The sequence below is a fragment of the Pseudomonas sp. LH1G9 genome, from assembly GCF_002949975.1.
Classification (GTDB): Bacteria; Pseudomonadota; Gammaproteobacteria; order Pseudomonadales; family Pseudomonadaceae; genus Aquipseudomonas; species Aquipseudomonas veronii.
Genome location: NZ_CP026880.1, coordinates 1,020,209 through 1,077,758, shown reverse-complemented (window position 1 = coordinate 1,077,758; position 57,550 = coordinate 1,020,209). Strand labels below are relative to the sequence as shown.

Annotated in this window: 48 protein-coding genes and 1 pseudogene (2 of these 49 cut by a window edge); 29 read left to right on the top strand and 20 right to left on the bottom strand. The window is 63.4% G+C overall.

What is annotated here, in order from left to right; all coding sequences use genetic code 11:
- From C5F70_RS05130 to pedF, 10 genes are all read right to left on the bottom strand, one after another.
- Positions 1-760 carry the 5' portion of a DASS family sodium-coupled anion symporter gene (locus C5F70_RS05130; RefSeq protein ID WP_017847473.1) on the bottom strand. 719 nt of this gene lie to the left of the window's left edge, so the window shows 760 of its 1,479 coding nt (coding positions 1-760); the start codon lies at positions 758-760; its stop codon lies off the left edge, out of view.
- 80 nt (positions 761-840) lie between these two features.
- A complete protein-coding gene (locus C5F70_RS05125; protein WP_017847474.1) occupies positions 841-2,211 on the bottom strand; it encodes a hybrid sensor histidine kinase/response regulator in 1,371 nt (456 codons plus the stop codon).
- Entirely contained in the window at positions 2,195-3,358 is a 1,164-nt protein-coding gene (ercA, locus tag C5F70_RS05120) for an alcohol dehydrogenase-like regulatory protein ErcA (RefSeq protein ID WP_017847475.1), read from the bottom strand. Before ercA ends, C5F70_RS05125 begins: the two co-directional genes overlap by 17 nt.
- 127 nt (positions 3,359-3,485) lie before the next feature.
- Positions 3,486-3,557 (bottom strand): pyrroloquinoline quinone precursor peptide PqqA, encoded by a 72-nt coding sequence (gene pqqA, locus C5F70_RS05115; protein WP_010209364.1) that lies wholly within the window; start codon positions 3,555-3,557, stop codon positions 3,486-3,488.
- A 1,410-nt stretch (positions 3,558-4,967) separates the two neighbouring features.
- A complete protein-coding gene (locus C5F70_RS05105; protein WP_017847476.1) occupies positions 4,968-6,488 on the bottom strand; it encodes an aldehyde dehydrogenase family protein in 1,521 nt (506 codons plus the stop codon).
- Positions 6,489-6,609: 121 nt separating this feature from the next.
- Positions 6,610-8,385, bottom strand: a complete 1,776-nt coding sequence (locus C5F70_RS05100; protein ID WP_017847477.1) for a PQQ-dependent methanol/ethanol family dehydrogenase — start codon at positions 8,383-8,385, stop codon at positions 6,610-6,612.
- 135 nt (positions 8,386-8,520) lie between these two features.
- Entirely contained in the window at positions 8,521-9,453 is a 933-nt protein-coding gene (locus C5F70_RS05095; RefSeq protein ID WP_104902832.1) for a quinoprotein relay system zinc metallohydrolase 1, read from the bottom strand.
- Between the two features lie 16 nt (positions 9,454-9,469).
- Complete coding sequence (locus tag C5F70_RS05090) at positions 9,470-10,231, bottom strand: quinoprotein dehydrogenase-associated SoxYZ-like carrier (RefSeq protein ID WP_104902831.1); 762 nt, start codon at positions 10,229-10,231, stop codon at positions 9,470-9,472.
- Positions 10,232-10,240: 9 nt separating this feature from the next.
- A complete protein-coding gene (locus tag C5F70_RS05085; RefSeq protein WP_046382816.1) occupies positions 10,241-11,116 on the bottom strand; it encodes an ABC transporter substrate-binding protein in 876 nt (291 codons plus the stop codon).
- Between the two features lie 3 nt (positions 11,117-11,119).
- On the bottom strand, positions 11,120-11,581 hold the full coding sequence (pedF, locus tag C5F70_RS05080; RefSeq protein ID WP_017847481.1) for a cytochrome c-550 PedF: 462 nt from the start codon (positions 11,579-11,581) through the stop codon (positions 11,120-11,122).
- A gap of 255 nt (positions 11,582-11,836) precedes the next feature.
- Here pedF and exaA point away from each other — a divergent pair, with 255 nt between their 5' ends.
- Positions 11,837-13,744, top strand: coding sequence for a quinoprotein ethanol dehydrogenase (gene exaA / locus C5F70_RS05075; RefSeq protein ID WP_079444253.1), 1,908 nt, complete (start codon positions 11,837-11,839; stop codon positions 13,742-13,744).
- A gap of 79 nt (positions 13,745-13,823) precedes the next feature.
- The gene (locus tag C5F70_RS05070; protein ID WP_017847483.1) at positions 13,824-14,471 is read left to right on the top strand and encodes a pentapeptide repeat-containing protein; all 648 of its coding nucleotides are present in this window, start codon (positions 13,824-13,826) and stop codon (positions 14,469-14,471) included.
- Positions 14,472-14,621: 150 nt separating this feature from the next.
- Here the strand turns inward: C5F70_RS05070 and C5F70_RS05060 are convergent, their stop codons facing one another.
- Positions 14,622-15,248: a response regulator transcription factor gene (locus tag C5F70_RS05060; protein WP_017847484.1), complete on the bottom strand. Its 627-nt coding sequence runs from the start codon at positions 15,246-15,248 to the stop codon at positions 14,622-14,624.
- Positions 15,245-16,507, bottom strand: coding sequence for a histidine kinase (locus tag C5F70_RS05055; RefSeq protein ID WP_104902829.1), 1,263 nt, complete (start codon positions 16,505-16,507; stop codon positions 15,245-15,247). The genes C5F70_RS05060 and C5F70_RS05055 overlap by 4 nt, the downstream gene beginning before the upstream one ends.
- Positions 16,508-16,786: 279 nt before the next feature.
- Here C5F70_RS05055 and C5F70_RS05050 point away from each other — a divergent pair, with 279 nt between their 5' ends.
- The 6 genes from C5F70_RS05050 (at position 16,787) to C5F70_RS05025 (ending at position 21,828) form a co-directional block, all read left to right on the top strand.
- Positions 16,787-17,971: an ABC transporter substrate-binding protein gene (locus C5F70_RS05050; protein WP_102618998.1), complete on the top strand. Its 1,185-nt coding sequence runs from the start codon at positions 16,787-16,789 to the stop codon at positions 17,969-17,971.
- 34 nt (positions 17,972-18,005) lie between these two features.
- Positions 18,006-18,965 (top strand): YVTN family beta-propeller repeat protein, encoded by a 960-nt coding sequence (locus C5F70_RS05045; RefSeq protein ID WP_046487263.1) that lies wholly within the window; start codon positions 18,006-18,008, stop codon positions 18,963-18,965.
- Positions 18,962-19,702 (top strand): ABC transporter ATP-binding protein, encoded by a 741-nt coding sequence (locus C5F70_RS05040; protein ID WP_046487266.1) that lies wholly within the window; start codon positions 18,962-18,964, stop codon positions 19,700-19,702. Before C5F70_RS05045 ends, C5F70_RS05040 begins: the two co-directional genes overlap by 4 nt.
- Entirely contained in the window at positions 19,699-20,490 is a 792-nt protein-coding gene (locus C5F70_RS05035) for an ABC transporter permease (RefSeq protein WP_017847490.1), read from the top strand. Before C5F70_RS05040 ends, C5F70_RS05035 begins: the two co-directional genes overlap by 4 nt.
- A 108-nt stretch (positions 20,491-20,598) precedes the next feature.
- The gene (locus C5F70_RS05030; RefSeq protein WP_017847491.1) at positions 20,599-21,138 is read left to right on the top strand and encodes a PQQ-dependent catabolism-associated CXXCW motif protein; all 540 of its coding nucleotides are present in this window, start codon (positions 20,599-20,601) and stop codon (positions 21,136-21,138) included.
- 24 nt (positions 21,139-21,162) lie between these two features.
- On the top strand, positions 21,163-21,828 hold the full coding sequence (locus C5F70_RS05025) for a response regulator transcription factor (protein WP_017847492.1): 666 nt from the start codon (positions 21,163-21,165) through the stop codon (positions 21,826-21,828).
- A gap of 231 nt (positions 21,829-22,059) precedes the next feature.
- Here the strand turns inward: C5F70_RS05025 and C5F70_RS05020 are convergent, their stop codons facing one another.
- The 3 genes from C5F70_RS05020 to C5F70_RS05010 form a co-directional block, all read right to left on the bottom strand.
- A complete protein-coding gene (locus tag C5F70_RS05020; protein WP_079444258.1) occupies positions 22,060-24,024 on the bottom strand; it encodes a PAS domain-containing hybrid sensor histidine kinase/response regulator in 1,965 nt (654 codons plus the stop codon).
- Positions 23,954-25,111, bottom strand: coding sequence for a nitric oxide-sensing protein NosP (nosP, locus tag C5F70_RS05015; protein ID WP_102618595.1), 1,158 nt, complete (start codon positions 25,109-25,111; stop codon positions 23,954-23,956). Before nosP ends, C5F70_RS05020 begins: the two co-directional genes overlap by 71 nt.
- Before the next feature lie 248 nt (positions 25,112-25,359).
- Positions 25,360-26,535 (bottom strand): porin, encoded by a 1,176-nt coding sequence (locus C5F70_RS05010; protein ID WP_017847495.1) that lies wholly within the window; start codon positions 26,533-26,535, stop codon positions 25,360-25,362.
- A 319-nt stretch (positions 26,536-26,854) separates the two neighbouring features.
- Here C5F70_RS05010 and C5F70_RS05005 point away from each other — a divergent pair, with 319 nt between their 5' ends.
- The gene (locus C5F70_RS05005) at positions 26,855-27,718 is read left to right on the top strand and encodes an MBL fold metallo-hydrolase (RefSeq protein ID WP_046382806.1); all 864 of its coding nucleotides are present in this window, start codon (positions 26,855-26,857) and stop codon (positions 27,716-27,718) included.
- A 31-nt stretch (positions 27,719-27,749) separates the two neighbouring features.
- Here C5F70_RS05005 and C5F70_RS05000 read toward each other — a convergent pair whose 3' ends face one another.
- Entirely contained in the window at positions 27,750-29,369 is a 1,620-nt protein-coding gene (locus tag C5F70_RS05000; RefSeq protein WP_371920061.1) for a methyl-accepting chemotaxis protein, read from the bottom strand.
- 426 nt (positions 29,370-29,795) lie between these two features.
- Positions 29,796-30,278, bottom strand: coding sequence for an Lrp/AsnC family transcriptional regulator (locus C5F70_RS04995; RefSeq protein WP_017847498.1), 483 nt, complete (start codon positions 30,276-30,278; stop codon positions 29,796-29,798).
- 195 nt (positions 30,279-30,473) lie between these two features.
- On the opposite strand from C5F70_RS04995, the gene C5F70_RS04990 reads away from it, so the two are divergent.
- The 5 genes from C5F70_RS04990 (at position 30,474) to C5F70_RS04970 (ending at position 36,647) form a co-directional block, all read left to right on the top strand.
- Entirely contained in the window at positions 30,474-31,709 is a 1,236-nt protein-coding gene (locus C5F70_RS04990) for a 3-methyl-2-oxobutanoate dehydrogenase (2-methylpropanoyl-transferring) subunit alpha (RefSeq protein WP_057005599.1), read from the top strand.
- Between the two features lies 1 nt (position 31,710).
- A complete protein-coding gene (locus C5F70_RS04985; RefSeq protein ID WP_017847500.1) occupies positions 31,711-32,769 on the top strand; it encodes an alpha-ketoacid dehydrogenase subunit beta in 1,059 nt (352 codons plus the stop codon).
- Positions 32,770-34,038: a dihydrolipoamide acetyltransferase family protein gene (locus tag C5F70_RS04980; protein ID WP_104902827.1), complete on the top strand. Its 1,269-nt coding sequence runs from the start codon at positions 32,770-32,772 to the stop codon at positions 34,036-34,038. It begins immediately after the preceding gene.
- Between the two features lie 4 nt (positions 34,039-34,042).
- Positions 34,043-35,422 carry a dihydrolipoyl dehydrogenase gene (gene lpdA / locus C5F70_RS04975; RefSeq protein WP_104902826.1) on the top strand — a complete coding sequence of 460 codons (1,380 nt, stop codon included), beginning with the start codon at positions 34,043-34,045 and terminating at the stop codon, positions 35,420-35,422.
- Between the two features lie 205 nt (positions 35,423-35,627).
- Entirely contained in the window at positions 35,628-36,647 is a 1,020-nt protein-coding gene (locus C5F70_RS04970; RefSeq protein ID WP_104902825.1) for a branched-chain amino acid aminotransferase, read from the top strand.
- Between the two features lie 128 nt (positions 36,648-36,775).
- On the opposite strand, the gene C5F70_RS04965 is transcribed toward C5F70_RS04970, so the two are convergent.
- Complete coding sequence (locus C5F70_RS04965) at positions 36,776-37,669, bottom strand: GNAT family acetyltransferase (protein WP_017847504.1); 894 nt, start codon at positions 37,667-37,669, stop codon at positions 36,776-36,778.
- 290 nt (positions 37,670-37,959) lie between these two features.
- Here C5F70_RS04965 and C5F70_RS04960 point away from each other — a divergent pair.
- From C5F70_RS04960 to C5F70_RS04950, 3 genes and pseudogenes are all read left to right on the top strand, one after another.
- A pseudogene (locus C5F70_RS04960) lies at positions 37,960-38,421 on the top strand (ABC transporter permease subunit); the annotation flags it as partial.
- A 3-nt stretch (positions 38,422-38,424) separates the two neighbouring features.
- Positions 38,425-39,264, top strand: a complete 840-nt coding sequence (locus tag C5F70_RS04955) for an ABC transporter ATP-binding protein (protein ID WP_218276640.1) — start codon at positions 38,425-38,427, stop codon at positions 39,262-39,264.
- 5 nt (positions 39,265-39,269) lie between these two features.
- Positions 39,270-39,632 (top strand): Lrp/AsnC ligand binding domain-containing protein, encoded by a 363-nt coding sequence (locus tag C5F70_RS04950; RefSeq protein WP_104902824.1) that lies wholly within the window; start codon positions 39,270-39,272, stop codon positions 39,630-39,632.
- Between the two features lie 1,128 nt (positions 39,633-40,760).
- On the opposite strand, the gene C5F70_RS04945 is transcribed toward C5F70_RS04950, so the two are convergent.
- Entirely contained in the window at positions 40,761-42,098 is a 1,338-nt protein-coding gene (locus C5F70_RS04945; protein ID WP_046382797.1) for a lysine N(6)-hydroxylase/L-ornithine N(5)-oxygenase family protein, read from the bottom strand.
- 119 nt (positions 42,099-42,217) lie between these two features.
- Entirely contained in the window at positions 42,218-42,700 is a 483-nt protein-coding gene (locus C5F70_RS04940) for a sigma-70 family RNA polymerase sigma factor (protein ID WP_017847509.1), read from the bottom strand.
- Positions 42,701-42,954: 254 nt separating this feature from the next.
- On the opposite strand from C5F70_RS04940, the gene C5F70_RS04935 reads away from it, so the two are divergent.
- The 12 genes from C5F70_RS04935 to C5F70_RS04880 form a co-directional block, all read left to right on the top strand.
- Complete coding sequence (locus C5F70_RS04935; RefSeq protein WP_104902823.1) at positions 42,955-44,130, top strand: efflux RND transporter periplasmic adaptor subunit; 1,176 nt, start codon at positions 42,955-42,957, stop codon at positions 44,128-44,130.
- On the top strand, positions 44,127-46,097 hold the full coding sequence (locus C5F70_RS04930) for a MacB family efflux pump subunit (RefSeq protein ID WP_104902822.1): 1,971 nt from the start codon (positions 44,127-44,129) through the stop codon (positions 46,095-46,097). Before C5F70_RS04935 ends, C5F70_RS04930 begins: the two co-directional genes overlap by 4 nt.
- Entirely contained in the window at positions 46,090-47,505 is a 1,416-nt protein-coding gene (locus tag C5F70_RS04925) for an efflux transporter outer membrane subunit (protein WP_104902821.1), read from the top strand. The genes C5F70_RS04930 and C5F70_RS04925 overlap by 8 nt, the downstream gene beginning before the upstream one ends.
- Before the next feature lie 136 nt (positions 47,506-47,641).
- Complete coding sequence (locus C5F70_RS04920; protein WP_017847513.1) at positions 47,642-49,261, top strand: alpha/beta fold hydrolase; 1,620 nt, start codon at positions 47,642-47,644, stop codon at positions 49,259-49,261.
- 107 nt (positions 49,262-49,368) lie between these two features.
- Positions 49,369-50,136 carry a FadR/GntR family transcriptional regulator gene (locus tag C5F70_RS04915; protein ID WP_046382795.1) on the top strand — a complete coding sequence of 256 codons (768 nt, stop codon included), beginning with the start codon at positions 49,369-49,371 and terminating at the stop codon, positions 50,134-50,136.
- A 240-nt stretch (positions 50,137-50,376) separates the two neighbouring features.
- The gene (locus tag C5F70_RS04910) at positions 50,377-51,579 is read left to right on the top strand and encodes an ABC transporter substrate-binding protein (protein WP_046382794.1); all 1,203 of its coding nucleotides are present in this window, start codon (positions 50,377-50,379) and stop codon (positions 51,577-51,579) included.
- A 58-nt stretch (positions 51,580-51,637) separates the two neighbouring features.
- Positions 51,638-52,498, top strand: coding sequence for a branched-chain amino acid ABC transporter permease (locus C5F70_RS04905; RefSeq protein WP_046382793.1), 861 nt, complete (start codon positions 51,638-51,640; stop codon positions 52,496-52,498).
- Between the two features lies 1 nt (position 52,499).
- On the top strand, positions 52,500-53,510 hold the full coding sequence (locus C5F70_RS04900) for a branched-chain amino acid ABC transporter permease (protein WP_017847517.1): 1,011 nt from the start codon (positions 52,500-52,502) through the stop codon (positions 53,508-53,510).
- Positions 53,507-54,256 (top strand): ABC transporter ATP-binding protein, encoded by a 750-nt coding sequence (locus C5F70_RS04895; RefSeq protein ID WP_017847518.1) that lies wholly within the window; start codon positions 53,507-53,509, stop codon positions 54,254-54,256. Before C5F70_RS04900 ends, C5F70_RS04895 begins: the two co-directional genes overlap by 4 nt.
- Complete coding sequence (locus tag C5F70_RS04890; protein WP_017847519.1) at positions 54,256-54,951, top strand: ABC transporter ATP-binding protein; 696 nt, start codon at positions 54,256-54,258, stop codon at positions 54,949-54,951. Before C5F70_RS04895 ends, C5F70_RS04890 begins: the two co-directional genes overlap by 1 nt.
- Before the next feature lie 13 nt (positions 54,952-54,964).
- Positions 54,965-56,233 (top strand): Zn-dependent hydrolase, encoded by a 1,269-nt coding sequence (locus C5F70_RS04885; RefSeq protein WP_104902820.1) that lies wholly within the window; start codon positions 54,965-54,967, stop codon positions 56,231-56,233.
- Positions 56,230-57,550: the 5' portion of an amidase gene (locus C5F70_RS04880; protein ID WP_104902819.1), read on the top strand. The gene runs 86 nt beyond the window's last position; only the first 1,321 of its 1,407 coding nucleotides appear in the window; the start codon lies at positions 56,230-56,232; the stop codon falls past the right edge of the window. Before C5F70_RS04885 ends, C5F70_RS04880 begins: the two co-directional genes overlap by 4 nt.

Below are 57,550 nucleotides of genomic sequence, written 5' to 3'. Positions count from 1 at the left end.
TCACCAGGAACAGCAACACCGCCGACATGATCAGCGCCCATGGCGCGCCGGCAATCAGCCAGTCGATCCACGACACGCGCTGGCCGAGCATCTTGTCCATGAACCCAACGGTCAGCAGGTTCTGCGCGGCGGCGGTCTGGATGCCGACGTTCCAGATGCTGGTGCCCTGGGCCACCACGATCATCAGGCCGGCGGCGATGTTGGAGCGTTTATCGACGCCAAACGCCGCCACCACGCCCATCATGATCGGCACCACACAGGCACTGCGCGCGGTGGCGCTGGGTACGACGAGGCTCAGGAGGATAGTCACCGCGATCGCCCCCAGCAGAATGCCGCGGGTGCTGGTGCCGACCCGGGTCAGCGTGACCAGGGCAATGCGCCGGTCCAGGCCGGTGTGGGTCATGGCGGCGGCGATGAACAACGCCCCCGCCACCAGCGCCAGCGCCGGGTTGGAGAAGCCGGTCAGCGCCATGCCGATGGCCGGGCTGGAGCCGATCAGGTGCGCGGGGTCTTGCAGCGACGGCGCGGTGCCGAGCAAGAACGCCATGAGCGAGGTGATCATGATCGCGCTGGCCTCATAGGACACCGCCTCGCTGATCCACACCACCACCGCAAACGCGAGGATCGCCAGCATGCGATGCCCGGCCACCGGCAAATCCGCGGGCAGCGGTAACAGCAGCACCCCGACCATCACCAGTACAGCGACGACCAGGCCCAAGGGCAACTTGAATGATGCAGCGGTTGTTGCGGGGGCGCTCATGGGGGAATCTCCGTCGGCGTCAAATCAGGCTGGGAGCATGGCGCAAAATGCCGCACGCGGTGTTGACAGGTATCAAACCTCTAGGCCAATAACTGACTCAACACCGCCCGCAACTTCCCGGGCTTGACCGGTTTGTTCAACAACGGTGCGTCCAGCCGCCGCAGGATGCGCCGGCACTGGTCGGTGCGGTCGGCGCTGATGATCACGGCGGGAATCGTCTGGGCAAAATGCTCGCGCAGGTACTTGACCACCTCACAGCCCACCACGCCGTGGTCCAGGTGATAGTCCGCCAGGATCAGTTCCGGCGCCCTGCCCTGCAACGCCAGCAACGCGCCGGCCTGGTCGGTGGCCGTGACCACCTCGCAGCCCCACTGCCCGAGCAGCGCGCTCATGCTTTCGAGGATGCTGACTTCGTTGTCCAGCACCAGCAAACGCCGCCCCGGCAGCGGGTTGCCGGTGGTCGGTTGCGTGGGCAGTTGGCTGATGGCCAACGGCATTTCTTCGCTGATCGGCACTTCGAGGCTGAACATCGACCCGCGTCCCGGCCACGAGCGCACCGCCACCGGGTAACCGAGGATCTCAGCGATCCGCTCGACAATCGCCAGCCCCAGGCCCACGCCCTTGCGGTCCGAGGCGCGGCCGACGTCCAGTTGGTTGAATTCGAGGAAGATCGCGTCGAGCCGGTCGGCCGGGATGCCGCGTCCGGTGTCCCACACTTCCAGGCGCAGGTGATCGCCGCGACGACGGGCGCCGAGCAGGATGCAGCCGTCGTCGGTGTAGCGGCAGGCGTTGCTGAGGAAATTACGCAAAATCCGCGTCACCAGGCGCAGGTCGGTCCGGATCGCGTAATGGCCGGTGTGCGCGCGCAGATTCAGTCCGGCGGCCAGGGCGACGGACTGGAATTCGGAGACCAGCGGCGCAAACAGCTCGTCCAGGCGATACAGCGCCACGTCCGGCTTGACCGCTGCCTGGTCGAGCCGCGAGATATCGAGCAAGTCGGTGAGCAAATCCTCGGCACCTTCCAGGGCCTGGTGCGTGCGCTCCACCAGCACCTGCTCGACGCTCGGCAACGACCGTTCGCGCAGGGTGGCGATCAACAGCCGTGCGGCGTTGAGCGGCTGCAACAGGTCATGGCTGGCGGCGGCGAGGTACTTGTCCTTGCTGCGGTTGGCGGCCTCGGCGGCGTCGCGGGCGTCGCGCAGTTCCTGTTCGACCTGTTCGCGCTGGGCGACCTGCTGTTGCAGGTTGCGGTTGGCTTCGAGCAGTTCATCGGTGCGCGCCGCCACCCGCTGCTCCAGTTCGTCGTTGAGGCGGATGTAGCGGTTGCGCTCGGCCTCCAGCTCATCGAGGCGGGCCGTGAGTTCCGGGTAGTGGCTCTTGCGCGCCGACTGGTCGCCCAACCCCAGCAGCCCGGCCAGGGCGCGCTGCTGGTCGTCAGAGAGCTTCGCCATAGACGACCTCGACGTCACGCTGGCTCGATTCGCGGGGGTTGGTGAGGATGCACGGATCGTGCATGGCGTGCTGGGACAGGAACGGAATGTCCGCCACCCGCACGCCGTGCAGGCCGAGGGTTTCGTGGAAGCCGATGGCACGCTTCAGCGCGATCAGATGCTCGACCAGCCGCCCGCGGATCTGCGGATGAGTCAGGCCGCGGCAGTCGATGCCGAACGTCTCGGCAATCACCTTGAAGCGCTCCGGCGCCGAGTTGTAGTTGAACGCCACCACATGCTCCACCAGCACCGCGTTGCACAGGCCGTGAGGCAGGTCGAGGAAGCCGCCGAGGCTGTGGGACATGGCATGCACCGCGCCGAGGATCGCATTGGAGAACGCCAGCCCCGCCTGCATGCTGCCGAGCATGATCTTCTCGCGCAGGGCGATGTCCGCCGGGTTGGCGATCATCTGCACCAGGTTGCCGTTGATCAGGCGCATGGCTTCCAGCGCGTGGGGGTCGGTCAGCGGGCCGTGGCCGGTGGAGACGAACGCCTCGATCGCATGCACCAGCGCATCGATGCCGGTGCAGGCGGACAGGAACGGGTCCATGCTCGCGGTGGTTTCCGGGTCGATCAGCGACACGTCCGGCACCACCGCCTTGCTGACGATGGAGAACTTCATGCGCTCCTGCTGGTTGGAAATGATCACGAACTGCGAGACATCCGCCGAAGTGCCGGCGGTGGTGGGGATCAGGATCAGCGGGGGGCTGGGCACGCGAATGGTGTCCACGCCTTCGAATTCGAGGATGTTGCGCCCATGGGCGACCACGATGCCGATGGCCTTGCCGCAGTCCATCGGGCTGCCGCCGCCGATGGCCACGATCACGTCGCAATGGTTGTCGCGGTACACCTCGGCACCGAGCATGACTTCTTCGACGCGGGGGTTGGGCGAGACGCCGCTGTACAGGCAGTAATCGATGCCGATGGCCTGCAGGCTGGCTTCCACGTCGGCGACCCAGCCGGCGGCGATCACACCGGGGTCGCTGACCACCAGCACTTTGCGCGCACCGAAGGTCTTGGCGTAATTACCGACGTTGTGCCGGCAGCCGGCACCAAAGATGATTTCAGGCGAAACGAACTTACGCAGAAGGCTGAGATTTGGGCTCATTGGAAAGCCTGTTTTTATTATTTTTGAGAGATGCGCTCCACACTAACCCATCCGCGCGCGAATGCAATCAGACCAAAGAGTCATTCCCCAAACGACCCCGGCCAGCGCGAGGCTGGCCGGGGGTGAATCAGCGGCTGGCGAAGTACATGGTCACTTCAAAGCCGATACGCAGGTCGGTAAACGCGGGTTTAGTCCACATGGGGCGATCCTCTTGTTGTGCCGGAAGATTCCGGTAATGGCATTAATGCATGGGGGGATGGGGGTGCGAATGCTACTTTCGAACGAGCCTGAAGCATGCCTTGGTAGCAGATGTACACCGATCAAAAATGTGGGAGGGGGATTGCCCCCTCCCACAGTTGGTTGCATTTCAAGTCGGGGTTAGAAGAAGCCCAGGGGGTTAGTCTGCAGGTAGTGATCCAACAGGCAAAGCCCGCTTACTGTGCCGGAACGGGTGTACGCCGATCAAAATGTGGGAGGGGGCTTGCCCCCGATGGCGGCTTGTCAGCCAAGACATGCATGACTGACCCACCGCTATCGGGGGCAAGCCCCCTCCCACATTGGGTTGTATTTCAAGTCGGGGTTAGAAGAAGCCCAGGGGGTTGGTCTGCAGGTAGTGGTCCAACAGGCAAAGCCCTCTTGTTGTGCCGGAACGGGTGTACGCCGATCAAAATGTGGGAGGGGGCTTGCCCCCGATGGCAGTGTGTCAGCCAATACATACCTGACTGAGCCATCGCTATCGGGGGCAAGCCCCCTCCCACAGTTGGTTGCATTTCAAGTCGGGGTTAGAAGAGGCCCAGGGGGTTGGTCTGCGGGTAGTGATCCAACAGGCAAAGCCCTCTTGCTGTGCCGGAACGGGTGTACGCCGATCAAAATCTGGGAGGGGGCTTGCCCCCTCCCACAGTTGGTTGCATGTCAAGTCGGGGTTAGAAGAGGCCCAGGGGGTTGGTCTGCAGGTAGTGATCCAACAGGCAAAGCCCTCTTGCTGTGCCGGAACGGGTGTACGCCGATCAAAATGTGGGAGGGGGCTTGCCCCCTCCCACAGTTGGTTGCATGTCAAGTCGGGGTTAGAAGAGGCCCAGGGGCTTGGTCTGCAGGTAGTGATCCAACAGGCAAAGCCCTCTTGCTGTGCCGGAACGGGTGTACGCCGATCAAAATGTGGGAGGGGGCTTGCCCCCGATGGCAGTGTGTCAGCCAATACATACCTGACTGAGCCATCGCTATCGGGGGCAAGCCCCCTCCCACATTGGGTTGTATTTCAAATCGGGGTTAGAAGAAGCCCAGGGGGTTGGTCTGTGGGTAGTGATCCAACAGGCAAAGCCCTCTTGCTGTGCCGGAACGGGTGTACGCCGATCAAAATGTGGGAGGGGGCTTGCCCCCTCCCACATTGGGTTGTATTTCAAGTCGGGGTTAGAAGAGGCCCAGGGGGTTGGTCTGCGGGTAGTGATCCAACAGGCAAAGCCCTCTTGTTGTGCCGGAACGGGTGTACGCCGATCAAAATGTGGGAGGGGGCTTGCCCCCGATGGCAGTGTGTCAGCCAATACATACCTGACTGAGCCACCGCTATCGGGGGCAAGCCCCCTCCCACATTGGGTTGCATTTCAAGTCGGGGTTAGAAGAAGCCCAGTGGGTTGATGTCGTAGCTCACCAGCAGGTTCTTGGTCTGCTGGTAGTGATCCAACATCATCTTGTGGTTCTCACGCCCCACGCCGGACTTTTTGTAGCCGCCAAACGCAGCGTGCGCCGGGTACAGGTGGTAGCAGTTGGTCCACACGCGGCCGGCCTTGATCGCCCGGCCCATGCGGTAGGCGCGGTTGATGTCGCGGGTCCACAGGCCGGCACCCAGGCCGAACTCGCTGTCGTTGGCAATGGCCAGGGCTTCGGCTTCGTCCTTGAACGTGGTAATACCCACCACCGGGCCGAAGATTTCTTCCTGGAACACGCGCATTTTGTTATGGCCCTTGAGCAGGGTCGGCTGGATGTAGTAACCGCTGGACAGGTCACCCTCCAAACGCTCGGCCGCGCCGCCGGTGAGCAGTTCGGCGCCCTCTTCCTGGGCGATTTTGAGGTAGGACAGGATCTTGTCGTATTGCTGCTCGGACGCCTGGGCGCCGACCATGGTTTCGGTGTCCAGCGGGTTGCCGCGCTTGATCTTGACGATCTTTTTCATCACCACTTTCATGAAGTCGTCGTAAATCGACTCCTGCACCAGCGCCCGCGACGGGCAGGTACACACTTCGCCCTGGTTGAAGAACGCCAGCACCAGGCCTTCGGCGGCCTTTTCGATGAACTGCGGCTCCGCGTTCATGATGTCTTCGAAGAAGATGTTCGGCGACTTGCCGCCCAGCTCCACGGTCGACGGAATGATGTTCTCGGCCGCGCAATGCATGATGTGCGCGCCGATTGGGGTAGAGCCGGTAAAGGCGATCTTGGCGATGCGCTTGCTGGTGGCCAGCGCTTCGCCGGCTTCACGGCCAAAGCCCTGGACGATGTTCAGCACGCCCGCGGGCAGCAGGTCGTTGATCAGTTCGGCAAACACCATGATCGACAGCGGCGTCTGCTCGGCCGGCTTGAGCACGATGCAGTTGCCGGCGGCCAGGGCCGGGGCGAGTTTCCAGGCGGCCATCAGCAGTGGGAAGTTCCACGGAATGATCTGCCCGACCACACCCAGCGGCTCGTGGAAGTGGTAGGCGGCGGTGTGTTCGTTGATCTCGGCGGCGCCGCCTTCCTGGGCGCGGATGCAGCCGGCGAAGTAACGGAAGTGGTCGGCGGCCAGCGGCACGTCGGCGTTGAGGGTTTCACGCACGGCTTTGCCGTTGTCCCAGCTTTCGGTGACGGCCAGCACTTCGAGGTTCTGTTCGATGCGGTCGGCGATTTTCAGCAGCACCAGGGCGCGATCCTGGGCCGAGGTCTTGCCCCAGGCGTCGGCGGCGGCGTGGGCCGCATCGAGGGCCTTGTCGATGTCGGCGGCGTTGGAGCGCGGGAATTCGGCGATCACTTCACCGGTCACCGGCGAGGTGTTGGTGAAGTATTCACCGCTGATCGGCGCAACGAATTCGCCGCCGATGAAGTTGCCGTAGCGTGACTTGAAGCTGACGATGGCGCCAGGGGTGCCAGGTTGTGCGTAGATCATGTTAAAGCCTCTGTCTGGGTCCGGGCCTGTCGGTCAACAGGCGATGACCCGATAGTAAAGAGCCCCCGCTGCCGGGCGAATGCGCCGTTGGCAGGAGGGCTCTTGTCATTTGGTCGTAGATTCAGTGTTTGGCGACCAGTTCTTTAGGCAATTTGAAGGTCCAGAGCATGCCGCCCTGGTTGAAGTCCTTGATGCGTTTGGCCACTTCACCGCCCCACAACGGCACCGCGCCGCCCCAGCCGGAGAGCACCGAGACGTACTGTTCGCCGTCCATTTCCCAGGTCACAGGCGAGCCGAGCACGCCGGAGCCGGTCTGGAATTCCCAGACTTTCTCGCCGGTCTTGGCGTTGAACGCCTGCAGGAAGCCTTCCGGCGTACCGGTGAACACCAGGTTGCCCTTGGTGGTCAGGACCCCGCCCCACAGCGGCGCGAAGTTCTTGTGGCGCCAGACTTCCTTGCCGGTTTTCGGGTCGATGGCGCGCAGCACGCCGATGTAGTCTTCGTTCAGCGGCTTGATGGTGAAGCCCGCACCGAGGAACGCCGCACCTTTTTTGTAGGTGATGCCTTCGTTCCACATGTCCATGCCCCATTCGTTGGACGGCACGTAGAACAACCCGGTATCGCGGTTATAGGCCATCGGCATCCAGTTCTTCGCGCCGAGGAACGCCGGGGCGACGAACACCGAAGTGCCCTTGGCTTCGTTGCCTGGCGCGCCGGGGCGGCTGGCTTCGTTGTAGATCGGCCGACCGTCTTTATCCAGGCCGGTGGCCCAGGTGATCTTGTCGACGAACGGGAAGCCGCGGATGAACTTGCCGTTGGTGCGGTCGAGCACGTAGAAGAAACCGTTACGGTCGGCGGTGGCCGCCGCTTTGATCTCTTTGCCGCCTTCGGTGTAGTTGAAAGAGACCAGCTCGTTCACGCCGTCGTAGTCCCAGCCGTCATGGGGCGTGGTCTGGAAGTGCCACTTGATGGTGCCGTCATCCGGGTTCAGCGCCAGGCGCGAGGACGAGTAGAGGTTGTCGCCAGGGCGCAGGTGCGAGTTCCACGGCGCCGGGTTGCCGGTGCCGAACAGCAGCAAGTTGGTTTCCGGGTCGTAGTAGCCGCCCAGCCACGGTGCCGCGCCGCCGGTTTTCCACAAGTCGCCAGGCCAGGTCTTGCCCGCCTCGCCGCCGGAAATGCCGTTTTCCACGGCCTTGCCGTCCTTGTAGACGTAGCCCATGTGACCTTCGACAGTCGGACGGGTCCACAGCAGGTCACCGTTTTTCGGGTCGTAGGCTTCGATCTTGCCCACCACGCCGAATTCGCCGCCGGCCACGCCGGTAATCAGCTTGCCGTTGATCACCAGGGGCGCGGCGCTGATCGAGTAGCCTTCCTTGTGGTCGGCGACTTTCTTGCTCCACACCACTTTGCCGGTGTCTTTGTTCAGGGCCACCAGCTTGGCATCGAGGGTGCCGAAGAACACCAGGTCGCCGTACAGCGCCACGCCGCGGTTGATCACGTCACAGCACGGGCGGATGTCATCGGGCAGACGCGCATCGTACTGCCAGAGCTTCTTGCCGGTGCGTGCATCCACCGCGAACACCCGCGAGTAGGACCCGGTGAGGTACATCACCCCGTCCTTGATCATCGGCTGTGCCTGCTGGCCGCGCTGTTTCTCGCCGCCAAAGGAGAACGCCCAGACCGGGCGCAGGTCCTTGACGTTGTCCACATTCAGGGTATCGAGCGGGCTATAGCGCTGGCCTTGGACGCCCAGACCGTTGGTGACGATCTGCCCGGGGTTTTTCGGGTCCTGGAGAATCTCCTGATCGGTCACGGCCGCCATGGCCTGGCCGGATAACAGAATGGCACCGAGCAACACACTCAAGGCGAAGGGTTGGCGGCGTGCGGGTTGGGTCATGACGGCTACCTCTGCGGTTTTTTGTTATACCCGGGAAATTTTCCCGGTCTGGTACAGATTCTTGGGCGCAGGGGCGGTTGTCACAATTGACCGCAGTATCGAGATTGCTAGTTCCTTAGTAGCGGGTCCGGTCCGTCAGCGCGCCGAATCCACGCGCTGCATCTGCTCGCGCTCGTAACGCGGGTACAGGTGGCTGACGCTACGGATCAGTTCATAGCGGCTCAGGTTGATCGCGGCGAAGCGCTCGGGGATGGGGCTGCGGATCATCTCGGCCATGTCGCTGCCGTGGGCGGCACCGTCGCGCAGCAGTTGGTCGAGCCAGGTCAGGTAGTCGCGCATCTGCGCGAACGGCTGTGCATCGTTGGCCACCGGGCCGTGGCCGGGCACGACCAGGGTCCAGGGCAAGGCCTGTAGGGTGTCGATGTCCGCCAGCCACGCCGCCAGCCCGGGGCTGTTGGGGGTGGTGAGGGCGCGTTGGTAGAACACCAGGTCGCCGGCAAACAGCACGCCGGTAGTCTGGTCGAGGATGGCCAGGTCGGCGTCGGTGTGGCCGGTCAGCGCGAGCAGGCGCAGGTCGTGGCGGCCAAAGCTGAGCACACCGGGTTCGAGCACTTGCGTGGGCAATTGCACTTCGGTACCGCGCATCCAGTCGCCGACCATGCGGTAGAGGTTCTCCGCCATGCCGTCGCCCTGCTCATGCAGCAGGCGCGTGGTGCCGGCCAGGGCGCCGATGGGCACGTCCTTGAAGGCCTGGTTGCCCAGCGCATGGTCGGGGTGGTGGTGGGTCAGCAGCACCTGGATCACCGGTTTGTCGGTGACGCTGGCGATCGCCCGGCGCAGGGCTTCGCCGTAGCGCCGCGACGGCCCGGTGTCGATCACCACCACGCCGGCCTCGGTGACGATGAACGCGGTATTGACGATATTGCCGCCGTTGTCCTTGGCGAAATTGTCGGTGCTGCCTTCCAGCAGCCAGGTGTCGTCGGCGATCAGTCGTGGCTTGAGGGTGTAGTCGAGGTCGGCCACGGCGGGCAGGCTCAAGCTCAGGCACAACAATAGAATCCAGCGCATGCCGCGCTCCTTCTGGTCAGGGAATGGCTGCGTCGAATTCATTGCCGCTGTTGTCGCGCAGCACCAGGCGCGTCGGCCCGGGTGCGTCGATGTCAAAGGCCAGGTTGGGGTTTTCGCTGACCGCCGGGAACAGCACCAACTCGGCCAGCACCTGGCCGTCCTGGCCACGCAGTTGCGCGTGGTTGAGATAGAACTCGGGGATGCCGCTGACCATGCCGTTATCCATCGGGTGCGCCACCTGTATGCGCACCCGGCTGAATTCGCCGCGTGGGTAACGTCCGCCGAGGACTTCGCCGATATGCTCTTCCCAACCCGGCTGGGTGCGGACCACGCTGGGCGCGGTGCAACCGCCGCCGGCCGCGTCGATCAGGGTCGAGCCGACGTGCCACAGCCCGTCATCGGTGAGCACCGCCGCACGCAGGGGCGTGGCCTGTTCGATGCGGATACGGATCGACAGCCAGGGCAGCACCCCGGCCTTGGGCTGAAAATCGACAATCCTGGGCAACGGGTTGAGTTCGGCCCAGGCGAGGATCTTTACCACGTGCCCCTTGAACGCCCGCGCGTCGATTTCCAGGGGCACCTGGCGCGCATCTTCGGCGAACGGCGGCGCCAGCAGCTTGACCCGCTCATCGAACACGAACGGCGCATCGGCCAGCAACTGCTTGTGGTAGAACGCCCACATCACCGACGGCACCGGGTCCGCGCCCGGTTCGATCGCCGCGGCGTGGGCCGCCAACGGTAACCAGCAGGCCAACATGCAGTTCAGTCGCCAGTTCATCGCCTGCTCCTATTGGTACATTTCGGGCACTTCGTACTGCAGGCCGTAATGGCTGTAGATGGTTTGCAGCGAACCGTCGCGGATCAGGCCTTCCAGCGCCTCTTCCACCGCATAGGCCAACTGGCGATTGCTTTCGTGTACCGCCATGCCGATCTCCCAGCGCTGCCGGCCCATGCTCGGGTAAGCGTTTTGCGCCAGGGCCAGTTGCGGATCGCGTGCTTGATGCACCTGCCAGTCGATCTCGCCGCGCATCGCCATCACCGCGTCGACTTCACCGGCCTTCATCGCCGCGAACGCCTGGGGTACACCGGGGTAGTGATGGGTCTGGCGGGCGAGCATGCCGTTGAACACCGAGGTCAGGTAGAACGACGGCACGCTGTCGACTTCGACACCGATCGGGTGCTCCTCGAACACCGCCACGCTGGCGACCTTGTCCAGGCGGCGGCGGTCGTAGGCCACCTGCCATTGTTCGTTCTGGTACGGCCCGAACATCACCACATGGCCGTTTTCCAGTTCGCCCTGATCGTTACGCCTTTGCGCGTAGTCGTGGTCGTAGGGTGCGCGCATCATCAGGTCGGCCAGTTGCTGGTTATGCAACTGGCTGCCGCGCCAGATGTAGTCGCGCAGGTCGTCGTCGAGTTTTTCCCCGGCCGGCGCCCAGATCAATTTGAGCTGCACCCCCAGCGCCTTGGCCAGGGCCTCGGCCAGCTCCACGTCGACCCCGCGCGGGGTGGCACCGTCTTCGAAACTGTAGGGGGCAAAGTCCTTGTACACCGCCACTTTCAACTCACCGGCGGCGATCATCTGGTCATAGCTGCGCACCTGCGCCTGTGCCGTCTGGCAACACAGCAGGGCCAGGCCGAGCACATAAGCGAACAGGCGCATGGCTTACTCCTCGACGTGAACGCTGTCCAGGTAGGTGCGTACCGCCCACAAGGCTTCCTGGCTCAGGTAATCGGCCATTTTCGGCATATATACCCGGCCGTCGCGCACCGCGCCGTGACGCACGCGCTGCACAAACCACTCATCACCGGCCTCGCCCACATCCAGCATGCGCAAGTCGGGGGCGATGCCGCCGGACTTGGCTTCCAGGCCGTGGCAGGCGGCGCAGTTCTGATTGTAGGCGGACGAACCGATCTCCAGGGCTCGGTCGTGTTCAGGCGACGTGCGGTAAGGGTTCACTGCCGCCCAGCCGTCCTCGTCGACCGGCACGCCGGCGTCCTTGATCGAGGTCAGGCCCTTGGTTTCCACTGCTTGCGGGACCACGTTGCCGTGGGCCCAGGCCGAGCCTGCACCGATCACACCGGCCAACAGCCCGGCGACGAGCAAGGCATTGCGTTTTGTTGTCATTATTTTTGCCCTCAGGATTGCACGCAAAACCTCATTGCAGAGGTTATGGCAACCATCTTAGAAACCCTGGGGCATAGGCCGTATGCTGCTTTGGTGGCCGGCTTGTCCTCCCTTGGTAGTAGGGCTTGTGGGGCACGCCTAAAACAGCGGCGCCTCGGGAAGTCTTCCCGGCAACAGCGGGACTTTTTCCGTATCCGCGCAGCGCCCTGGCGCTCCACCCTGTGCAGGCCAAAACCTCCACTGGGAACTGCAACCATGATAATAAGATCGCTACCCGCCCGTTCGCCGCTGAGCCTTGCCGTGCAGGCTTTCCTGCTGGTCGGCAGCCTGTCCTTGAGTGCGGCCAGCTTCGCCGCCGCCGACCCTGCCGCGCCGTCCACCGCAAAGGCGACGCGCAACGTCACCTGGGAAGACATCGCCAACGACCACCTGAGCACCAAGGACGTGCTGCAATACGGCATGGGCACCAACGCCCAGCGCTGGAGCCCGCTGGCCCAGGTCAACGACAAGAACGTGTTCAAGCTCACCCCGGCCTGGTCGTACTCGTTCGGCGATGAGAAGCAGCGCGGCCAGGAATCCCAGGCCATCGTCAGCGACGGCGTGGTCTACGTCACCGGCTCCTACTCCCGCGTGTTCGCCCTCGACGCGAAAACCGGCAAACGCTTGTGGACCTACAACCACCGCCTGCCCGAAAACATCCGCCCGTGCTGTGACGTGGTCAACCGCGGCGCGGCGATCTTCGGCGACAAGATCTACTTCGGCACCCTCGACGCGCGCCTGATCGCCCTCGACAAGAACACCGGCAAAGTGGTGTGGAACAAGAAGTTCGGCGACCACGCCGCCGGTTACACCATGACCGGCGCCCCGGTGCTGATCAAAGACAAGGTCAGCGGCAAGGTGCTGCTGATCCATGGCAGCTCCGGCGATGAGTTCGGCGTGGTCGGCCAGCTGTATGCGCGCGACCCGGACACCGGCGAAGAAGTGTGGATGCGCCCGTTCGTCGAAGGCCACATGGGCCGCCTGAACGGCAAGGACAGCACCCCGACCGGCGACGTCAAAGCGCCGTCGTGGCCGGATGACCCGACCACCGAAACCGGCAAGGTCGAGGCCTGGAGCCACGGCGGCGGCGCACCTTGGCAGAGCGCGAGTTTCGATGCCGAGACCAACACAATCATCGTCGGCGCCGGCAACCCCGGCCCGTGGAACACCTGGGCGCGCACGTCCAAGGACGGCAACCCGCACGACTTCGACAGCCTCTACACCTCGGGCCAGGTCGGTGTCGACCCGAGCACCGGCGAAGTGAAATGGTTCTACCAGCACACCCCTAACGATGCCTGGGACTTCTCCGGCAACAACGAACTGGTGCTGTTCGACTACAAGGACAAGGATGGCAAAGTGGTCAAGGCCACCGGTCACGCCGACCGCAACGGGTTCTTCTACGTGGTCGACCGCAACAACGGCAAGCTGCAGAACGCCTTCCCGTTCGTCGACAACATCACCTGGGCCAGCCATATCGACCTGAAGACCGGTCGTCCGGTGGAAAACCCGGGCCAGCGTCCGGCCAAACCGCTGCCCGGTGAAACCAAGGGCAAGCCGGTGGAAGTCTCGCCACCGTTCCTCGGCGGCAAGAACTGGAACCCCATGGCCTACAGCCAGGACACCGGCCTGTTCTACATCCCGGGCAACCAATGGAAAGAGGAATACTGGACCGAAGAGGTCAACTACAAGAAGGGCTCGGCGTACCTGGGCATGGGTTTCCGCATCAAGCGCATGTATGACGACCACGTCGGCACCCTGCGGGCGATGAACCCGACCACCGGCAAGGTGGTGTGGGAGCACAAGGAAGCCCTGCCACTGTGGGCCGGCGTACTGGCGACCAAGGGCAACCTGGTGTTCACCGGCACCGGCGACGGTTTCTTCAAGGCCTTCGACGCGAAAACCGGCAAGGAGCTGTGGAAGTTCCAGACCGGCAGCGGCATCGTCTCACCGCCGATCACCTGGGAACAGGATGGCGAGCAGTACATCGGCGTCACCGTCGGCTATGGCGGCGCGGTGCCGTTGTGGGGCGGCGACATGGCCGAGCTGACCAAGCCGGTGGCACAGGGTGGGTCGTTCTGGGTGTTCAAGATCCCGAGCTGGGATAACAAGACCGCCCAAAAATAACCCGTCCCCAGCCCCGTCGTAGCAGCTGGCTGCTCGACAGCTGCTACGTCACGGGGTTGCTTCGTCTGGAGGTTCCAAGATGAACTATCTGCCCTTGTTACTCCTGCTCGCCCTGCCCCTGGCCCACGCCGACGACGGCGACGACACCCCGCTGGTCATCAACGGCTGCACCCTCGCCGAACACAGCCAATGCCCCGGCGCCAACCTCAGGGGCGCCAACCTGAGCAACCAGGACCTCAGCAAAATGAACCTGGCCGGCGCCGACCTGCGCGATGCGGACTTGCGCCACGCCAACCTCGACCTGGCCAACCTGGAAAAAGCCCAGTTGCAGGGCGCCAACCTGACCCGCGCCAGCCTGCAACAAAGCAACCTGCGCCTGGCCGATTTCACCGGCGCCACGCTGATGGCGATCCAGGGTTGGGGCCTGTTCGCCCAGGGTGCGCAGTTTGAAAACGCCAACCTGAGCGCGGCCTACCTGCAATTCGCGCGGCTGTCCGGGGCAAAAATGCGCAAGGCCAACCTGCGCGCCGCCGACCTGGAAATGACCTGGTTGAGCAAGGCCGACCTGCGAGGGGCGGATCTGAGCGATGCGAATCTGCAAGAGGCCAAGTTCGGTGAGAGCAACCTGGAAAGCGCGATCCTCACGGGCGCGCGGCAGCATTATGCGAATTTCCAGGATGCGAACATGGAAGGCTGCAAGGACTGCCCCACCACCTGGAATCGTTAGCACACCGCCATTTGAATGTAGGAGCGAGCTTGCTCGCGAAAAACCGGAGACCGCTGCGGGGGGTCTGGTTTTTCGCGTTATCGTTGACGGTTTTCGCGAGCAAGCTCGCTCCTACAGTGGTAACAGTGGTGACAGTGGTACATGGGGGGATCAGCCCGCTACGCGTACCACGCCGAGGTCGATTCCCAGGTGGACCAGTTCGGCATGGGAACTGACCTGCAATTTGCTCTTGAGCAGGGTCAGGTGGTTGGACACGGTCTTGCTGCTGATATTCAACTGGTCGGCAATCACTCGGGTCGGCGTGCCTCTGGCCAGCATCAGGAAAATCTCCAGCTCACGCGGGGTCATGCCTTGCAAGCGTTGGTCGCTTGGCGTGTAGGCCAGTTGGGTGGCGAGGGACTGTTCGATATAGGCGTGGCCGTCGAGGACGCGCCGCACCGCTTCGATCAGCACCTCGGGCGCCGAGCTTTTGGTCAGGTAGCCCGAGGCGCCGGCTTCCAGGGCCTGGCGCACCAGCGGCAGTTCGTCGTGCATGCTGAAGAACAGCACGCGCAGTTGCGGCAGGCGCTGGCGCAGGCGGCGCGTGGTTTCCAGGCCGCTGATGCCGGGCAGGCCGAAGTCCATGATCACCAAATGCGGCAGTGCTTCCTGGACCCGGCTCAAGGCCTCTTCGCCGCTGGCCGCTTCGCGCACTTCGATGGCCGGCAACAATGCGCGCAACAGGCTGGCATAGCCCTGGCGCACCACCGCATGGTCGTCCACCAACAGAATATTCATGAGGCCTCCAATGGCATGTTCAACGCCAGCGCCCAACCGACGCCGGGGTGGCTGAGGATTGTCAGTTCGCCGCCCAGGCAGCGCGCGCGTTCGTACATCGAATACAGGCCGACGCCGGGACGCTGCGGCGTTTGCGCGCCGCAACCGTTATCGCGCACCCACAGGCGCAGGCGCGAACCGTGACGATGCAGGCGCACGCGCACCTGGCTGGCATCGGCATGCCGCACGATATTGGTCAGGGCTTCCTGCAGCAGGCGATAGAGGTGCGTCTTGCTTGCCCCGGACAACGCCGGCAGGTCCGCGCTGACCCGCAGCCGGCAATCGATGCCATGGCTGGCCTGCCACTGCGTCACCAGCATCGCGAACGCCTCGGCCAGCGGCAGGTGCTGCAGGGCCACCGGGTACAGGTCGTGGACCAGTGCGCGAAAGCCTTGCTGCAAGTGATCGCAGTGATCCTCCAGCTGCGCCACCGTGCGCGCGAGCAATTGCGGTTGGTCGGTGACCAGACGCAACAGGCAGGCCTGGGCGCGAATACCGGCCAGGTATTGGCCGAGGTCATCATGCAGGGTCTGGGCCAGGTGGTTGCGCTCCTGCTCCTGCACCGCCATCAGGGTTTGGGTCAGTTGGGTGTTGTCGGTGTGCGCCTGCTCCAGGGCGTCGGTCATGCGGTTGAAATGCAGCGCCAGTTGCCGCGCTTCCGGCGAACCGGCGCTGCGCAGGCGCACATTGAGCTGGCCGGCGCACACCTGTTGCAAGGCGCGCAGCAGTTCGTCGAGTACGCCCATGCCACGACGCACCGCCCAGCGGATGGTCAGCAGGCTCAGGGCCAGGGCCAGGGCGCACAGGCTCAACAGTTGTTGCAGGGAGTCCCAGACTTCATCGATCTCATCCCGCGGGTCGACGGCGATGGACACGCGGCGGCCGTCCGGCAGGTCCAGCGCCTGGGCACTGCGCCGCGCCTCGGCAAACAGCAGGCGCCCGAGCCAGGCGTCCAGGCCGGACGGCAGCGGCGCCGGCAAGGTCTCGTCGGGGGCCAGCCAATGCACGCGCACATGGCGCAGGCTGGCGGTGAGATGCGGTTGCAGGCTGGCCGGGTCGCGCTCGGCGGTTGCGCTGAGGTAATGCACCACCGCTTCGGCCGATTGCAGCTCACGCTCCACATCCGTCAGGGCCTGATGCAGCAACAGCGCGGTGCAGGCGCAGGTGACCAAGGCGAAGAAACCGCACACCCACAGGTTGATGCGCCACAGTGCCGACATACCTAGTGCGCCACGCTGACGGGCACGCTCAGCGCCGGGCGTGGTGCGTGCAGCTTGTCGACGCCGATCAGGCTCACGATCAGCAGGAACGGCAAAAGCAGCGCCTTGAGGATTTGCATGATCGTTCATCTCCCGGATGGACACGGTGGGGGTAACCCATGCTAAGACCGCGCCACCTGCGCGGGGCTACTACCTTGGTACTGGCTCAGCGGTACTTTCTGCATATTTGCAGCAGACATAAGGCTTCCTATGCTGACGCTACCTGACATGGAGTGCCTTATGCGCCAGCTCGCCCCCTACGCCGTGCTCTACCTGCTGGCGATTGCCTGCGCCGCCGGGGTGGCCACTGCCAGCCAGGCCGCCGAGGCGCCGTTGGCGGTGCAGATCGGCTACCTGGGCTATCGGCCCGACCCTGGGCCGCTGCTGTCGAACGTGATCCCCGAGCCCACCGACGCCGGGCAACGCGGTGCGGAACTGGCGATCATCGACAGCAACAGCACCGGCGCCTTTCTCAACCAACGCTACAGCCTGACCAGTGCCACGCTGGACAGCCCCGACGCCCTGCTCGCCGCCGCCCAGGCCCAGCACGATCAGGGCCTGCGCCTGTTCGTGGTCAACGCCCCCGCCGCCAGCCTGCGCCAGCTCAGCGCGGCCCTGCCCGACAGCCTGCTGTTCAACGCCGGCAGCCCCGATGACAGCCTGCGCAGCACCGACTGCCTGGGCAACGTGCTGCACACGCTGCCCAGCCGCGCCATGCTCGCCGATGCCCTGGCGCAATTTCTGGTGGTGCGCAAATGGCAGAAGGCGCTGCTGATCGTCGGCCCCACCGAGGATGACCAGGCCTACGCCGCCGCCCTGCGCCGCGCCGCCAAGCGCTTCGGCGTGCATCTGGTGGCGGAGAAAGCCTGGCGCTTCGATAACGACCAACGCCGCAGCGCCCAGGCAGACATGCCGCTGTTCACCCAGACCGCCGAATACGACGTGGTGCTGGTGGCGGACGAGCGCGGCGACTTCGGCGAGTACGTGCCCTACCAGACCTGGTACCCGCGCCCCGTCGCCGGCACCCAGGGCCTGACGCCCACCGGCTGGCACAAGACCGTCGAGACCTACGGCGCCGCGCAACTGCAAAAACGCTTCGAAGCCCTGGCCGGGCGCTGGATGAACGACCGCGACTTCGCCGCCTGGATGGCTGTGCGCAGCGTTGCCAGTGCGGTGAACAAGCTGCGCCAGGTCGACCCCATGACCATCCGCCAACTGGAGATCAGCGAGCAACTGCCGCTGGACGGCTTCAAGGGCCGCAAGCTCAGCTATCGCGCGTGGAACGGCCAACTGCGCCAACCGATTCCGATCGTGCAGCCCCGCGCCCTGGTCAGCACCTCGCCCCAGGACGGTTTCCTGCATCCTTTCAACGAAATGGACAGCCTGGGCTACGACAAACCCGAGGTGACCTGCCGCTTCCCTTGATCGCTCCCCTACTCACAATAATAAGGAATCCGCCATGCGCCGCACCCTGCTCTCATGCGCCCTGCTGCTTGCCGCCGGGCACGCCGTGGCCAGCACCGCCTGGGTCTCCAACGAGAAAGACAACACCCTCAGCCTGATCGACATGCAGACCCTGCAAGTCACCGACACGCTCAAGGTCGGCCAGCGCCCGCGGGGCCTGCTGCTGTCCCATGACAAAAAGCTGCTGTACATCTGCGCCAGCGACTCGGACCGCGTGCAGGTGATGGACGTGGCCACGCGCAAGATCATCAAGGAACTGCCCTCCGGCAAAGACCCCGAGCAGTTCGCCCTGCACCCCAATGACCGCTGGCTGTATGTGTCCAACGAAGACGATGCACTGGTCACCGTGATCGACACCGAGACCTCCAAGGTGCTCGGCCAGATCAACGTCGGCGTAGAGCCCGAAGGCATGGCCGTGAGCCCGGACGGCAAGTGGGCGGTGAACACCAGCGAAACCACGAACATGCTGCACTGGATCGACACCAGCACCCAGACCCTGGTCGACAGCACCCTGGTGGACCAGCGCCCGCGCTTCGTCGAGTTCAACCACGATGGCTCGCAGTTGTGGGCCTCGGCGGAGATCGGCGGCACCGTGACCATCCTCGATGTGGCCAGCCGCGCGGTCCTCAAAACCCTGACGTTCAAGATCAAGGGCGTCCACCCGGACAAAGTGCAACCGGTGGGGATCAAGCTCAGTTCCGACGGCAAGTACGCCTTTGTCGCCCTGGGCCCGGCCAACCATGTGGCGGTGATCGACGCCAAGACCTTCGAGATCCTCGACTACCTGCTGGTGGGCCGCCGCGTGTGGCAGATGGCATTTACCCCGGACGAAAAACAGTTGCTGGCCACCAATGGCGTCAGCGGCGATGTGTCGGTGATCGATGTGGACAGCCTCAAGGTGCTCAAGTCAGTGAAGGTCGGGCGTTATCCGTGGGGCGTGGTGGTCACGCCATGAACGCCCTGGAGGTGCGCGACCTGAGCTTCGCCTATGGCGCGCGCCAGGCCTTGCACGAGGTGAGCTTCAGCCTGGCACCGGGGCGATTCGCCGCGTTGCTGGGGCCCAACGGCGCCGGCAAGTCGACCTTGATCGCCCTGCTCACGCGCTTGTACGACCTGCAAAGCGGCGACATCCGCGTCGGCGGCCACTCCCTGCGCGATGCACCGCGCGCAGCCCTCACGCAACTGGGGGTGGTGTTCCAGCAAAGCACCCTGGACCTGGACTTGAGCGTCGAACAGAACCTGCGTTATCACGCCGCGCTGCACGGTTTGTCGCGGCGCCAGACCGACGTGCGCGTCGCAACCGAGCTGGCGCGCCAGGCCCTCACCGAGCGGCGCCGCGAAAAAGTCCGCGAGCTCAACGGCGGGCACCGGCGCCGCGTGGAAATCGCCCGGGCGTTGTTGCATGAACCGCGCTTGCTGCTGCTGGATGAAGCCAGCGTCGGCCTCGACCCCGCCAGCCGCCTGGCGCTGAACCAGCACGTGCGCAACCTGTGCCTTGAGCAAGGCATCAGTGTGCTGTGGACCACTCACCTGCTCGATGAAGTGCAACCCGACGATGCGTTGATGATCCTGCACCAGGGCCGCTTGGTGGCCAGCGGGCAGGTCGATGCGCTGATCCTCGAACAGGGTGGCGATCTCGGCAGCGTCTTTGCGCGCCTGACCCGCCCCACGACGACGGGAGCCCCGGCATGAACGCTTACTGGCAATGCTTGCGCGGCATCGTGCTGCGCGAGTGGCTGCGCTTTGTATTGCAGCGCACGCGGTTTCTCAGCGCCCTGGTGCGCCCGCTGTTGTGGCTGCTGGTGTTCGCCGCCGGGTTCCGCGCCGCGCTGGGTATCTCGGTGATCGAACCCTACGACACCTACATTCCCTATGAGGTCTACATCATCCCGGGGCTGGCTTGCATGATCCTGCTGTTCAACGGCATGCAGGGTTCGCTATCGATGGTCTACGACCGCGAGATGGGTAGCATGCGCGTGCTGCTGACCAGCCCGTTGCCGCGCACGTTTTTGCTGTGCAGCAAGTTGCTCGCCACCGCGCTGATTTCGCTGTTGCAGGTGTACGGGTTCCTGGCGATCGCCTGGGTCTACGGCGTGCAACCGCCGGCCATGGGGCTGTTGATCGCCCTGCCGGCCTTGCTGCTGGTGGCCTTGATGCTGAGCGCGCTGGGTTTGCTGCTGTCGAACGCGATCCGCCAACTGGAGAACTTTGCCGGGGTGATGAATTTCGTGATCTTCCCGCTGTTTTTCATATCGTCGGCGCTGTACCCGTTGTGGAAGATGCGCGACTCCAGCGAGTGGTTGTATTGGCTGTGCGCAATCAACCCCTTCACCCACGCCGTCGAGCTGGTGCGCTTTGCCCTGTATGAACGCTTCGCCGGCCTGGCCCTCGCGGTGTGCCTGGGCTTGACCGTATTGTTCGCGGTGTTGGCGGTGCTGACCTTCAACCCCCAGCATGCGGCGTTGCGCAAAAAAGGCTGAGGGCGGCAAAAACTACTACTTTAGTACTGGTTTTCCTGTCTATCGTCGCATTCCCAAGGGCTCGGGACTCACGTGTAATGGGCGCATAACGATAAGGATCGCCCTGCCATGCTGCCTGCCCGACTGCCCTTGTTGGCGCTGCTGTGCCTGTTTGCCGCCAACGTACAGGCCGATACGCCATTGTTTTCCGCCGACGGCTATCGCATCAGCCTGTATCGCAGCCCCACGCCCGATCATGTGCAGGGTGCGACGATCATCGACACCCCTGCCCTGCAAGCCCTGCTGACCCAAACCCCAGCCCCGGTGCTGATCGATACGTATCGCCGCCAGTGGCTGCAAGGCCGCTTCATCGAAGACCAGCCCCACGCCAACCTGCCCGGCAGCCGTTGGCTGGCCAACACCGGCGACGGCGACCTTACGCCGGAGTGGCAAAGCTATTTCGTGCGCCACCTGTACACCTACAGTGGCGGCAACCTGGCACGACCATTGGTCTTCTATTGCCGCTCCGATTGCTGGCTGAGTTGGAACGCGGTAAAACGTGCCGCCAACCTGGGCTATACCTCTGTGTATTGGTATCGCGATGGCCTGGATGCCTGGGAAGCGGCGAAGCTGCCGGTGTCGGTGGCGCAACCCGAGCCATTTGAATAACCACAATAAGAAAGGTGAACGGCCATGTACAAAATCCTGATTGCCGATGATCACCCACTGTTTCGCGAAGCGATTCATAACGTCATCAGCGATGGTTTCCCCGGCAGCGAAGTGATGGAGACCGCCGACCTGGACAGCGCCCTGGCGCTGACCCAGGAACACGACGACCTCGATCTGATCCTGCTCGACCTGAACATGCCCGGCATGCACGGTCTCAATGGCCTGATCAACCTGCGCAACGAATCGCCGACCATCCCGGTGGTGATCGTGTCCGCCGAGCAAGACAAGCAAATCGTGCTGCAGGCCATCACCTATGGCGCCGTCGGTTTTATCACCAAGTCGTCGCCGCGCCAGCAAATGACCGAGGCGATCCAGCAGATTCTCAACGGCAATGTGTACCTGCCGCCTGACATCATCCGCACCCAGAAACCCGGCACCCACCGGCGCCTGAACGAAAACCCGGGCTTCGCTCCGGAACTGCTGCAGGCGTTGACCCGCAAGCAGTTGCTGGTGCTGGAGCGGATGACCAAGGGCGAGTCGAACAAGCAGATTGCCTACACCTTGGAGATCGCCGAGACCACGGTGAAGGCCCATGTGTCGGCGATTTTGCGCAAGTTGAATGTGCATAATCGGGTGCAGGCGATTTTGAGCGCAGGGGATATTGATTTTGGTTCTTATCTGCGTCGCTGATCTTTCGGAAACAACATAGAAGCCTTGTGGGATGGGGCTTGTGTGGGGTTTGTGTGGGGCTTGTGTGGGAGGGGGCTTGCCCCCGATAGCGGTGGATCAGTTATAGGTGCAGTGACTGACAGTCAGCTATCGGGGGCAAGCCCCCTCCCACATTGGATCTCCATATGATCTCTGGATCTCCATTTGATCTCTGGATCTCTGTTTGATCGCTATTTGAGGAGCGTTCGGTGGTCATTTGCCTAAGAGGTGGCTCATCGCGGTCTTGAGCTTCATCGGCCGCACCGGCTTGTGCATTAAGGTGTGCCCCAGTTCGCGGATCTGCAGCTTCAGTTCGTTGCTGTAATTGGCGGTGATCATCATGGCCGGGATCGGGCTGGCGCGCCGGGCGTTGATGCGTGCCACGGCGTCGACGCCGTTCTGCTCATCGTCCAGGTGGTAATCGGCGATCAGCAGGTCGGCCTCGGCGTGGTAGTTGTCCACCTGCCGCGCCAGGTCTTGTTCCGATAACGCGGTGACCACCCGGCAGCCCCACCCTTCCAGCAAGGTCCGCATTCCCGCGCAGATCGCTGCGTCGTTATCCAGCACCCACACCCGCGCGCCTTGCAGGCGCTCCAGCATCGGTTCGCTCATGGACGGCTGCGGCAGCGATTTGGGCGCGGTGGCGCTCAAGGGCACGTCCACCGCGAACATCGAGCCCTTGCCCGGCCACGACTTGACGGTGATGCGATGGCCGAGGATACCGGCGATTTTTTCCACGATGGCCAGGCCCAGGCCCAACCCGCGATCCTGGTCGCGCCGCTGCACATCGCCGCGCTTGAACTCCTGGAAAATTTCCTCCAGGCGATCTTCGGCAATGCCCATGCCGCTGTCCCAGACCTGGATCGACAAGCGCTGGTGCTGGCGGCGGCAGCCCAGCACCACGCGTCCCGAGTAGGTGTAGCGAATCGCATTGCTCAGCAGGTTGCGCAGAATCCGCGCCAGCAGCTGGATATCGCTGCGCACCAGCGCCGAGCAGCCGACGAAGTGCAACTCCAGGCCTTCGCTGCGCGCCAGTTGGGTGAATTCGACGGCGAGGTTGTCGAGCAGCTCGCTGAGGGCGAACGGGGCGATATCGGCTTTGATCACCCCAGCATCCAGCTTGGAAATATCAACCAGGGTGCCCAACAGGTTTTCCACGTCTTCCAGCGAGTTGCTCACGTTGCGCACCAGGGTTTCATTGGCCTGGGGTTCACGGCGTTCGAGCAAGGCGCCGGTGAACAGCCGCGCGGCGTTCAGCGGTTGCAACAGGTCGTGGCTGACGGCGGCGAGGAATTTGGTTTTCGACAGGTTGGCCTGCTCGGCTTCGAGCTTGGCTTCGCGCAGGCGCGATTCCACGCGGCGGCGCTCGTCGATTTCGCGCAGCAACTGGTCGTTCAGCGAAGTCAGTTCCGAGGTGCGCTGGGCGACGCGCAGCTCCAGGTTCTGATAGGCCTGGTGCAAGGCTTCGGCGGTGCGCCGGCGCTCGGTGATGTCGCGGATCAGCACAAAGATCCCCACCACTTCGCCACTGGCCAGGCGGTTGGGCACGTAGGAGCGCAGCATGTAGCGCTCCTGGTTGTTGATGTTGGTTTCGGCGAATTCGAAGGTCACGCTCTCCCCCGCCAGCGCCCGCGAGACGTAGGCATCCAGGCGCTGACAGTGTTGTTCGCTGTGGACTTCGCGCAGGCTCTGGCCGAGCATCATGCCCCGCGGCCAGCAGTACCATTCTTCATAGACCTTGTTGGTGAACTCATACACCAGGTCGGCATTCAGGTAGCCGATCAGCGCCGGCACATGGTCGGTGATCAGGCGAATCCAGCGCTCGCTCTCCTGCGCCTTTTGCGCCGCGGCCTGTTCGCGGCGCAGGGTTTCGGCGCGCAGGCGGGCGTTGATCAGCAAGTGGTTGCTGGCGCGCAGTTCGGCCATTGCCTGGTTCAGTGCGTCGGTGCGCTCGCGCACTTGTTCGGCGAGCACCACCGAGTGCTGGAACGTGGTGTAGGGGTCGTTGCCCTGGGTCACCCCGGACTCGATGCGCTCGATCAGCGCCGCGTTGATCCGCGTCAGCTTGTAGTTGTCCAGGCGCAGCCGCGCCAGCTCGGCCAACAGTTCATTGCGATCCTGGGGCTCGCCCTCGGGCAATGGCGACGCCGGTGAAGGTCTGGTTGATATGCATGCCATTGAACTGTTCTCCGTAGGTGTTGAACCCCATCACCCGCTGGTCGCGCAGGAAGCCGCCGATCTGCTCCAGGGTGCCGCTGTCTTCCAGCTCCAGGCGGCGCAGGAAGCAGTCGCAGCCAATGGTCAGCAGCAGCTCGCCGAGGCGCGATTGCAGGCCGTCGAACAGGGTTACCAGGTTCGGCAGGATCGGCCCGGGTGTCATCACCGTGAGGACGATGCCGTTTTCCACGGCGCAGTAGAAACTCAGGCTCAGGTCGTCATGCACCTGCTGGATCGCCCTGACGTAGTACTGGTCGTGGATACGTACCGCCAGCGGGTGCGCGGCGAAGATGCGGTGGTCGAGGTCGGCCACGGCCACGCCGATGTGTCGCGCGTACTCCTCGGCGGCGGGCTCGGCGTTGAGCTCGAACACTCGCCGCGACGGGCTGTCGGCGCCGGTCACCACGAGTTTTTCCGCACGCGGCAGAATGTGGTGGGTGGTGAACACCTCGAAGTCCAGCCAGGTATTGACCAGCACCACCACGGCCGCGCCGCTGTGGAACGCGCCGTTGAAATACACATGGGTGTGCGTGAGGTAATTGTCGTCGCCGGCCGAGCCGCCGAAATGCGGGATATCGCCGAGCGCCGCGCTGAGGGCCGCGAGCACCATTTCTTCACGGCTGGACAGGCCGTCGAGCAAGGTCAGGGCGAAGGTGTTGCCCTTGATCGGCGCCAGGGTGTTGCTGCGACAGCCGCCCACCAGGCGTTCGACCATGTGCTGGGCGTCGATCAGGCTGAAGTGTTCCACCTGGTCGATCAGTTCGGTGGCAATCGAAAAATGCGCGTGGTTAAAGCCCATCGCCGTCACGCAATTGCGCCCGTAGCCTTGGGGTGTGATCTCGCCGGCGCTGGTGCAACCGACGAGGCGCACATTGCCGAAACAACGTTGCAGGGCTTGGCCGAGCGCCTGCAGGTCGTAGGAAGCCGAGCAGAAAAACAGCACGAAGCCCAGGTACGGATGCAGCAGTTGCTCGGCCAATTCTTCGGCGGCCTGCCCGGCATCGGTGGCCAGAGACATGGCACTGACTACGCCTTCATGGTTGTGCATCGTCGACTCTCCGCTCTGAGGCATGAGTGTACGAAGGCTGGGGGGGCGGAACCTATGCTACTTGGGTACTGGGTGGGGGGATGCGATGGGATGAGACGCTCAGGATGCAGGTAATCAAATGTGGGAGGGAGCTTGCTCCCGATGGCGGTGGATCAGCTACAAATGAGCCAACTGAACCACCGCTATCGGGGGCAAGCCCCCTCCCACATTTTGACCGCGTACCACTTAAAGACCAGGGCAGTCAGGTTTTACCAGGTGAGTACGGCACCGACGGCGAAGGTGTCGGTGTCTTCATTTTGGGCGCTGGTGTCATGCCCCTTGATCTGGAACTGGTTGTATTCGGCGACCAGCTTCAGGTTGTCGTTCACGTCGTGAAACAGCGCAATGCCACGGGTGTCATAGTCGGCGCCGCTGCCCACCACGCCGTTGCCGTCGTCCTTGGTCTTGCCATACGACAGCGCCAGGCGGTTCTTGCCCAATTTGTAGGAACCCTGCAGCAGGTAGCCGTTGCTGTCGACATTGCGCAGGGTCGCTTCGCCGGCATTGTTGGTGAAGAACGGGTTGATGCCCTTGGCCTGGAAGCCCGAGCCGGTCAGGGACAGGCCGCCCATTTTCGCCTGCACGCCGTAGCCCACGCCTTTGGAGGTGACGCTGTCGACGTTGGAATCGGTGTTGTCCGAGGTCTGGTAGCTGCCGTTGAGCCAGCTGTAGATCTTCGCCCCGCCCAGGTCGAACTGGTAGGTGATCTCGCTCTCGGTACGCGGGTTTTTCTGGTAGGCCTTGCCTTGGGGGCTGCTGTCGTTGGTATCGACCGGGTCGAGGATGCCGACGGCAACACGCAGGCCGTCCATCACCGGGGTGCGGTAGGTGATCTGCGAGGTCGGGAACGGGTATGGATAGCCGCTGCCGATATTGCCGAACGAAACCCCGCCGCCGTCGACCAGGCCGAGGCTGTCGCTGACCTGGCCGTAGCCCGCGAGCAATTCGTCGAGCAGGATGTTGGAGCGGGCGAACAGGCCGAAGTCCTTGCCGATCAGCACTTCGCCCCACTCCGGGTTGGCTACGGTGCCGTAGAACTGGCGCACATCGATGGCAGTGTCGGTGCCGTTGGTCTGGCTGTCGTTGATGGTCACCCAGAACGAGGCACGGGCGCCGAGCTTGAGGTCGTCGGCCTGCTTGGTCATGTTGAAGCCCAGGTAGTTGGGCAAAAAGCCCATCTTCACCCGGGCCTGGCGGCGGTCGTATTGGTCACCGGCGCGGTCTACGTTGCTGTTGACGTAGAAGGCGTTGATGTAGCCATCGGTGGAGAAGGTGGTTTCGTCTTTGTCGTACAGCATGATTTCAGCGCTGGCGAACGGGCTCAGGCCCAGGCCGACGAGAAACACAGGCAACAGACGCAGGGGGAGTTTCTTATTGTTATGCATGGTGCGCTCCGCAACGGGGACATGATGTCGGAGGCGATTATCGAAAGCTGCCAGGCCACGGCCTACGCTGCCTTGGCGCCAATTTCAGGGTGCTTTGGACGGGCAGTGGGGGCTCGGCAAATTCGGTGTAAGACCGGCCCGTTCACAGACGCGGCACTTAGGGTGTAAGACCGACCCTGAACAACATGCCGAAAGACCGTATCATGTCCTGTTACAGGTCGACCCTTTGCCTCGCAGCGTTTTTTTCCCTTAATCTGCCAAGTCCATGTGGGACACATCGCGAATGTAACCCGCAGCCCGCCACCAAGGACCGCCGCCCATGCCCGCGTTGATTCAGGCTTTTCTGGACGAGGCATCGTCGACCTACACCTATGTGGTGCATGAGGCCGACGATGGCCCCTGCGCCATCGTCGACTCGGTGCTCAATTACGACCCGGCCTCCGGGCGCACCGACACACGCCAGGCCGACAAGGTGATTGCCTACGTGCGCGAACATCGCTTGCAGGTGCAATGGCTGCTGGAAACCCACGCCCATGCCGACCATCTGTCCGCCGCGCCTTACCTGCGCCGGACGTTGGGCGGCAAGATCGCCATTGGCCAGGCCATCAGCAAGGTGCAGCACGTGTTCAAGCACCTGTTCAACCTGGAGCCGGAATTTCGCGTCGACGGTTCGCAGTTCGACCACCTGTTCGCCCCGGATGAAATCTTCCCTATCGGCAACTTGAAGGCCCAGGCCTTGCACGTGCCCGGCCACACCCCGGCGGACATGGCCTACCTGATCGACGATCAACTGATCCTGGTCGGCGACACCCTGTTCATGCCCGACGTCGGCACCGCCCGCTGCGACTTCCCCGGTGGCGATGCACACCAGCTGTATGCGTCGATGCGCAAGCTCCTGGCCTTCCCGCCGCAGACGCGACTGTACGTATGCCACGACTACCCGCCACAAGGTCGTGAGGCCCGGTGCCAGACCACCGTGGCCGAGCAGCGCGCGGGCAATATCCATGTGCATGACGGGGTGGATGAAGCGGCGTTTGTGCAGATGCGGACCCAGCGCGATGCCGGGCTGGGGATGCCGACACTGCTGCTGCCGGCGATCCAGGTGAATGTGCGGGCGGGAAATCTGCCGCCGCCCGAAGAGAATGGAGTGGTGTACCTGAAGATCCCGCTCAATCAGCTCTGAACGCGCTCAACCGGCCACCTGCGTCGCGGGTTCACGCGATGGAGAACTGAGCCACAATCTGCTTGAGATCCATCGCCAACTTCGACAGTTCGTGGCTGGCAATCGACGTTTGCCCGGCGGCCGACGAACTCTGGATCGACAGGTCGCGAATGCTGATCAGGTTCTGGTCGACGGAGCGCGCCACATGCGCCTGTTCTTCGGAGGCCGTCGCGATCAACTGGTTCCGGTCGTTGATGTCGGCAATCGCTTCGGTGATCTGGGTGATGGCCTGGCCTGCTTCGTGGGCGATTTTCAGCGAGTCCACCGCTTCGCTGCGGTTCATGGTCATCGACGACACCGCCTCGTTGGAACAGACCTGGATCTTCGCGATCATCTGCTCGATTTCCTGGGTCGAGGTCTGGGTCCGGTGGGCCAGCGCCCGCACTTCATCGGCCACCACCGCGAACCCTCGGCCTTGCTCGCCAGCCCGCGCCGCTTCGATGGCGGCGTTCAGCGCCAGCAGGTTGGTCTGTTCGGCAATCGAGCGGATCACTTCCACCACCCGTGCGATGTCCTGGGCCTGCTTGGCCAGGCCTTCGACTTCCATACCGGTCTGCTGCACGGTGGCGCTGAGTTTTTCAATCGAGGCGATGGTCTGGGTCACACGCTCCTGGCCGATTTGGGCCGAGCGTTGGGAGTCCTGGGTCGACTGGGAGGCCGAGACGGCATTGCGCGCGACTTCTTCCACCGCCGCGGTCATCTCATTGACCGCCGTGGCGGCCTGGTCGGTTTCCATGCTCTGGCGCTCGATACCGGCGCTGGACTCACGGGTAATCGAACTCATCTCTTCGGCAGCCGAGGCCAACTGCCCGGAGGCTTCGGAGATGTGCTGCAAAGTGGTTTTGAGGTTCATCTGCATCGCGGCAGTCGATTGTTGCAGCTCCGTCAGCTCATCCTTGCCGTTGACGGCGATGGCCACGCGCAGATCACCGTCGGCGATCTTGGAGGTCGACATCAGCAACTCACGCACAGGGGTAATGATACTGCGGGTAAACAGGCTCGCGACGACCACGGTCAACAGCACTGAAGCGCCCATCAGCACCCAGGTAAACAGACGAGTCGCGTTGTATTCGCTGGAGGCGATCCGCACCGCCTCATTGGAGCCGCGCTCGTTCAGGGTGATCAGGTCGTTGATCAAGTCCTGCGCCTTGAGGGCGACGGGGGTTTGCACGTCGCTCAGATAAGCGGCGATCTGCGCGGAGGAGCCTGTGGTAGAGAGTGTCAGAAACTCGTCGACCTTCTGGTTGTAAGTGCCAATACTGCTCATGATTTCGTCATATTTGGCCTGCTCCTCGGGGCTCGACACCATGGGAGCGTAGCTCTGGGCGATCTTCATCAACTCCGATCGGACACTTTGAAGGCTATCCCGTGAACTTTGATCCTGCCGGGCACTGTCCATGGCAAAACGGCGCAACTCCAGACGCAACTTAAACAGGGCTGAATCGATTCTTCCGGCCAGACGAATACTGGGCAGCCAGTTGCTTTCAATCTCGATGGTTGAAGAATAGACGGAATCGACTTTTACCAGCGTCATGCCCCCTTGTATTAACAACAGAATGCAAACCACTCCGAAACAAAGGGTGGTACGTAGATTCAATTTCAGGGATCTCATAGACATCTCGATTCACCTTTTACGTGGAATTGTTAGTTAGGTGGCTTATAGCTACTAATTTGTTTAATAACGCGTGAAAAATTCGTGAGCGATCAAGGAAATTTTTATGATTCAAGAAAAAAAACCCGTTCTTTTTAATTACTTAGCTAAACAACAAAACTCATCCAGCCTGAAGCCCAAAGCGCGTTGGAAGTCAATCGGCCCAGGCGGCAATATTTAGAATGCGAAGTTAAATTAAAGTCGTAGGGTACACGGCACCTTGGCGGCTGATTCTCCATGACTTGTCCGGCCACTTGAATGGGGAACGTAGCCGATACAATAGAGCGCTCAGATAAAACATACATTGACAGGTGTCAATACTAAAAAGCGCGCGCGCCAATAAAGAGCAATGCATGAGTTGCGTTGCGTTGCGCCGCGAACCTTGTCTCAGACCATCAATCCATCCGGCGGCAGTGGCAACGCGGTCTTATAGCGCACTTGTTTAAGAGCGAAGCTGGAGCGGATATTGGCAACACCTGGCACTTTGGTCAGAAAGTCCATCATGAAACGCTCCAGCGACTGGATCGTCGGCACCAACACACGGATCAAGTAGTCCGGGTCGCCGGCCATCAAGTAGCACTCCATCACCTCGGGCCGGTCGGAAATCGCCCCTTCAAATTGCTGCAAGGCCAGTTCGTTCTGCTTTTCCAGGCTGACATGGATAAACACGTTGACGTGCAGCCCCAGCAGGTCGGCATCGAGCAAGGTTACCTGGTCGCGAATCAGGCCCAGTTCCTCCATCGCCTTGACCCGATTGAAACACGGCGTGGGCGACAGGTTGACCGAGCGGGCGAGGTCGGCGTTGGTGATGCGCGCATTCTCCTGCAGGGCGTTGAGAATGCCGATATCGGTACGGTCCAGTTTGCGCATGAGACAAAATCACCTGTTTATTATGTTTATGCAGTTTTTTTATCCGCAAATGAGCCAGAGCGCAACGAAACACAGATAAATATTCTTCTACGCCCCGCCTATGATTGTTGTAGGACAAGATTTCTCCTACCCGGAGGATGACGGTCAGCTAGCGCGCCCACTACAAGAAATTCACAAGATCGAGCGTAGAAAGCCATGAACCAGCCGTATGCACCACTGCGCCTGCACGTTCCCGAACCCTCGGGCCGTCCAGGCTGCAAGACTGACTTTACCTACCTGCGTCTGACCGACGCCGGCCTGGTGCGCAAACCCAGCATCGACGTAGAACCCGCCGACACCGCCGATTTGGCCAAGGGCCTGATCCGCGTGCTCGACGACCAGGGCCAGGCCCTCGGTCCGTGGGCTGAAGACGTGCCTGTCGAGATCCTGCGCCGGGGCATGCGCGCCATGCTCAAGACGCGCATCTTCGACAACCGCATGGTGGTCGCCCAGCGTCAGAAAAAAATGTCGTTCTACATGCAGAGCCTCGGCGAAGAAGCCATCGGCAGCGCCCAGGCCCTGGCCCTGAACATCGACGACATGTGCTTCCCCACCTACCGCCAGCAAAGCATCCTGATGGCCCGCGACGTGCCGCTGGTGGACCTGATCTGCCAACTGCTGTCCAACGAGCACGACCCGCTCAAGGGCCGGCAACTGCCGATCATGTATTCGGTGAAAGACGCCGGCTTCTTCACCATTTCCGGCAACCTTGCCACCCAATTCGTACAAGCCGTGGGCTGGGGCATGGCCTCGGCGATCAAGGGCGATACCAAGATCGCCTCAGCCTGGATCGGCGACGGCGCCACTGCCGAATCGGACTTCCACACCGCCCTCACCTTCGCCCACGTTTATCGCGCGCCGGTGATTCTCAACGTGGTCAACAACCAGTGGGCCATCTCCACCTTCCAGGCCATCGCCGGCGGTGAAGCCACCACCTTCGCCGGACGCGGCGTCGGGTGCGGCATCGCCTCCCTGCGCGTGGACGGCAACGACTTCATCGCGGTGTACGCCGCTTCCGCCTGGGCCGCCGAACGCGCGCGCCGCAACCTCGGCCCGACCCTGATCGAATGGGTCACCTACCGCGCCGGCCCGCACTCCACGTCGGATGATCCGTCCAAATACCGCCCCGCCGACGACTGGAGCCACTTCCCCCTGGGCGACCCGATTGCGCGCCTCAAGCAGCACCTGATCAAGATCGGCCAGTGGTCCGAAGAGGAACACGCGACGGTCAGTGCCGAACTGGAGGCCGAAGTGGTCAAGGCGCAGAAAGCAGCCGAACAGTACGGCACCCTCGCCGGCGGCCAGATTCCAAGCGCCGCGACCATGTTCGAAGACGTCTACAAAGAGATGCCGGAGCACTTGAAGCGCCAGCGTCAAGAGTTGGGGGTCTGACATGAACGATCACAACAACAGCATCGAATTGGAAACCGCCATGACCACCACCACCATGACCATGATCCAGGCCCTGCGCTCGGCCATGGACGTGATGCTTGAGCGTGACGACAACGTGGTGGTGTTCGGCCAGGACGTCGGCTATTTCGGCGGCGTATTCCGTTGCACCGAAGGCTTGCAGAACAAGTACGGCAGTTCGCGGGTGTTTGACGCGCCGATCTCCGAAAGCGGCATCGTCGGCGTGGCGGTGGGCATGGGCGCCTACGGCCTGCGCCCGGTGGCGGAAATCCAGTTCGCCGACTACGTCTACCCAGCCAGCGACCAGATCATCTCCGAAGCGGCGCGCCTGCGTTATCGCTCGGCCGGCCAGTTCACCGCGCCGTTGACCCTGCGCATGCCCTGCGGCGGCGGCATCTACGGCGGCCAGACCCACAGCCAGAGCATCGAAGCGGTGTTCACCCAGGTCTGCGGCCTGCGCACGGTGATGCCGTCCAACCCCTATGACGCCAAGGGCCTGTTGATCGCCTCGATCGAAAACGACGACCCGGTGATCTTCCTCGAGCCCAAGCGCCTGTACAACGGCCCGTTCGACGGCCACCACGACCGCCCGGTAACGCCGTGGTCGAAACACCCGCAGGCGCAAGTGCCGGACGGTTACTACAGCGTGCCGCTGGACGTGGCCGCGATCGTGCGTCCGGGTTCGGCCGTCACCGTGCTGACCTACGGCACCACCGTGTATGTGTCGCAAGTCGCCGCCGAAGAAACCGGTATCGACGCCGAGGTCATCGACCTGCGCAGCCTGTGGCCGCTGGACCTGGAAACCATCGTCAACTCGGTGAAAAAGACCGGACGTTGCGTGGTGGTGCATGAAGCCACCCGCACCTGCGGCTTTGGCGCCGAGCTGGTGGCGCTGGTGCAGGAACATTGCTTCCACCACCTGGAAGCGCCGATCGAACGCGTCACCGGTTGGGACACCCCCTACCCGCACGCGCAGGAATGGGCGTATTTCCCAGGGCCGTCCCGGGTGGGCGCGGCGTTGAAACGGGTCATGGAGGTCTGAATGGGCACGCACGTTATCAAGATGCCGGACATTGGCGAAGGCATCGCAGAAGTTGAACTTTCGGCCTGGCATGTGAAGGTCGGCGACCTGGTCGTCGAAGACCAGGTGCTGGCGGATGTGATGACCGACAAGGCGATGGTGGACATTCCCTCGCCGGTCCACGGCAAGGTACTTGCCCTCGGCGGCGAGCCGGGTGAAGTCATGGCCGTGGGCAGTGTGCTGATCAGCATCGAAGTGGAAGGCGCGGGCAATACCAAAGACGTGCCGATGGCGGCTGAACCGGCCAAGGCGGCGCCTGCGCCGGTGGCGCAAAGCAAGCCGGCCCCGGCGGTAGAAAGCACACTGGCGCTCAAACCGTCCGTCGCGCCCCAGGCCCCCGTGGCCCGCGATGCCAACGAGCGTCCGCTGGCCTCCCCCGCCGTGCGCAAGCATGCGCTGGATGCAGGCATTCCCCTGCGCCTGGTGCAGGGGTCCGGTCCGGCGGGCCGGATTCTGCACGAAGATTTGGACGCTTACTTGCTCCAGAGTCCGGCGAAAAAAACTACGGCAGCCAACCCCTACGCCGAACGCAACGACGAAGAACAGATCCCGGTGATCGGCATGCGCCGCAAAATCGCCCAGCGCATGCAGGACGCCACCCGGCGCGCCGCGCATTTCAGCTATGTGGAAGAGATCGACGTCACCGCCCTCGACGAACTGCGCGTACACCTCAATGAAAAACACGGCGCGACACGCGGCAAGCTGACGCTGCTACCGTTCATCGTGCGCGCCATGGTCGTGGCGTTGCGCGATTTCCCACAGATCAATGCGCGTTACGACGACGAAGCCCAGGTCATCACCCGCCTCGGCGCGGTGCATGTGGGCGTCGCCACCCAGAGCGATGTGGGCCTGATGGTGCCGGTGGTGCGCCACGCCGAAGCACGCAGCCTGTGGGGCAATGCCGAGGAAATCGCGCGTTTGGCCAACGCCGCGCGCACTGGCAAGGCCAACCGCGACGAACTGTCGGGGTCGACCATCACCCTGACCAGCCTCGGCGCCTTGGGCGGCATCGTCAGCACGCCGGTGCTGAACCTGCCGGAAGTGGCCATCGTCGGCGTCAACCGCATCGTCGAGCGGCCGATGGTGATCAAGGGCCAGATCGTGATCCGCAAGATGATGAACCTCTCCAGCTCGTTCGATCACCGCGTGGTCGACGGCATGGACGCGGCGCAATTCATCCAGGCCATTCGCGGCCTGCTCGAACAACCCGCCAGCCTGTTCCTGGAGTAAGGGCATGACTCAGACATTGCACACCACCCTGCTGATCATCGGCGGCGGCCCTGGCGGTTATGTGGCGGCGATCCGCGCCGGCCAGTTGGGCATCCCGACCATCCTCGTGGAAGGCCAGGCGCTGGGCGGCACCTGCCTGAATATCGGCTGCATCCCGTCCAAGGCCTTGATCCACGTGGCCGAACAGTTCCAGCAGACCGTACACCACAGCCAGGGCTCTCAACTGGGCATCGAAGTGGATGTGCCGACCCTGGACATCCGCAAAAGCGTGGCTTGGAAAGACGCCATCGTCGACCGCCTGACCAGCGGGGTTGCCGCGCTGCTGAAGAAACACAAGGTGCAGGTCATCCACGGGTGGGCCAAGGTGGTGGACGGCAAGACCGTCGACGTCGACGGCCAGCGTATCCAGTGCGAACACCTGCTGCTGGCCACCGGCTCGAAAAGCGTCAACCTGCCGATGCTGCCGATCGGCGGGCCGATCATCTCGTCCACCGAAGCGCTGGCGCCGACCCGCGTGCCCAAGCGCCTGATTGTGGTGGGTGGCGGTTATATCGGCCTGGAACTGGGGATTGCCTACCGCAAGCTGGGCGCCGAAGTCAGCGTGGTCGAAGCGCAGGAGCGTATCCTGCCGGCCTACGACGCCGAGCTGACCCAGCCGGTGGCCGAGTCGCTCAAGCAATTGGGTGTGAAGCTGTACCTCAAGCACAGCGTCACCGGCTTTGAGCACAACCGCCTGCAAGTGCGCGACCCGAAGGGCGACACCGTGTCGCTGGAGACCGATCAGGTGCTGGTCGCCGTCGGTCGCACCCCCAACACCCGGGGCTGGAACCTCGAAGCGCTGGACCTGGAGATGCACGGCGCGGCGGTCAGGATCGACCACCGCTGCCAGACCAGCATGCGCAATGTGTGGGCCATCGGCGACCTCAGCGGCGAGCCGATGCTCGCGCACCGGGCCATGGCCCAGGGCGAAATGGTCGCCGAACTGATCAGCGGTCAACACCGCGAATTCAACCCGGCGGCGATCCCGGCCGTGTGCTTTACCGACCCGGAGTTGGTGGTGGTCGGCAAGTCGCCCGACGAGGCCAAGGCGGCGGGGCTGGACTGCATCGTGTCGAGCTTCCCGTTCGCGGCCAATGGCCGGGCCATGACCCTGGAGTCGAAAAGCGGCTTCGTGCGGGTGGTGGCGCGGCGTGACAATCATCTGATTGTCGGCTGGCAGGCGGTTGGCGTCGGCGTGTCCGAGCTGTCCACCGCCTTTGGGCTGAGCCTGGAAATGGGCGCACGCCTGGAAGACGTGGCCGGCACCATCCACGCCCACCCGACCCTAGGCGAAGCCGTCCAGGAAGCCGCCCTGCGAGCGCTGGGCCACCCCCTCCACCTGTAAAAAACGCAACCCCCCGTGGAAGCGGGCTTTTGTGGGAGGGGGCTTGCCCCCGATAGCGGTGGGCCAGTCAACGCATGTGCCGACTGGCGCGCCCTCATCGAGGGCAAGCCCCCTCCCACAAAAGCCCGCTCCCACATGAAGCAAGAATGCAGTATTGTTGCGCTCATTCAGAAAAAAACCGACTTGACCAGAGATAGAGGGTGTCATGGGTAACGAAAGCATCAATTGGGACAAGCTGGGTTTTGACTACGTCAAGACCGACAAGCGGTTTATCCAAACCTGGAAAAACGGCGAGTGGCAAGCGGGCACCCTGACCGAAGACAACGTGCTGCACATCAGCGAGGGCTCCACCGCCCTGCACTACGGCCAACAGTGCTTTGAAGGCCTCAAGGCCTATCGCTGCAAGGACGGCTCGATCAACCTGTTCCGCCCGGACCAGAACGCCGCGCGCATGCAGCGCAGTTGCGGTCGCCTGTTGATGCCGCAAGTGCCGACCGAAGCCTTCATCGACGCCTGCAAGCAAGTGGTTCGTGCCAACGAGCGGTTCATCCCGCCGTATGGCAGCGGCGGCGCGCTGTACCTGCGCCCGTTCGTGATCGGCACCGGTGACAACATCGGCGTGCGTACCGCGCCGGAGTTCATCTTCTCGGTGTTCGCGATCCCGGTCGGCGCCTACTTCAAGGGCGGCCTGGTGCCGCACAACTTCCAGATCTCCGGCTACGACCGCGCCGCGCCACACGGCACCGGCGCCGCCAAGGTCGGTGGCAACTACGCCGCCAGCCTGCTGCCAGGTTCCGAAGCGAAAAAAGCCGGCTTCGCCGACAGCATCTACCTGGACCCGGCCACGCACTCGAAGATCGAGGAAGTCGGTTCGGCCAACTTCTTCGGGATCACCCGAGACAACAAGTTCATCACGCCGAAGTCGCCTTCGGTGCTGCCAGGCATCACCCGCATGTCGCTGATCGAACTGGCCAAGACCCGCCTGGGCCTGGAAGTGGTCGAAGGCGAAGTGTTCATCGACCAACTGGATATCTTCCAGGAAGCCGGTGCCTGCGGGACGGCTGCCGTGATCTCGCCGATCGGCGGTATCGAGTACCAGGGCAAACTGCACGTGTTCTACAGCGAGACCGAAGTCGGCCCGATCACCCAGAAGCTCTATAAAGAGCTGACCGGCGTGCAATCCGGCGACATCGAAGCGCCAGAAGGCTGGATCGTCAAGGTCTAACCCCGCCACACCGCAATACCCTGTAGGAGGGGGCTTGCCCCCGATAGCGGAGTGTCAGTCACTGGAGGTATCGACTGACCCACCGTCATCGGGGCAAGCCCCCTCCCACATTTGATCTGCGATCATTCTCAGGATTGAGTCGGGATATTTTCCACCATCTTCTTGCCCATGCTGATCCTCGGCTCCACCCCGTACCCCAACGCCTCGTAGAACCCCACCACCGTGTCATTGCCGCCGGTGATCTGCAGGTTGATCTTCATACACCCCAAGGCGCTCAAGGCCTGCTCCGCGTGCCGCACCAGCGACGCACCCAGCCCTTGCCGGCGATAGTCGGCGCGCACCGCCACCGAATACAACCAACCACGATGCCCGTCGTACCCCGCCAGAACAGTACCGATCACGACGTTCTTATCCGTCGCCACGAAGAACAGCCCGTCATTGACCGCCAGCTTCTTATCGATCGCCAGGGTCGGCAGGTTGTGCGCGGTGTCATAACCAAAAGCGTCCTGCCACAACGTAACCACCTGCGCCCGGTGCAGACGGTCGCGGTAGACGCCGATAGGGTGACGCGACGACAGCGCTTTCTCCATCACCAACGTGCGCTCGTTGCCATGGTAGACGTCGCGCACGGTGTGAAAGCCCAGTTTGGTATAGAACGACTCGGCGCTCAGCGAAGACGGCACGTTCAACACCGTCACCCCGGCCTCGCGGGCGCGCAATTCGATTTCGATCATCAGCAGCCGACCGATGCCCTGCCCTTGCAGCGCCGGGTTGACGAACACCGAGCGCACCACATTACCGTCAAGGGAAGCGGTGGCGACGATCACCTCGTCCTGAACCGCCACCAGCACCGACCGACGCCGGAGCAGTTCGAGCACCGCATCGGGTGTGAAGTTGCCCGCCACCCGGGCGATCACATCCGCCGGATAGTCACGCGCATTGCTGCTGTGCAAGGCGGCGAGGATGACCCGGCTGATCCCATCTGCATCGGCGGCCTGGGCAATACGAACGGCGATAGACATGCACTCTCCTTCCTGACTCGGATACCACAACCACCCCCATACTAATGTGGGAGCTGGCTTGCCTGCGATAGCGCTCCGTCAGCCAACCTATCCGCCACCGCTTGATCGCATTCCAGCCCGCACAGCCGATTCGGCTGCCACACCCCACTTTTCAGCTTTCCCGGCTGAGCGCCGCCTCGGTTTCAGCCGGGATTCCTCCGTCAGCCCGCACAAAATAGCTCCACTGCTCAACCCATGGATTCGTGCCCCCATGCAAACCACCAACACCGTCTTGATGATTCGCCCGGCGCGCTTTGCCTTCAATCCGGACACCCCTGCTCAACCAGTTCTTCCGCAACGCGTTGAACTGCACGCTGCTGGCGTTCGTCCTCAACACCTGTGCCTACACCGTGGAAATCTTCGCCGGGGCGATCCGCAACATTCCCCATGGCGAAATCGAAGCGGTACGCGCCTATGGCCTGCACGGCTGGCGACTGAACCTGTTTGTGGTGGTGCCCGCCGCGCTGCGCCGTGCGTTGCCGGCCTACAGCAATGAAATGATCCTGATGCTGCACGCCACGTCGCTGGCGTTTACCGCCACCGTCGCCGACATCCTCAAGGTGGCCCGCGATGCGAATGCCGAGACGTTCCTGACGTTCCAGGCCTTCGGTATCGCCGCGCTGCTCTACATGCTGCTGTCCTTTGCACTGGTGGGCCTGTTTCGACTGGCCGAACGTCGCTGGATGCGTTTTCTTGTTCCTACCCGAGGCTAACCCATGAATCAGTCCGCGCAGGCCCTGGCCACTTATCCCGTCGAGACACCCGCAGCCCCTATCGCCAAGGCGGCGACGGCGACGGTCAAACTGCAAGTCGAAGGCATCCACAAACGCTACGGCGAACATGAAGTGCTCAAGGGCGTTTCCCTCAACGCACGCAACGGCGATGTGATCAGCCTGATCGGCGCCAGCGGCTCGGGCAAAAGCACGATGCTGCGCTGCATCAACTTTCTCGAACAGCCGGACGCCGGGGTCATCACCCTGGACGGCATCAGCATCGAAATGCGCCAGGGCCGCGCCGGCACCCGCGCACCGCACCAGGCGCAACTGCAGAACCTGCGCACACGCCTGGCCATGGTGTTCCAGCATTTCAACCTGTGGAGCCACATGACCGTGCTGGAAAACATCACCATGGCCCCGCGTCGGGTGTTGGGCGTGAGTGCGGCCGAGGCGGAACGACGTGCGCGGCTGTACCTGGACAAGGTCGGCTTGCCGGGCCGGGTGGCGGATCAATACCCGGCGTTTCTGTCCGGCGGCCAGCAGCAGCGCGTCGCCATCGCCCGCGCCTTGGCGATGGAACCGGAAATCATTCTGTTCGACGAACCGACCTCCGCCTTGGACCCTGAGCTTGTAGGAGAAGTCCTCAAAGTCATACAGACGTTGGCTGAGGAAGGTCGTACCATGTTGATGGTCACCCACGAAATGGGCTTTGCCCGCCAGGTGTCCAGCCAAGTGCTGTTTTTGCACCAGGGCCGCGTCGAAGAACAAGGCGGTGCCGAAATTCTCGACCATCCCAACAGCGAACGCTTGCAGCAATTTCTTTCCAACCGCTTGAAGTGAACCCCATGGATACCAAGGCCAACGGACCCCATTCCTCCCCTGCGCTGGATCGCATCGATGAGGCGATCATCGACGTGCAGATGGTCTCACCGGGGCTGTCGCTGCTGGTGCTGGTGGCCTTGTCCAACCAGAGCGGGCGCTCGGCGCAAAAGGCCTTCGAAGCCTGCGTCAAATCCTGCCCGCAGGTGTTCGAATGCCAGTTGATCAGCGGGCCGTTCGACTACAGCCTGCGCATGCGTTGCCGGGATATGGAACATTACCGGGTGCTGACGGAGACCTGGTTGAACAACGATGAGTTGCACATCGACAAATTGGTGGCCCACCCCGAACTCGCGGTAGTCAAAAACACCGCCACCGAACTGGCCTGATCCCCAGACACCAAAGATCAAATGTGGATCAGATAGGGCTCATTCTGCTCTTGGGCGCGGCCTTATAGCCGACCACATCCTGGAAGCCGAACGCGGTCAAGAGTGTGGGAGGGGGCTTGCCCCCGATTGCAATCTGTCAGCTACAAATTAGTTGACTGATACACCGCCATCGGGGGCAAGCCCCCTCCCACATTTGGATCTCCGTGGATCAGATAGGGCTCATTCTGCTCTTGGGCGCGGCCTTATTAGCCGACCACATCCTGGAAGCCGAACGCGGTCAAGAGTGTGGGAGGGGGCTCGCCCCCGATTGCAATCTGCCAGCTACCAATTAGTTGACTGATACACCGCCATCGGGGGCAAGCCCCCTCCCCCATTTGGATCTCCGTGGATCAGATAGGGCTCATTCTGCTCTTGGGCGCGGCCTTATAGCCGACCACATCCTGGAAGCCGAACGCGGTCAAGAGTGTGGGAGGGGGCTTGCCCCCGATTGCAATCTGTCAGCTACAAATTAGTTGACTGATACACCGCCATCGGGGGCAAGCCCCCTCCCACATTTGGATCTCCGTGGATCAGATAGGGCTCATTCTGCTCTTGGGCGCGGCCTTATAGCCGACCACATCCTGGAAGCCGAACGCGGTCAAGAGTGTGGGAGGGGGCTTGCCCCCGATTGCAATCTGCCAGCTACCAATTAGTTGACTGATACACCGCCATCGGGGGCAAGCCCCTCCCACATTTGGATCTCCGTGGATCAGATAGGGCTCATTCTACTCTTGGGCGCGGCCTTATAGCCGACCACATCCTGGAAGCCGAACGCGGTCGAGATTGTGGGAGGGGCTTGCCCCCGATTGCAATCTGTCAGCTACAAATTAGTTGACTGATACACCGCCATCGGGGGCAAGCCCCTCCCCCATTTGGATCTCCGTGGATCAGATAGGGCTCATTCTGTTCTTGGGCGCGGCCTTATAGCCGACCACATCCTGGAAGCCGAATGCGGTCAAGAGTGTGGGAGGGGGCTTGCCCCCGATTGCAATCTGCCAGCTACAAATTAGTTGACTGACACACCGCCATCGGGGGCAAGCCCCCTCCCACATTTTCTACCCCGCCTCCAAAAGTCGCTACAAGCGTTCATCAGCTCGCCGTAGCAAGCAGCAAATCCTGCACCGAACGCCCCTGCCCACGGTGGCGATCATGCGCGTACAACGATGCGGCAATCTCATCCGCCCGGATCGGCAGCACCGACAGCAAGGTATCGCTCAACCCATGGCTGGCCTGGCTGAAGCCCTGGATGTAGATGCCGGCCTTGCACCGCTCATCCGTCACGATGCGGTAGTCGCGGCTGACTTCGAAATCGCTCATATAGGCCTGCAGCGGCGCCAGCAACTCGCGGTGCATCTGGCGCTCGTAGCCGGTGGCCAGGATCACCGCGTCGTAATGGCTGACGCTGGTTTCGCCACTGGCGTTATTGCGCAGGGTCAACTCGATGCCCAACGGACCGGCGCTGACGTTCTCGACCACGGTCATGGTGCGGAAGGCCTGGCGCGCGGTGCCGGAGACTTTCTGGCGATAGAAGATGCCATAGATGCGCTCGATCAACTCCAGGTCGACCACCGAATAGTTGGTGTTCTGGTACTCGGCGATCAGCCGCTCACGCTCGGCGCCGACCTGCTGGAACACCAGGTCGGTAAAGGCCGGCGAAAACACTTCGTTGACGAACGGGCTGTCATCCGCCGGTTTCAGCGCCGAGCCGCGGAGGATCATATCGACTTGTACCGCCGGGAAGCCGTCGTTCAAATCGATGAACGCTTCGGCCGCGCTCTGGCCGCCGCCGATCACCGCAATACGCATCGCCTTGCCCTGCACGCAAGGCTGCTGGGCCATGCGCGCCAGGTACTGGGAATGGTGGAACACGCGGGGGTCATCCCTGAACGCCTTGAACACGTCGGGCACGCGCGGCGTGCCGCCAGCGCTGACCACCACCGAACGGGTGGTGCGGACATGCTGTTCACCCAACGCATCGCGGGAAATCACGCGCAGTGCTTCAACCTGCTGCTGATGCAGGATCGGTTCGATGGCCAGCACTTCCTCGCCGTAGCGGCTCTGGGCCTGGAATTGCCCGGCGACCCAGCGCAGGTAGTCGTTGAACTCCATGCGGCACGGATAGAACGTGCCGAGGTTGATGAAATCGACCAGACGGTTGTGGGCTTTCAGGTAGTTGACGAAGGAATACGGGCTGGTGGGGTTGCGCAGGGTCACCAAGTCCTTGAGGAACGAAATCTGCAGTTCGCTCTGGGTCACCAGGGTATTGCCGTGCCAACGGTAGTCGGCCTGCTTGTCGAGAAACAGCACGTCCAGTTTGCCCTGGGTCTTTTCGCGCTCCTGCAGGGCGATGGCCAGCGCCAGGTTCGAAGGGCCGAAACCGATACCGATCAAGTCGTGAACCGCGGGCGAAGCAATTGCCTGTGTCATTCCAGTGTCCTCTGGATAAGCCCCTTGGCGGTGGGGCGGGAATACCTTCACGACCTGCACAACAGGTCATGTGTTGATAGGAAACGAGGACAATGAATTAAAATTTAACCACTCGACGCTCAGGGTGCGTCCCACTCGCGCATCCGCACCCGACAGTGCTTCATCGCATTGACGATGTGTTTTTCCACCAGGCTGCGGGAAATCCCCAGGCGCTCGGCAATCTGCGCGTGGGACAGGCCGTCGAGCTTGCGCAGCAGGAAGCTGTCGCGGCAGACCGCCGGCAACTCGGCCAAGGCGCGTTCGAGCATCTGCAGGCGCTGAGTGTGATCGTGGGTGGCGTGGGGCGAAGCGTTGGCGAAGCGCTCTTCGGCGTCCAGCACCTCCAGCGGCTCGACCTGACGCAAGGCGTTGCGTCGATGGCCGTCGATCACCAGGTTCAGCGCGGTACGGTACAAAAAGGCGCGGGGCTGGTCGATGGGGGTGTCACTGGCGCGTTCCAGCACCCGCACATAAGCGTCATGCACCACATCTTCGGCCACCTGGCGGTTGCCCAGCTTGGCGTTGAGGAAACACACCAGCTCGCGATAGTAGTTTTCCAACATGACTCCCGACCACCTGACGGCGGTATTAGGTCCTTGAATGCTTAAAAAGACAGCCATGAGTGATGGCAGTTTGGGTAAGTGCAATTTATAGTAATTCTCATCTACTTTTAAAGAAGACTTGCTTCAGCGGGCAATTTTTTTACTCGCCAGCACTGTAACTACTTGTGAAACAGCCTAAATCTTCGGGCCATGCTCTCGTTTAACTGTCAGCCCCCCGCAACTGCGGTCCGAACTTTCCTGGCTGGAACCAACCCATGAAACGCCCTCGACCTGCCCGACACGCCCTGCTGGTTGTGGCGTGCCTGATCCCTGTTATCGGCATCGCCGCCTGGCAATTGCAGCCGCCGGGGCGCGACAACCTGGCCACCGTTACCGTGACCCGCGGCAACATTGAAAACAGCGTCACCGCCCTGGGCACCCTGCAACCGCGACGCTATGTGGATGTGGGCGCCCAGGCGTCCGGGCAGATCCGCAAGATCCATGTCGAAGCCGGCGATCAGGTGCAGGAAGGCCAGTTGCTGGTAGAGATCGACCCCTCGACGCAAAAAGCCAAGCTCGACGCCAGCCGCTACGCCATCGAAAACCTCAAGGCCCAATTGCAGGAGCAGAAAGCCCAGCACGCACTGGCGCGCCAGAAGTACCAGCGCCAGCAGCGCCTGGCCGCCGGCAACGCGACCCGCGAAGAGGACGTGCAAACCGCCAAGTCCGAACTGAGCGCCACCCAGGCGCGGGTCGACATGTTCCAGGCGCAGATTCTCCAGGCCCAGGCCAGCCTGCGCAGAGACGAGGCGGAATTGGGCTATACGCGCATCTATGCGCCGATGACCGGCACCGTGGTGGCGGTGGACGCACGGGTCGGCCAGACCCTCAATGCCCAGCAGCAAACGCCGCTGATCCTGCGCATCGCCAAGTTGTCACCGATGACCGTGTGGGCCGAGGTCTCGGAAGCCGATATCGGCCACGTCAAACCCGGTATGACCGCCTATTTCACCACCCTCAGCGGCGGCAACCGCCGCTGGACCAGCAGCGTGCGGCAGATCCTGCCGATCCCGCCCAAGCCGCTGAACGAAACCCAGGGCAGCGGCAGCCCCAGCAGTTCGAACAAAAGCGGCAGCGGCCGCGTGGTGCTGTACACCGTGCTGCTGGACGTGGACAACAGCGACAACGCCTTGATGGCCGAAATGACCACCCAGGTGTTTTTCGTCGCCGGCCAGGTCAAGGATGCGCTCACCGCGCCGGTCGCCGCCCTGCAAGACAGCACCAGCGCCGACCGGCAGACCGCCCGCGTGGTCGCGGAGAACGGCCGCATCGAAGAGCGCGTCGTGCGCCTGGGTATCAGCGACCGCCTGCGCGTCGAAGTGTTGGAAGGCCTCAGCGAAGGCGATCACCTGCTGATCGGGCCGGGCGCCGGCAGCGGGGGGTTGAATTGAGCACGCCCCTGATCGAACTCAAGCACATCCGCAAATCCTACGGCGGCGGCGACAGCCCGCAGGTCGACGTATTGCGCGGCGTCGACCTGTCGATCCATGCCGGGGAATTCGTCGCCATCGTCGGCGCCTCGGGTTCCGGCAAATCCACGCTGATGAACATCCTCGGCTGCCTCGACCGCCCCACCGCCGGCGACTACCTGTTCGCCGGCGAAAACGTCGCGCACCTGGACAGCGACGCACTGGCCTGGCTGCGCCGCGAAGCCTTCGGCTTTGTGTTCCAGGGCTACCACTTGATCCCGTCGGCGTCGGCCCAGGAAAACGTCGAAATGCCGGCGATCTACGCCGGCATCAGCGCCGCCGAACGCCACGCCCGCGCCAGGGCCCTGCTCACGCGCCTGGGCCTGGCCGACCGCACTGGCAACCGTCCGCATCAACTGTCCGGCGGCCAGCAGCAACGGGTCTCCATCGCCCGCGCGCTGATGAACGGCGGGCATATCATCCTCGCCGACGAGCCCACCGGCGCCCTCGACAGCCACAGCGGCGCCGAGGTGATGCGCCTGCTCGACGAACTGGCCAGCCAGGGCCACGTGGTGATCCTGATCACCCACGACCGCGACGTGGCGGCGCGGGCCAACCGCATCATCGAAATTCGCGACGGCCTGATCATCAGCGACTCGGCCGACAGCCCCCGCCACCGCCCGGCCAGCGCCGACAGCGCGACGCTGCAAGCCGTCGACCTGCGCCAGCGCCTGGCCGAAGGCGCCGAGCACAACGGCGCGTGGAAAGCCGAACTGCTCGACGCAGTGCAGGCCGCCTGGCGCGTGATGTGGATCAACCGCTTCCGCACCGCCCTGACCCTGCTCGGGATCATCATCGGCGTGGCCTCGGTGGTGGTGATGCTGGCGGTGGGCGAAGGCAGCAAGCGCCAGGTCATGGCACAGATGGGCGCATTCGGTTCCAACATCCTCTACCTCAGCGGCTCCTCGCCCAACCCGCGCACGCCGCTGGGCATCGTGACCCTCAACGATGTCGCGGCATTGGCGACGCTGCCGCAGATCAAGCGGATCATGCCGGTCAACGGCAGCGACGCTGGCATCCGCTACGGCAACCTGGATTACCTGGCCTATGTGGGCGGCAACGACGTCAACTTTCCGCAGATCTTCAACTGGCCGGTGGTCGAGGGCAGCTATTTCACCGAAGCCGACGAGCGCGCCGGTGCCACGGTCGCGGTGATCGGCCACCGCATCCGCGAGAAACTGTTCAAGCAGGTCAGCCCGATCGGCCAATACATCCTCATCGAAAACGTGCCTTTCCAGGTGATCGGCGTGCTCGCGGAAAAGGGCTCCAGCTCCGGTAACAAAGACAGCGACGACCGCGTGGCCATTCCCTACACCGCCGCCAGCGTGCGCCTGTTCGGCACGTACAACCCCGAATACGTGGTGATTGCCGCCGCCGATGCGCGCAAGGTGCGGGAAGCCGAACACGCCATCGACCAACTGATGCTGCGCCTGCATAACGGCAAGCGTGACTACCAACTGACCAACAACGCGGCAATGATCCAGGCCGAGGCGCGCACACAAAACACGCTGTCGCTGATGCTCGGTTCGATCGCCGCGATTTCGCTGCTGGTGGGCGGCATCGGGGTGATGAACATCATGTTGATGACCGTGCGCGAACGCACCCGCGAAATCGGTATCCGCATGGCCACCGGCGCGCGCCAGCGCGACATCCTGCGCCAGTTCCTGACCGAGGCGCTGATGCTCTCGGTGGTTGGCGGCCTGTGCGGTATCGGCCTGGCGCTGCTGGTCGGCGGCGTGCTGATGCTGGCCAAGGTCGCAGTGCAGTTTTCCCTGGTGGCGGTGCTCGGCGCGTTTGGCTGCGCACTGGTCACTGGCGTCGTATTCGGCTTTATGCCGGCCCGTAAAGCTGCCCGGCTCGATCCGGTTAAGGCGTTGACCAGTGAATAAACGATCCCCCGCCTCCCCCGTGTGCGTACTCGGCCTGTGCCTGCTGCTCAATGCCTGTGCCGCCAGCCTGCCCGCCGTCGACAGCGGCGTGGCAGCACCGACCGCCTGGCAGTACGCCGAGCGTGACGCCGCCCAACTCAACAATCAGCGCTGGTGGACGCAATTCGGCAGCCCGCAACTGAACCGCCTGATCGAACAGGCGCGCCGTGACAGTTTTGACGTGGCGGCCGCCGTCGCACGGGTGCGCCAGGCCCAAGCCACGGCAGTGATCGCCGGCGCGCCGCTGTTGCCGGAAGTGAAGTTCAACCTGTCCACCAGCCATCAGAAGTTACTGCGCGGCCAGGGCGGGCCGGACCTGGACGCGACGCAAAGCAATGACACGGTCAACAGCTTCGGCGCCAACCTCAGCGCCAGTTATGAAGTGGATTTCTGGGGCGGCCGCGCGGCCGCGCGAGACAGCGCCCTGCACAGCCTGCGGGCCAGCGCGTCGGACCAGGCTACCGTGGAACTGACCCTGCTCAGCAACGTCGCCGACCGCTACGCGCAAACCCTCGCCGCACGCCAGCGCGAGCAGATCGCCGAGTTGAACCTGGCGAATGCACGCAATGTGCTGGAACTGGTGCAGACCCGCTACGACGCCGGTTCCGCCACGGCCCTGGAACTGGCCCAGCAGCAAAGCCTGGTCGCCAGCCAGCAACGGCAATTGCCGCTGATTCAACAACTGGCGCAAGAGTCGCGGATCACCCTCGCCGCCCTCCTCGGCCAGCCGGTCCAGGCGCTGGACCTGGGCACCGAGCCCTTCCAGGCCCTCACCTGGCCGCGCATCGGCCCGGGCGTGCCCAGCCAACTGCTGAGCCGGCGCCCCGACCTGGCCAAGGCCGAAGCCGAACTGGCGGCGGCGCAAGCGGATGTTCGCGTCGCCCGCGCGGCCATGCTGCCTGCGGTGACGCTCGGCGCGACCTTCGGCTCCGACGCCGGCAAAGCCGTGGAGATCCTGCGCAGCCCGTATTACACGCTGACGGGCGGCCTGGTCGCACCGATCTTCAACAACGGCCGTTTAAGCGCCGAACGGGACAAGGCCCGCGCGCGCCAGGACGAGCTGCTGCAGACCTATCGCGGGGCGATCATCAACGGTTTCGCCGATGTGGAAAAAGCCCTCAGCAACATCACGCGCCTGGACCAGCAGCGCCAATGGCAAACGCAAGAGCTGCAGGCGGCGCAGAACGCCTTGCGCATCGCCGAAAGCCGCTACCAGGCGGGCGCCGAAGACTGGCTGAGCGTGCTGGACAGCCAGCGCACCCTGTACACGGCCCAGGACCTGAATGTGCAACTGCGCTTGTCGCGCCTGCAAGCCAGTATCGCCTTGTACAAAGCCTTGGGCGGCGGCTGGGAATCCGACATCCGATAAACGAAAGTCGCATTTCGTACACTCGCCGTTTTGTCCTCCTACATTTTTCCCCCCACGGTCCTTGGTAAAAAAGTCGTCCCGAATGAGCAGCCACAACAGTGGCTTCTTTTTCTCACACGACAGGCCAGGATCGCTGATGAAACCCCTTCCAGCTGCAAGCGCAATCACCTACCGTTGCCTGGTGCTGGTCGCAGCCCTGGCGCCCACCGGCGCTTACGCTGAAACACCGCGCTCGCCGTTCGGCATCGAATGGTTCCTGGACTGCCCGCAGCCGACGCTCGAACGCCTAGACCCGGAAGTCATCGAACGCACCCAATGCGGCATCGTCACCGCGCCCCTGGACCATGGGGCGCCAGAGCGCGGTCGCATCAGCTTCGACATCACCCGTGTCGGCGCCAAACTACCGCTGTCACGCCAGGGCGCGATATTCGCCAACCCGGGGGGCCCCGGGCTCGACGCCGGCGGCGCCTTCGCCGTACACCTGGCCACCGTCTGGAAGCACTACGCCCGGCAACCCGACTGGGGCGACACTTACCGCCAGTTGGCCGATACCTATGATGTGATCGAAGTCACCCCGCGGGGCCTGGGCCGGCTGCCGGGCTCACGCCTGGAGTGCCGCTCCGACGCGCGGATCGTGCCGCAAGCGGACGTCAGCGAAGACCGCAGCGCGGCCAACCTCGCCGCCGCGCGCCAGAATGCACGGTTGATCGCCCAAGCCTGCGCCAGCCACCCGCTGACGCCTTACATCACCACCGAGCAAACCGCCCGCGACCTGGAATTTGTGCGCAAGCAATTGGGCGAGTTGCAGTTCAACTACCTGGGCAACGCCTACGGCACCTGGCTCGGCGCCTGGTACGGCGGCCTGTTTCCGGCGAACGTGGGGCGCATGGTGCTCGACTCGAACATCAACTGGACCTCAACGTTCGAGCACGCCAGCGTGATCGTCGCCAGCGAAAAGGAGAAGATTTTCGAGCGCTTCGTGGCCCAGGCCGCCGCCCTCGACCCTGGCGTGTATCAGCTGGGCGACACGCCGGCCGCCGTGCGCCGTGTGTTCATGGAACTGCTGCCCAGCGTGCGTACCGCGCTGCGTTCCAGCAACCGTTTCTACAGCGACCCCGCCGGCCTGATGGGCGCCCATGTGCTCAGCCGCTGGCTGCGGGACACTCCCGACGGCGACGACCTGGCGCTGGAAACGCGTGCCCGCGCACACCGCTTCAGCCCCGACCCGGTGATCGAAGAGCGCGCCAAGTCGATGTTCAGCCTGCTGCTGCAACGCGTGCGCGAACCCTTGCAGGCCAACGTGCCCAAGCCCGGGCCGTTGCGCATGTCGGCCGCCGACTCGGTCAAAACCGCGATCCTGTGCAATGACTCGACCTACTCCAACGAAGACCTCTGGCAACAGAAAGAAACCGAATCGCTCGCCAAGTACCCGGTCGCCGGCAGCGCCCTCGAGGCGCGCCAATGCACCACCTGGCCGCAAAAACACAGCCGGGGCTTGCCGTACAAGGAACTCGCCCGGCTCGACAGTCTGCTGATGGTCCAGGCTGAGTTCGACGACCAAACCCCGTCCACCGGCGCCGCCTGGGCCTTCGAGCGCACCTTCCCGGCGAGCCGCGTACAACTGAAGAACGCCTATGCCCACGGGGTTTCGTTCAGCGGCGTGAGTGCCTGTGTGAACCAGTGGGTGGGCGATTATCTGATGCATGGGAACAAACCGCCGCGCTCGACGGTGTGTACGGATGCCACTGTGCAATGAGTCTCCGTTTGCGACCTTTCCACACCAGAAACGACACCCTGCGTTGACGCTACGGCCCAATCGTTATTAAGTGCTATTTATCCGCATTAATACGATAAATAGACCCCATGCTCACTCGCCCGCTACGACGCAAACGCCAGAAGCTGTCCGACGTGATTGTCGAGTCGGTCAAGCGCTCCATCGTCACCGACGCCTTGAAGCCCGGCGACCGCCTGCCCACCGAGCGCGAGCTGATGGAAAGCTTCCAGTGCTCCAAGGGCTCGGCCCGCGAAGCGCTCAAGGCCCTGGAAGTCGAAGGCCTGGTCAGCACGCGCACCGGCCCGAGTGGCGGAGCCTACCTGAACCAGGCCGGCACCGAACCGGCCAGCCGCGCACTGCGCAACTACCTGCACTTCCAGCACCTGGATGGCGAACAGGTGTACCAGTTGCGCAAGGTCATCGAAGTGGAACTGGCGGTGTCGGTGCTCGGGCGCCTGAGCGAAGACGACTACCAGGCCCTGCAGGCCAACGTGGATTTTTGCAGCGCGCCGGAAGACAGCGAGGCCGGCCAGCGCGAACAACGCCTGGCGGAACTGGAGTTCCACAACCTGCTCGCCAAGGCCTGCCCCAACCCGCTGCTGAGCTTTACGGCGCAGTTTCTCAACGACCTGCTGCGCGACCTGGTGGTGCTGAAAAAAGCCTACAAGCCCAAGCGCAAGCAGTTCGACGCGGCCAACCTCGACTATCACAAGCAACTGTTGAGCGCCTTTCGCGCCGGCGATGAAAGCGCGGTGCGCAGCCTGATGCATGAACACATGTGCGACGCCGAACACCATATGACCGCGCTCGAAGGCCAGGTCAGCCCGCATTTTCTACTGGAGTTCGATCACTCTTAAGAACACCCCAGCTCCAATGTGGGAGGGAGCTTGCTCCCGATGAGGCCGGCACAGTCACCGTTATATCGACTGACACATCGCTATCGGGAGCAAGTCAAATCGTCGCACCGCCCCTCCCACAGTTGACTGCATTCCAACCCGCACACTGCGTTACCCCAATAAAAAATGCCTGCCCACAGGCCCTGCTCCACCGTATCGCCCTTGCCGCTCCTGCCAATAACTAAACCAGGGAGTCACCCCATGCAGCGTCGTACGTTATTGAAAGCCAGCCTCACCCTCGCCTCCGCCCTCAGCCTGCCGCTGAGCGTGCGCTCGGCATTCGCCGCCGAGCCTTTTACCTTTTACGGCCTCAAGTCCATGTCTGGCGCCTTTGCCAGTTATGGCAAGTTCGCCGACATGGGTTCGCGCCTGGCGGTGGCGCAGCACCCCGAGATTCTTGGGCGCCCGCTGAACTACAAGGTCATCGACACCGAAGGCAACGCGGGCAAGGCGGTGCGCAAGGTGCAGGAAGCGATTGCGCAGGACGGCGCGCGGTTCTTCCAGGGCTGCACCCTGTCGTCGTCGGCGCTGGCAGTGGCCAAGGAAGTCGACAAGGCCGGAGGCGTGTTCATGACCCCGGTGGGCGCCGATGAAGTCACCGGCAAAGACTGCAACCACGCGACCTTCCGCTGGTCGGTGCCGACCTACGGCGCGATCCGCGAAACCCTGGTGCCACTGATCAAGCTGCTGCCGGACGCCAAGCGCTGGTACACCATCACCCCGCAATACGTGTTCGGCGAAGCCTTGCTCGAGGGCGCCAAAAACGTGCTCAAGGAACATGGCCTGGAACACGTCGGCAACAGCTACCACTCGCTGCAGGAGCAGGAATTCTCCGGCTACCTGACCAACGCCATCGCCACCAAGCCCGACGTGCTGGTGCTGCTCAACTTCGGCAGCCAGTCGTCCAACACCCTGCGCCAGGCGGTCAACTTCGGCATCAAGGAGCGCATGAAAGTGCTGCTGGTGTGGTCTGCCGGCCTCGACCAGTTCCAGGAACTGGGCAGCGATGTGCTCGAAGGCGTGTACCTCGGCGCGCAGTACTGGCACCAGGTCGACAGCCCGCTCAACCGCGAACTGGTCAAGCTGACCCAGGCCAAGTACGGCATCAACCCCACTTACCCGCTGGCCGCCGACTACATCAGCACCAAGGTCATGCTGGACACCATCATCGCCACCGGCAGCTTCGACGGGCCGACCGTGGCCAAGGCCATGCAGGGCCTGAGTTTCGAGGGCCCCACCGGCAAGGAGTCGATCCGTGCCGGCGACCACCAGGTGATCAAGGATTACTACCTGCTGATCGGCAAGGCCGCCGCCGACATGGCCGACAAGGACGACCTGGCCAAGGTGCTCAGCGCCGGCCAGTCATTCCCGCCGGTCGAGGCCACGGGCTGCACGCTCGGCTGACCCCCTGACTATTTGCACCGCAGGGCCGCGCGAGCGGCTTCCTGCCGAGGGTTCCTGCATGCTCAATCTTTACCTGTTCCAGATACTCAATGGCCTTGGCCTGGGGATGATCTACTTCCTGATCGCGGTCGGGCTGACGATCATTTTCGGCCTGCTCAACTTCGTCAACTTCGCTCACGGTGCGTTCTTCCTGCTGGGCGCCTACATCTGCTACACCGCCGTGAGCCTCACCGGCAGCTTCTGGCTGGCGCTGCTGCTGGCACCGCTGGTGGTGGCCGCGCTGGCGTGGGTGATCGAGCGCTTGCTGATCCAGCGGATTTATCACTTGCCGCACATGTTCCAGATCCTGGTGACGCTGGGGATCGCGCTGATCATCCAGGAAGCCAGCGTGATGATCTGGGGCCCGGTGGGCAAAAGCGTCGCCGTGCCGGAACTGCTGCGCGGGGTGCTGGTGCTGGGCGATTTCGTCTATCCCTATTACCGCCTGTTCCTCATCGTATTTTCCGGGCTGGTGGGCCTGGGCCTGTGGCTGCTGCTGGAACGCACACGCTTCGGCGCACTGGTGCGCGCCGGCAGTGAGAGCACCGAAACCGTGTCGCTGCTGGGCACGAATATCTTCCGCCTGTTCTCCATGACCTTTGCCCTCGGCGTCGGCCTGGCCGGCATGGCCGGCGTACTGTTCGCGCCGTTGCGCGGTGCCCAGCCCTTTGTCGGACCGGAAATTCTCGGGATCGCCTTTGTGGTTGTCGTCATCGGCGGCATGGGCTCGTTCAGCGGCGCGCTGGTCGGCGGTTTGCTGGTGGGCGTGGTGCAAAGCCTGATGACCACACTCTGGCCCCAGGGTGCGAGCCTGATGATCTACGGCGCGATGGCCGTGGTGATTCTGGTCCGCCCCTACGGCCTGTTCGGGAGAGCCTGACATGAGCGAGAAAAATCCCCTGCCGTTCGCCAAGACCCAATCCAAAGCGATGTTGCTGTGGGTGCTGGCAGTGCTGATCGGCCTGCCGCTGGTCCTGCCCTCGGCGACCCTGGCCAGCGAAATCCTGATCTTTGCCATGGCCGCCCTGGCCTGCAACCTGTTGCTCGGCTACACCGGGCTGTTGTCGTTCGGCCAAGGCATCTTCTTTGGTGCCGGTGCGTACTGCGCGGCGCTGCTGATGATCCACCTGCAACTGGGTCTGTTCAGCGCACTGCTCGGCGCCGCCGTGGCCGGCGGCTTTCTGGCGCTGCTGGTGGGTGCCCTGGCGATCCGCCGCACCGGCATCTACTTCGTCATGCTGACGCTCGCGTTCAGCCAGATGGCGTATTTCGTCGCCTACACCCTGAGCGACTGGACCGGCGGCGACAACGGCCTGCTCAGCGTGCCGCGCCCGGAGATCCGCATCGGCGACAGCGTGTTGCTGTCGTTGGCCGACGCCCGCGCGTTCTACGGTTTTGTCGCGGTGCTGTTCCTGCTGATCTTTATCGGCGCACGCCGCGTCATCGCCTCGCCGTTCGGCAGCACGCTGATGGCGATCCGCGAAAACGAAACCCGTGCCTCGGCCATCGGCTATGACACGCGTCACTTCAAGATCCTGGTGTTCGTGCTGTCCGGCGCGGTCACCGGGATTGCCGGGGCGCTGTACGCCATGTTGCTGCACTTTGTGCCGCTGTCGAATATCGACCTGGCGATGTCCGAGAACATCCTGATCATGACCATCGTCGGCGGCACCGGCTCGCTGTTCGGTTCGTTGCTGGGCGCCGGTTCCATCGTGCTGCTGGGGGATTTCCTCTCCGACCTGTGGCCGCGCTGGCTGATGTTGCTGGGGATGATCCTGATCCTGGTGGTGATCTTCATGCGCGGTGGTTTGTGGGGCGGCCTGGCGTCGCTGTTCGAGAAAGTACGCGGCCGCCGCAAGGCCGTCGTCGTCGCCAAGGAGCAAGGGCTATGAGCATCCTGTTGGAAACCAAGAACCTGGAGCTGGCCTATGGCGCGTTCCATGCGGTCAACGGCGTCAACCTGAAGGTCGCGGCCGGCACCATCCACACCATCATCGGCCCCAACGGCGCGGGCAAGACCAGCCTGTTCCACTGCCTGACCGGCGAACGCCAGGCCACCGCCGGGGCGATCCATTTCGACGGCCAGCCACTGATGCGCAAACCGGCCCACGCCCGCGTCGGCCTCGGTATGGCGCGTTCGTTCCAGCTCACCAGCCTGTTCCAGAACCTCAGCGTGCGCGAAAACCTGCGCCTGGCCGCCCAAGGTCGCGACGGTGCGCGCGCCTTGAATTTCTGGCGTCGGGTCGAGAGCAAGCGCGAACACCTGGAGATGGCCGACCAGGTGCTCGAACGCCTGCAACTCACGGCCCGCGCCGCGACCCTGGCCGGCGAGTTGTCCCATGGCCAGCAACGGGTGCTGGAGGTGGGCATGTCGATCTGTTCCAAGCCAAAACTGTTGATGCTCGACGAGCCCACCTCGGGCATGGGCATCGATGACATCCCGATCATGACTCAACTGATCAGCGACCTGGGCCGCGACCACACGGTGCTGCTGATCGAACACAACATGAGCATCGTCATGTCCATCAGCCAGCGCATCACGGTGATGAGCCACGGCCAGATCCTGGTGGAAGGCACGCCGGAATTCGTGCGCGCCGATGAACGTGTGCGAACGGCTTATCTTGGGGAGGCTGCCTGATGCTGATCGTCGAGAATATCCATTCCTACTACGACAAGAGCCACGTGCTCGAAGGCGTGTCGCTGACCGTCAACCCCGGCGAACTGGTGACCCTGCTCGGCCGCAACGGCGCCGGCAAGACCACCACGCTGCGCAGCATCCTCGGCATCATCTGCCCGCGCCAGGGCCAGATCCACTTCAACGGCCAGGCGCTGGTGGGCCAGAAGATCTTTGAAATCGCACGCCAGGGGTTGGCGTTGGTGCCGGAGAACCGCGGGATCTTCCGCCTGCTCACCGTCGAGGAAAACCTGCGCATCGCCGCGCGCAAGAGCAGCCGCTGGCAACTCGAAGACGTCTACGGCATGTTCCCGCGCCTCAAGGAGCGACGCAAAAACGCCGGCCACGCGCTCTCCGGCGGCGAGCAACAGATGCTCGCCATCGCCCGCGCCCTGCTCAACGATCCCAAGCTGCTGATCCTCGACGAACCCACCGAAGGCCTGGCCCCGGTGATCGTCGACGAGTTGGTGAAGATCCTGCGCAAGGTCAAGGACGACGGCCTGCCGGTGCTGCTGGTGGAACAGAACCTGATGGTCTGCGACAAGCTCGCCGACCGCCATTACGTGCTCGAACAGGGCCGCGTGGTGTACGAGGGCAGCGCGCAAGCCTTCCGCGCCGACCCGACGATCAAGAACCGCTACCTGGCCCTGAGTGCCTGACCGGAGTTCGAAGATGAATAGCTTTGCACAACCGCTCCAGAGCAACGCCCCACTGATCAACCGCGACCGCCTGTGGCAATCGCTGATGGACCTGGCCCGACTTGGCGCCACCGTCAAAGGCGGCGTGTGCCGTCTGGCCCTCACCGACCTCGACCGCCAGGCCCGCGACCTGTTCGTGCAGTGGTGCGAGGCGGCCGGGTGCAGTGTCAGCGTCGACGCCATCGGCAATATTTTTGCCCGGCGCCCAGGGCGCAATCCAGCCCTGCCGCCGGTGATGACCGGCAGCCACATCGACACCCAGCCCACCGGCGGCAAGTTCGACGGTTGCTTCGGGGTGATGGCCGGCCTGGAAGTGATCCGCACCCTCAATGATTTGAAGATCGACACCGAAGCGCCGATCGAGGTGGTGGTATGGACCAATGAAGAAGGCTCGCGCTTCCCGCCGTGCATGATGGGGTCCGGGGTGTTCGCCGGTAAGTTCGACTTGCAGGACACCTTGGACAAGCAGGACGACCAGGGCCTGTCGGTGGGCGCCGAATTGCGGCGCATCGGTTATGCCGGTTCGCGTGCGGTGCTCGGCCATCCGGTCGGTGCGTATTTCGAGGCGCATATCGAACAAGGCCCGGTGCTGGAAGACCGTGCCACCACCATCGGCGTGGTGATGGGCTGCCTGGGCCAGAAGTGGTTCGACCTGACCCTCACCGGCGTCGAGGCCCACGCCGGCCCGACGCCGATGCACCTGCGCAAGGACGCCCTGGTCGGCGCCGCCGAGGTGGTCAGCGCGGTCAACCGCATCGCACATCAACAGCAACCCCACGCCTGCGGCACGGTCGGCTGCCTGAGCCTGCGCCCCGGCTCACGCAATGTGATTCCGGGCCAGGTCCAGATGACCATCGACCTGCGCCATCTGCATGCCGACAAGCTGCAGGCCATGGTCGATGAAGTGCGCGGCGTGATCGAAGCCAGCGCTGCACGCCACGGCCTGACGTTCGAGTTGACCGCCACCGCCGACTTCCCGCCGCTGGACTTCCACCCGGCCTGCGTCAACGCCGTGCGCGACGCCGCCGACGCCTTGGGCCTGAGTCATATGGACATCGTCAGCGGCGCCGGGCACGACGCGATTTTCGTCGCCGAATTGGGCCCGGCCGGGATGATTTTTGTGCCATGCGAAGGCGGCATCAGCCACAACGAAATCGAGAACGCCGCACCAGATGATCTGGCGGCAGGTTGCGCGGTGTTGCTGCGCGCCATGGTCAATGCGGCACAGGGGGATCAGGCATGAGTGAGATCGGCCAACTGACGGCGGTGCAACTGCTGCAGCATTTTCGTGACAAAAGCTTGTCGCCGGTGGAAGTCACCGAAGACGCGCTGTTGCGCATCGAGCGCTATAACCCGCTGGTCAACGCCTATTGCCATGTCGATGCCGAGGGCGCACTCAACGCCGCACGCGCCTCGCAAGCGCGCTGGTTGAAAGGCGCACCCTGCGGTGCGCTGGATGGCGTACCGGCGTCGATCAAGGACCTCACGCTGACCCTCGGCATGCCCACGCGCAAGGGCTCGCGCACCACCTCGGCCGAGGGTCCGTGGGACGTGGACGCGCCCTTCCCGGCGTTTATGCGCAAGGCCGGTGCGGTGCTGCTGGGCAAGACCACCACCCCGGAATTCGGCTGGAAAGGCGTCACCGACAACCCGCTGTACGGCATCACCCGCAACCCGTGGGACACGCGCATGACCACCGGCGGTTCCTCCGGCGGCGCGGGCGCGGCGGCTGCGCTGAACCTGGGGGTGTTGCACCAAGGCAGCGATGCCGGCGGCTCGATCCGCATTCCCTGTGCGTTTACCGGCACCTTCGGGATCAAGCCGACCTTCGGCTATGTGCCGCAGTGGCCGGCCAGTTCGATGACGATCCTGTCGCACCTGGGGCCGATGACCCGCACCGTGGAAGACAGCGTCTTGATGCTGCAAACCGTCGCACAACCGGATGCGCGAGACGGCTTGATCGGCGCACCAAGGACCACGCCCTGGTTGTCGGAGACCGTGGATTTGAAGGGCCTGCGCATTGCCTACAGCCCCACCTTCGGCTACGTCGATGTCGACCCGCAGGTGGCCAAAGTGGTCGCCCGGGCTGTGGCGGGCCTGGTGCAGTTGGGCGCCCATGTCGAACAGATCGACCCGGGTTTCAGCGACCCGCAGGAGGTGTTCAACACCTTATGGGCGGCCGGCGCGGCCCGTCTGACCGGCCCGATGAGCGCGGCGCAAAAACAGCTGCTCGACCCCGGCCTGCTGCGTATCGCGCAACGCGGCGAGGGCCTGAGCCTGGACGATTTCAGCGCGGCCCTGGAAGCACGGGCAGCCCTGGTGGCGCGGATGGCGGCGTTCCATGAGCACTACGATGTGCTGGTGTCGCCGATGATGCCGATCACCGCGTTCGAGGCCGGGCACAACGTGCCGCCAGGCTCCGGAATGCACGAATGGATGGAGTGGACACCGTTCACCTACCCCTTCAACCTGACCCAGCAACCGGCAGCGTCGGTGCCGTGCGGGTTGGCGGCGAATGGCTTGCCGGTGGGGTTGCACGTGGTGGCGGCGCGGTTTGCCG

What these genes read in the sequence shown, in the direction of transcription:
- C5F70_RS04885 (WP_104902820.1), top strand. Translation starts at nt 54,965, where the DNA reads ATGAATAGCTTTGCACAACCGCTCCAGAGCAACGCCCCACTGATCAAC.
- C5F70_RS05000 (WP_371920061.1), bottom strand. Translation starts at nt 29,369, where the DNA reads ATGAGATCCCTGAAATTGAATCTACGTACCACCCTTTGTTTCGGAGTG.
- C5F70_RS04980 (WP_104902827.1), top strand. Translation starts at nt 32,770, where the DNA reads ATGGGCACGCACGTTATCAAGATGCCGGACATTGGCGAAGGCATCGCA.
- C5F70_RS05100 (WP_017847477.1), bottom strand. Translation starts at nt 8,385, where the DNA reads ATGACCCAACCCGCACGCCGCCAACCCTTCGCCTTGAGTGTGTTGCTC.
- C5F70_RS04990 (WP_057005599.1), top strand. Translation starts at nt 30,474, where the DNA reads ATGAACCAGCCGTATGCACCACTGCGCCTGCACGTTCCCGAACCCTCG.
- C5F70_RS04935 (WP_104902823.1), top strand. Translation starts at nt 42,955, where the DNA reads ATGAAACGCCCTCGACCTGCCCGACACGCCCTGCTGGTTGTGGCGTGC.
- C5F70_RS04905 (WP_046382793.1), top strand. Translation starts at nt 51,638, where the DNA reads ATGCTCAATCTTTACCTGTTCCAGATACTCAATGGCCTTGGCCTGGGG.
- C5F70_RS04955 (WP_218276640.1), top strand. Translation starts at nt 38,425, where the DNA reads ATGAATCAGTCCGCGCAGGCCCTGGCCACTTATCCCGTCGAGACACCC.
- C5F70_RS05040 (WP_046487266.1), top strand. Translation starts at nt 18,962, where the DNA reads ATGAACGCCCTGGAGGTGCGCGACCTGAGCTTCGCCTATGGCGCGCGC.
- C5F70_RS05020 (WP_079444258.1), bottom strand. Translation starts at nt 24,024, where the DNA reads ATGGCATGCATATCAACCAGACCTTCACCGGCGTCGCCATTGCCCGAG.
- C5F70_RS04985 (WP_017847500.1), top strand. Translation starts at nt 31,711, where the DNA reads ATGAACGATCACAACAACAGCATCGAATTGGAAACCGCCATGACCACC.
- C5F70_RS05090 (WP_104902831.1), bottom strand. Translation starts at nt 10,231, where the DNA reads ATGAACTGGCGACTGAACTGCATGTTGGCCTGCTGGTTACCGTTGGCG.
- C5F70_RS04970 (WP_104902825.1), top strand. Translation starts at nt 35,628, where the DNA reads ATGGGTAACGAAAGCATCAATTGGGACAAGCTGGGTTTTGACTACGTC.
- C5F70_RS04940 (WP_017847509.1), bottom strand. Translation starts at nt 42,700, where the DNA reads ATGTTGGAAAACTACTATCGCGAGCTGGTGTGTTTCCTCAACGCCAAG.
- C5F70_RS05005 (WP_046382806.1), top strand. Translation starts at nt 26,855, where the DNA reads ATGCCCGCGTTGATTCAGGCTTTTCTGGACGAGGCATCGTCGACCTAC.
- C5F70_RS05055 (WP_104902829.1), bottom strand. Translation starts at nt 16,507, where the DNA reads ATGTCGGCACTGTGGCGCATCAACCTGTGGGTGTGCGGTTTCTTCGCC.
- C5F70_RS04910 (WP_046382794.1), top strand. Translation starts at nt 50,377, where the DNA reads ATGCAGCGTCGTACGTTATTGAAAGCCAGCCTCACCCTCGCCTCCGCC.
- C5F70_RS05085 (WP_046382816.1), bottom strand. Translation starts at nt 11,116, where the DNA reads ATGCGCCTGTTCGCTTATGTGCTCGGCCTGGCCCTGCTGTGTTGCCAG.
- C5F70_RS05060 (WP_017847484.1), bottom strand. Translation starts at nt 15,248, where the DNA reads ATGAATATTCTGTTGGTGGACGACCATGCGGTGGTGCGCCAGGGCTAT.
- C5F70_RS04995 (WP_017847498.1), bottom strand. Translation starts at nt 30,278, where the DNA reads ATGCGCAAACTGGACCGTACCGATATCGGCATTCTCAACGCCCTGCAG.
- C5F70_RS04890 (WP_017847519.1), top strand. Translation starts at nt 54,256, where the DNA reads ATGCTGATCGTCGAGAATATCCATTCCTACTACGACAAGAGCCACGTG.
- C5F70_RS04915 (WP_046382795.1), top strand. Translation starts at nt 49,369, where the DNA reads ATGCTCACTCGCCCGCTACGACGCAAACGCCAGAAGCTGTCCGACGTG.
- C5F70_RS04965 (WP_017847504.1), bottom strand. Translation starts at nt 37,669, where the DNA reads ATGTCTATCGCCGTTCGTATTGCCCAGGCCGCCGATGCAGATGGGATC.
- C5F70_RS05105 (WP_017847476.1), bottom strand. Translation starts at nt 6,488, where the DNA reads ATGATCTACGCACAACCTGGCACCCCTGGCGCCATCGTCAGCTTCAAG.
- pedF (WP_017847481.1), bottom strand. Translation starts at nt 11,581, where the DNA reads ATGACAACAAAACGCAATGCCTTGCTCGTCGCCGGGCTGTTGGCCGGT.
- exaA (WP_079444253.1), top strand. Translation starts at nt 11,837, where the DNA reads ATGATAATAAGATCGCTACCCGCCCGTTCGCCGCTGAGCCTTGCCGTG.
- C5F70_RS05010 (WP_017847495.1), bottom strand. Translation starts at nt 26,535, where the DNA reads ATGCATAACAATAAGAAACTCCCCCTGCGTCTGTTGCCTGTGTTTCTC.
- C5F70_RS04945 (WP_046382797.1), bottom strand. Translation starts at nt 42,098, where the DNA reads ATGACACAGGCAATTGCTTCGCCCGCGGTTCACGACTTGATCGGTATC.
- C5F70_RS05095 (WP_104902832.1), bottom strand. Translation starts at nt 9,453, where the DNA reads ATGCGCTGGATTCTATTGTTGTGCCTGAGCTTGAGCCTGCCCGCCGTG.
- C5F70_RS05035 (WP_017847490.1), top strand. Translation starts at nt 19,699, where the DNA reads ATGAACGCTTACTGGCAATGCTTGCGCGGCATCGTGCTGCGCGAGTGG.
- C5F70_RS04895 (WP_017847518.1), top strand. Translation starts at nt 53,507, where the DNA reads ATGAGCATCCTGTTGGAAACCAAGAACCTGGAGCTGGCCTATGGCGCG.
- C5F70_RS04950 (WP_104902824.1), top strand. Translation starts at nt 39,270, where the DNA reads ATGGATACCAAGGCCAACGGACCCCATTCCTCCCCTGCGCTGGATCGC.
- ercA (WP_017847475.1), bottom strand. Translation starts at nt 3,358, where the DNA reads ATGAGCCCAAATCTCAGCCTTCTGCGTAAGTTCGTTTCGCCTGAAATC.
- C5F70_RS05025 (WP_017847492.1), top strand. Translation starts at nt 21,163, where the DNA reads ATGTACAAAATCCTGATTGCCGATGATCACCCACTGTTTCGCGAAGCG.
- C5F70_RS05045 (WP_046487263.1), top strand. Translation starts at nt 18,006, where the DNA reads ATGCGCCGCACCCTGCTCTCATGCGCCCTGCTGCTTGCCGCCGGGCAC.
- lpdA (WP_104902826.1), top strand. Translation starts at nt 34,043, where the DNA reads ATGACTCAGACATTGCACACCACCCTGCTGATCATCGGCGGCGGCCCT.
- C5F70_RS05125 (WP_017847474.1), bottom strand. Translation starts at nt 2,211, where the DNA reads ATGGCGAAGCTCTCTGACGACCAGCAGCGCGCCCTGGCCGGGCTGCTG.
- C5F70_RS04920 (WP_017847513.1), top strand. Translation starts at nt 47,642, where the DNA reads ATGAAACCCCTTCCAGCTGCAAGCGCAATCACCTACCGTTGCCTGGTG.
- C5F70_RS05050 (WP_102618998.1), top strand. Translation starts at nt 16,787, where the DNA reads ATGCGCCAGCTCGCCCCCTACGCCGTGCTCTACCTGCTGGCGATTGCC.
- C5F70_RS05070 (WP_017847483.1), top strand. Translation starts at nt 13,824, where the DNA reads ATGAACTATCTGCCCTTGTTACTCCTGCTCGCCCTGCCCCTGGCCCAC.
- nosP (WP_102618595.1), bottom strand. Translation starts at nt 25,111, where the DNA reads ATGCACAACCATGAAGGCGTAGTCAGTGCCATGTCTCTGGCCACCGAT.
- C5F70_RS05030 (WP_017847491.1), top strand. Translation starts at nt 20,599, where the DNA reads ATGCTGCCTGCCCGACTGCCCTTGTTGGCGCTGCTGTGCCTGTTTGCC.
- C5F70_RS04900 (WP_017847517.1), top strand. Translation starts at nt 52,500, where the DNA reads ATGAGCGAGAAAAATCCCCTGCCGTTCGCCAAGACCCAATCCAAAGCG.